This window comes from Eubacterium ramulus, from assembly GCF_045002895.1.
Taxonomy (GTDB): domain Bacteria; phylum Bacillota; class Clostridia; order Lachnospirales; family Lachnospiraceae; genus Eubacterium_I; species Eubacterium_I ramulus.
Genome location: NZ_CP173382.1, coordinates 2915172 through 2972842, shown reverse-complemented (window position 1 = coordinate 2972842; position 57671 = coordinate 2915172). Strand labels below are relative to the sequence as shown.

At 40.4% G+C, this 57671-nt stretch carries 46 protein-coding genes, 3 tRNA genes, 3 rRNA genes and 1 pseudogene (2 of these 53 cut by a window edge); 47 read left to right on the top strand and 6 right to left on the bottom strand.

Translation table 11 applies throughout. The annotated features are described in order from the left end of the window. Positions 1-238 carry the start of an AraC family transcriptional regulator gene (locus tag ACIRUQ_RS13800; protein ID WP_055290877.1) on the bottom strand. The gene continues 830 nt to the left of window position 1, outside the view, so 238 of the gene's 1068 nt are visible here — the first part of the coding sequence; the start codon lies at positions 236-238; the stop codon falls past the left edge of the window. A 181-nt stretch (positions 239-419) separates the two neighbouring features. Between ACIRUQ_RS13800 and ACIRUQ_RS13795 the strand changes: the two genes are divergently transcribed. Both ACIRUQ_RS13795 and ACIRUQ_RS13790 read left to right on the top strand, forming a co-directional pair. Further along, on the top strand, positions 420-1778 hold the full coding sequence (locus tag ACIRUQ_RS13795; protein ID WP_055290880.1) for an MFS transporter: 1359 nt from the start codon (positions 420-422) through the stop codon (positions 1776-1778). Between the two features lie 79 nt (positions 1779-1857). Continuing rightward, entirely contained in the window at positions 1858-2676 is an 819-nt protein-coding gene (locus ACIRUQ_RS13790) for a glycoside hydrolase family 43 protein (protein ID WP_242853628.1), read from the top strand. A gap of 36 nt (positions 2677-2712) precedes the next feature. Here the strand turns inward: ACIRUQ_RS13790 and ACIRUQ_RS13785 are convergent, their stop codons facing one another. Next, positions 2713-3528 carry a MerR family transcriptional regulator gene (locus tag ACIRUQ_RS13785; protein ID WP_021738459.1) on the bottom strand — a complete coding sequence of 272 codons (816 nt, stop codon included), beginning with the start codon at positions 3526-3528 and terminating at the stop codon, positions 2713-2715. 290 nt (positions 3529-3818) lie between these two features. Here ACIRUQ_RS13785 and ACIRUQ_RS13780 point away from each other — a divergent pair, with 290 nt between their 5' ends. From ACIRUQ_RS13780 to ACIRUQ_RS13765, 4 genes and pseudogenes are all read left to right on the top strand, one after another. Next, entirely contained in the window at positions 3819-5159 is a 1341-nt protein-coding gene (locus tag ACIRUQ_RS13780) for an MATE family efflux transporter (protein WP_055290882.1), read from the top strand. A 47-nt stretch (positions 5160-5206) separates the two neighbouring features. After that, positions 5207-6430, top strand: a complete 1224-nt coding sequence (gene arcA / locus ACIRUQ_RS13775) for an arginine deiminase (RefSeq protein ID WP_055290885.1) — start codon at positions 5207-5209, stop codon at positions 6428-6430. A 200-nt stretch (positions 6431-6630) separates the two neighbouring features. Next, positions 6631-7509, top strand: a pseudogene (locus tag ACIRUQ_RS13770) (AAA family ATPase); the annotation flags it as partial. 3 nt (positions 7510-7512) lie between these two features. Continuing rightward, a complete protein-coding gene (locus tag ACIRUQ_RS13765; RefSeq protein WP_404856556.1) occupies positions 7513-8370 on the top strand; it encodes a PD-(D/E)XK nuclease domain-containing protein in 858 nt (285 codons plus the stop codon). A gap of 136 nt (positions 8371-8506) precedes the next feature. On the opposite strand, the gene ACIRUQ_RS13760 is transcribed toward ACIRUQ_RS13765, so the two are convergent. Further along, complete coding sequence (locus ACIRUQ_RS13760) at positions 8507-9394, bottom strand: LysR family transcriptional regulator (protein WP_055290887.1); 888 nt, start codon at positions 9392-9394, stop codon at positions 8507-8509. Positions 9395-9692: 298 nt separating this feature from the next. Between ACIRUQ_RS13760 and ACIRUQ_RS13755 the strand changes: the two genes are divergently transcribed. The 33 genes from ACIRUQ_RS13755 to ACIRUQ_RS13595 all read left to right on the top strand — a co-directional run bounded on the left by ACIRUQ_RS13755 (position 9693) and on the right by ACIRUQ_RS13595 (position 46596). Continuing rightward, a complete protein-coding gene (locus ACIRUQ_RS13755; protein ID WP_242853629.1) occupies positions 9693-10313 on the top strand; it encodes an NIPSNAP family protein in 621 nt (206 codons plus the stop codon). Between the two features lie 15 nt (positions 10314-10328). Further along, the gene (gene dctP / locus ACIRUQ_RS13750; protein ID WP_055290891.1) at positions 10329-11489 is read left to right on the top strand and encodes a TRAP transporter substrate-binding protein; all 1161 of its coding nucleotides are present in this window, start codon (positions 10329-10331) and stop codon (positions 11487-11489) included. Positions 11490-11563: 74 nt separating this feature from the next. Beyond that, positions 11564-12082, top strand: coding sequence for a TRAP transporter small permease (locus ACIRUQ_RS13745; RefSeq protein WP_022035907.1), 519 nt, complete (start codon positions 11564-11566; stop codon positions 12080-12082). Continuing rightward, entirely contained in the window at positions 12076-13359 is a 1284-nt protein-coding gene (locus ACIRUQ_RS13740) for a TRAP transporter large permease (protein WP_055290896.1), read from the top strand. The genes ACIRUQ_RS13745 and ACIRUQ_RS13740 overlap by 7 nt, the downstream gene beginning before the upstream one ends. Before the next feature lie 6 nt (positions 13360-13365). Then, positions 13366-14274 (top strand): NAD(P)H-dependent oxidoreductase, encoded by a 909-nt coding sequence (locus tag ACIRUQ_RS13735; RefSeq protein ID WP_055290898.1) that lies wholly within the window; start codon positions 13366-13368, stop codon positions 14272-14274. Positions 14275-14278: 4 nt separating this feature from the next. Further along, a complete protein-coding gene (locus ACIRUQ_RS13730; RefSeq protein WP_055290900.1) occupies positions 14279-15181 on the top strand; it encodes a DUF6282 family protein in 903 nt (300 codons plus the stop codon). Between the two features lie 11 nt (positions 15182-15192). After that, the gene (locus ACIRUQ_RS13725; protein WP_055290902.1) at positions 15193-15597 is read left to right on the top strand and encodes a cupin domain-containing protein; all 405 of its coding nucleotides are present in this window, start codon (positions 15193-15195) and stop codon (positions 15595-15597) included. Between the two features lie 22 nt (positions 15598-15619). Then, the gene (locus tag ACIRUQ_RS13720; RefSeq protein WP_055290904.1) at positions 15620-16381 is read left to right on the top strand and encodes an HpcH/HpaI aldolase/citrate lyase family protein; all 762 of its coding nucleotides are present in this window, start codon (positions 15620-15622) and stop codon (positions 16379-16381) included. Positions 16382-16436: 55 nt separating this feature from the next. Continuing rightward, positions 16437-17141: a CoA transferase subunit A gene (locus ACIRUQ_RS13715; RefSeq protein ID WP_055290906.1), complete on the top strand. Its 705-nt coding sequence runs from the start codon at positions 16437-16439 to the stop codon at positions 17139-17141. After that, entirely contained in the window at positions 17138-17815 is a 678-nt protein-coding gene (locus tag ACIRUQ_RS13710) for a 3-oxoacid CoA-transferase subunit B (protein ID WP_055290908.1), read from the top strand. The genes ACIRUQ_RS13715 and ACIRUQ_RS13710 overlap by 4 nt, the downstream gene beginning before the upstream one ends. 5 nt (positions 17816-17820) lie before the next feature. Beyond that, positions 17821-18666 (top strand): 3-keto-5-aminohexanoate cleavage protein, encoded by an 846-nt coding sequence (locus ACIRUQ_RS13705; protein WP_055290910.1) that lies wholly within the window; start codon positions 17821-17823, stop codon positions 18664-18666. A 93-nt stretch (positions 18667-18759) separates the two neighbouring features. Further along, positions 18760-20124, top strand: coding sequence for a dihydroorotase family protein (locus ACIRUQ_RS13700; RefSeq protein WP_055290912.1), 1365 nt, complete (start codon positions 18760-18762; stop codon positions 20122-20124). 160 nt (positions 20125-20284) lie between these two features. Next, positions 20285-21607 carry an adenylosuccinate lyase family protein gene (locus ACIRUQ_RS13695; RefSeq protein ID WP_055290914.1) on the top strand — a complete coding sequence of 441 codons (1323 nt, stop codon included), beginning with the start codon at positions 20285-20287 and terminating at the stop codon, positions 21605-21607. An 18-nt stretch (positions 21608-21625) separates the two neighbouring features. Next, on the top strand, positions 21626-22798 hold the full coding sequence (locus ACIRUQ_RS13690) for an NADP-dependent malic enzyme (protein WP_055290915.1): 1173 nt from the start codon (positions 21626-21628) through the stop codon (positions 22796-22798). 242 nt (positions 22799-23040) lie between these two features. Beyond that, complete coding sequence (locus ACIRUQ_RS13685) at positions 23041-23886, top strand: fumarate hydratase (protein WP_055290917.1); 846 nt, start codon at positions 23041-23043, stop codon at positions 23884-23886. A gap of 17 nt (positions 23887-23903) precedes the next feature. Further along, positions 23904-24458 carry a Fe-S-containing hydro-lyase gene (locus ACIRUQ_RS13680; protein WP_055290920.1) on the top strand — a complete coding sequence of 185 codons (555 nt, stop codon included), beginning with the start codon at positions 23904-23906 and terminating at the stop codon, positions 24456-24458. Positions 24459-24776: 318 nt separating this feature from the next. Continuing rightward, positions 24777-26114: an ATP-binding protein gene (locus tag ACIRUQ_RS13675; RefSeq protein WP_404856500.1), complete on the top strand. Its 1338-nt coding sequence runs from the start codon at positions 24777-24779 to the stop codon at positions 26112-26114. A gap of 167 nt (positions 26115-26281) precedes the next feature. Continuing rightward, on the top strand, positions 26282-27769 hold the full coding sequence (locus ACIRUQ_RS13670; RefSeq protein ID WP_055290925.1) for an efflux RND transporter periplasmic adaptor subunit: 1488 nt from the start codon (positions 26282-26284) through the stop codon (positions 27767-27769). A gap of 18 nt (positions 27770-27787) precedes the next feature. Next, positions 27788-28570 (top strand): ABC transporter ATP-binding protein, encoded by a 783-nt coding sequence (locus tag ACIRUQ_RS13665; RefSeq protein ID WP_278286226.1) that lies wholly within the window; start codon positions 27788-27790, stop codon positions 28568-28570. Continuing rightward, positions 28564-29889: an ABC transporter permease gene (locus ACIRUQ_RS13660; protein ID WP_055290927.1), complete on the top strand. Its 1326-nt coding sequence runs from the start codon at positions 28564-28566 to the stop codon at positions 29887-29889. Before ACIRUQ_RS13665 ends, ACIRUQ_RS13660 begins: the two co-directional genes overlap by 7 nt. Positions 29890-29987: 98 nt before the next feature. Continuing rightward, entirely contained in the window at positions 29988-32810 is a 2823-nt protein-coding gene (locus ACIRUQ_RS13655; protein WP_022035923.1) for an ATP-dependent RecD-like DNA helicase, read from the top strand. 277 nt (positions 32811-33087) lie between these two features. Next, a tRNA-Ser gene (locus tag ACIRUQ_RS13650) sits at positions 33088-33175 on the top strand. A 383-nt stretch (positions 33176-33558) separates the two neighbouring features. Beyond that, positions 33559-35091: ribosomal RNA gene (locus ACIRUQ_RS13645) — 16S ribosomal RNA — on the top strand. 60 nt (positions 35092-35151) lie between these two features. Next, positions 35152-35269: ribosomal RNA gene (gene rrf, locus ACIRUQ_RS13640) — 5S ribosomal RNA — on the top strand. Between the two features lie 464 nt (positions 35270-35733). Further along, positions 35734-38627, top strand: a 23S ribosomal RNA gene (locus tag ACIRUQ_RS13635). Together the 16S, 23S and 5S rRNA genes with 3 tRNA genes alongside form the textbook arrangement of a ribosomal RNA operon. 74 nt (positions 38628-38701) lie before the next feature. Further along, positions 38702-38773: transfer RNA gene (locus tag ACIRUQ_RS13630), tRNA-Asn, on the top strand. 90 nt (positions 38774-38863) lie between these two features. After that, a tRNA-Cys gene (locus ACIRUQ_RS13625) sits at positions 38864-38934 on the top strand. Between the two features lie 292 nt (positions 38935-39226). Beyond that, positions 39227-40312, top strand: coding sequence for a transposase (locus tag ACIRUQ_RS13620; RefSeq protein WP_055290736.1), 1086 nt, complete (start codon positions 39227-39229; stop codon positions 40310-40312). 344 nt (positions 40313-40656) lie between these two features. Next, positions 40657-42135, top strand: coding sequence for a sensor domain-containing diguanylate cyclase (locus ACIRUQ_RS13615; protein WP_055291344.1), 1479 nt, complete (start codon positions 40657-40659; stop codon positions 42133-42135). Between the two features lie 155 nt (positions 42136-42290). Further along, positions 42291-43190 carry a LysR family transcriptional regulator gene (locus tag ACIRUQ_RS13610; protein WP_055291346.1) on the top strand — a complete coding sequence of 300 codons (900 nt, stop codon included), beginning with the start codon at positions 42291-42293 and terminating at the stop codon, positions 43188-43190. Positions 43191-43303: 113 nt separating this feature from the next. Further along, positions 43304-43993: a response regulator transcription factor gene (locus tag ACIRUQ_RS13605; protein WP_055291354.1), complete on the top strand. Its 690-nt coding sequence runs from the start codon at positions 43304-43306 to the stop codon at positions 43991-43993. Then, the gene (locus ACIRUQ_RS13600) at positions 43971-45383 is read left to right on the top strand and encodes a HAMP domain-containing sensor histidine kinase (protein WP_156331015.1); all 1413 of its coding nucleotides are present in this window, start codon (positions 43971-43973) and stop codon (positions 45381-45383) included. Before ACIRUQ_RS13605 ends, ACIRUQ_RS13600 begins: the two co-directional genes overlap by 23 nt. Further along, positions 45373-46596 (top strand): ABC transporter substrate-binding protein, encoded by a 1224-nt coding sequence (locus ACIRUQ_RS13595; RefSeq protein WP_055291352.1) that lies wholly within the window; start codon positions 45373-45375, stop codon positions 46594-46596. The genes ACIRUQ_RS13600 and ACIRUQ_RS13595 overlap by 11 nt, the downstream gene beginning before the upstream one ends. Positions 46597-46892: 296 nt before the next feature. On the opposite strand, the gene ACIRUQ_RS13590 is transcribed toward ACIRUQ_RS13595, so the two are convergent. Continuing rightward, positions 46893-47978 (bottom strand): transposase, encoded by a 1086-nt coding sequence (locus ACIRUQ_RS13590; protein WP_055290736.1) that lies wholly within the window; start codon positions 47976-47978, stop codon positions 46893-46895. A gap of 273 nt (positions 47979-48251) precedes the next feature. Here ACIRUQ_RS13590 and ACIRUQ_RS13585 point away from each other — a divergent pair, with 273 nt between their 5' ends. From ACIRUQ_RS13585 to ACIRUQ_RS13565, 5 genes are all read left to right on the top strand, one after another. Then, positions 48252-49598: a GntP family permease gene (locus tag ACIRUQ_RS13585; protein WP_022035284.1), complete on the top strand. Its 1347-nt coding sequence runs from the start codon at positions 48252-48254 to the stop codon at positions 49596-49598. 315 nt (positions 49599-49913) lie between these two features. Further along, positions 49914-50999 (top strand): transposase, encoded by a 1086-nt coding sequence (locus ACIRUQ_RS13580; protein WP_055290736.1) that lies wholly within the window; start codon positions 49914-49916, stop codon positions 50997-50999. Positions 51000-51088: 89 nt separating this feature from the next. Then, positions 51089-51214: a hypothetical protein gene (locus ACIRUQ_RS13575; protein WP_278286229.1), complete on the top strand. Its 126-nt coding sequence runs from the start codon at positions 51089-51091 to the stop codon at positions 51212-51214. 292 nt (positions 51215-51506) lie between these two features. Then, positions 51507-52007 (top strand): RNA polymerase sigma factor, encoded by a 501-nt coding sequence (locus tag ACIRUQ_RS13570; RefSeq protein ID WP_082432944.1) that lies wholly within the window; start codon positions 51507-51509, stop codon positions 52005-52007. Next, entirely contained in the window at positions 51997-53025 is a 1029-nt protein-coding gene (locus ACIRUQ_RS13565) for a DUF4825 domain-containing protein (RefSeq protein ID WP_021737786.1), read from the top strand. Before ACIRUQ_RS13570 ends, ACIRUQ_RS13565 begins: the two co-directional genes overlap by 11 nt. Before the next feature lie 98 nt (positions 53026-53123). Here the strand turns inward: ACIRUQ_RS13565 and ACIRUQ_RS13560 are convergent, their stop codons facing one another. Further along, complete coding sequence (locus tag ACIRUQ_RS13560) at positions 53124-53930, bottom strand: DAPG hydrolase family protein (RefSeq protein ID WP_055291364.1); 807 nt, start codon at positions 53928-53930, stop codon at positions 53124-53126. Between the two features lie 555 nt (positions 53931-54485). Here ACIRUQ_RS13560 and tnpA point away from each other — a divergent pair. Beyond that, positions 54486-54893: an IS200/IS605 family transposase gene (gene tnpA, locus ACIRUQ_RS13555; RefSeq protein WP_055196676.1), complete on the top strand. Its 408-nt coding sequence runs from the start codon at positions 54486-54488 to the stop codon at positions 54891-54893. Beyond that, a complete protein-coding gene (locus ACIRUQ_RS13550) occupies positions 54890-55996 on the top strand; it encodes an RNA-guided endonuclease TnpB family protein (RefSeq protein ID WP_404856499.1) in 1107 nt (368 codons plus the stop codon). Before tnpA ends, ACIRUQ_RS13550 begins: the two co-directional genes overlap by 4 nt. A gap of 273 nt (positions 55997-56269) precedes the next feature. On the opposite strand, the gene ACIRUQ_RS13545 is transcribed toward ACIRUQ_RS13550, so the two are convergent. Further along, on the bottom strand, positions 56270-56476 hold the full coding sequence (locus ACIRUQ_RS13545; protein ID WP_055291379.1) for a hypothetical protein: 207 nt from the start codon (positions 56474-56476) through the stop codon (positions 56270-56272). Positions 56477-56743: 267 nt separating this feature from the next. Here ACIRUQ_RS13545 and ACIRUQ_RS13540 point away from each other — a divergent pair, with 267 nt between their 5' ends. After that, positions 56744-57671, top strand: the 5' portion of a protein-coding gene (locus ACIRUQ_RS13540; RefSeq protein ID WP_055290736.1) for a transposase. It continues 158 nt past the right edge of the window; only the first 928 of its 1086 coding nucleotides appear in the window; its start codon is at positions 56744-56746; its stop codon lies beyond the right edge, outside the window.

Below are 57671 nucleotides of genomic sequence, written 5' to 3'. Positions count from 1 at the left end.
GATTTTCCGGGATAAAAAAATCTTCAGAAAGATGTCCGGATGAACCGGTGAGAAAAAAAGTCTGATCCGAGAGCTGCTTGTGCCATTCCGCTTCCAGCAAATGCAGCAGATATATATAATCCTGCTCATTTGCTAAGGGATTAATGATTTTGGTCTGATAAACCGGAAATTTTTTCAAAAAATTTTTTAAAAAATGCTCAGTGTCATTAAGTGGAAGCAAATTGTTCTCTGATATCATAATAACTGTCTCCTTTTGCAACAGCTACTTTCGGAATTTTTCTAAATGAGTCATTCCAATCGTATAAGAATGAATATGTGAATGAGTTTTTTTGTCATTTCTTTTGAAATAAATGTCATAAAATTTGTGACATTATAGATTATAATCTCATCATCAAAAGAAAACAAGCAGGAGGTTTGTTATGAAAAGAGAAAAATTAAAGTTGTCAACGATTTTGTCTTATGCATTGGCAACCGGAAGTGGATATCAGATTATGGGTTCTTTAGTTGGGGCGTATCTGATGATCTTCCTGACAGATACGTTTGGAGTACCGGCAGGAGCTGTTGGTGTGATTACTGTAGTTGCTTCTGTATGGGATGCAATTAATGATCCGATGATGGGAACGATTGCCGACAGAACAAAGAGCCGTTGGGGAAAATACAGACCGTATTTTCTGTTTATTCCGGCGATTTTGACGGTTGTTGTAGTATTATTGTTTGCAAGTCCAAATATTGGAACACATGGAAAAATCATATGGACAGCAGTCTTTTATATTTTGTACGGAATGCTCAGAACTGCCATTGAAATTCCAAGTGGTGCACTGATCAATGCTGTTACAGATGAACCATCAGAGAGAAGCAAAATGATCAACGCCTATACAATGGTAATGGGAATTTGCACAACCATTGCAACTTCTTTTGGTCTGGCGCTGGTTTCGCTGTTTGGTGGAGATAATACAGCAAAGGGATATATGATCGTTGTTGGTCTGGCAGGTGTTATCATGACAATTACATGCTGGATGTGCTTTGCAACAACAAAAGAGACTTGTGTACAACATAATGAACAGAAGCCACTGCTGGAAGAAATTAAAAATTTATTTCATGTAAAAGGTCTGTTAAGTGTGATTGCTGTCTGGCTGGCAGCTTATACCGCATATAATATAATGATGTCATCTTCTGTGTATTACATCATGTACTGTTTATGCAGACCGGATCTGATCTCCGTGTACATGTTGGATGTTTCACTGATTGGATTGCTTGGAATTGTTATCATTGTTCCACTGTTTATGAAATTATTCCACAAGACACAAAAAGCATTTGCAATTTCTCAGGTTGCGGTAATTATATGTGATATTTTAATCGTAATTTTCCATGGAAACATGGCAGTATTATTTATCTGCTCTGGCGTTGCATCTATGTTTGCAACGGCATCCATGCCGTTCAGTGCAATGATGATGACAGAAATGACAGATCTGGTATTAATTGATTCTGGAAGAGTTGTAAATGGAACGATGGCAGCTTTGAAAGGATTTTCCAATAAAGCAGGTATTGCTATTTCCAGCGCAATTGTAAGTTTTACACTTGCAGCAACAGGATATATTGCAAATGCCATCGGACAGGAGCCACAGGCGGTTATTACAGGAATCACGGTTGCAAGATTTGTGGTTCCGGTTATTTGTGGAATTGTAATTATTTTAGCATTAGTGAAATATCCGATCACGGATGAAATCAGACAGAAAGTAAGAGCTGTATATGAAAAACAGCATACAGAAAATAAGTAGTATTAAGAGGAATAAAATGAAGTTAACAGATATTAATATAAGAGATCCATATATATTACGTAGTGGAGATTGGTATTATATGTACGGAACCAGAGCAGAGACCTGTTGGGGAGTGGCAGAAGGATTTGACTGTTTTAAAAGTAAAGATTTGGAGAACTGGGAAGGACCGTTTGAAATTTTTCACAGACCGGAAGGTTTTTGGGCAGATCGTTGTTTCTGGGCTCCGGAATGTTATGAAATTAATGGAAAGTATTATCTGGTTGCCACATTTGGTAGTGAAAAACATAAAGGCATTCAGATTTTACAGTCAGATACACCGGATGGAACATTTCAGATTATGACAGAAACACCTCTGACACCGGACGATTGGAATTGTATTGATGGGATGCTTTATCAGGAAAAGGAAAAAATCTATTTGATATTTTCCCATTCTTTTGAGGATGTTCCGGCTGGTGATATGTGTATGGTTGAGCTGGAAGAAAATCTCAGTTGTATAAAAGGTAAAATTATCACATTATTTTCTGCAAAAGATGCGGATTGGGCTGTTCCAATACCTTTTGCAAAAGCAGAATTTGGAATGGATGGTGATGTATATTTTACAGATGGTCCGGCAGTGTATCGTCAACAGAATGGAAAATTGCTGATTCTCTGGTCCAGTTGGGGCGAAAAAGGTTATACCGTTGGTCAGGCAGTTTCTGATTCCGGAAAAATAGAAGGCCCATGGAGACATTTGGAGCAGATTGTTTTTGGTCCAGATGGTGGGCATGGGATGTTTTTCCACACAAAAGAAGGTGCGTTAAAATACCTGCTGCATTATCCAAATCAACCGGGAGATGAGCACCCTCTTTTACTGGAACTGGCAGAAACTGAGTTGGGATTAAAAGCAACTTTAAGTTAGTGCGGTCAATTTACCTTTTTAGAATTTGCATATATATTACTCAATAATTTCTACTTCAACTTTCGCCACAAATTCATTTTCATTTTTTGTGATAAAATTATTTACCACGTCGTATTCAATGTAAAGATCACTGGTCTTAAGCTGATGCTGTTTTTTATAATTCAGCATTCGTTCATAAGTCTCACCGATTGTATTCCAATGACCGACATGATAGGCTGTCAGATATTTTCCAGCGGGAAGTATCTGGCAGTTTTTTATTGCAGGCTTCTGTCCCATGAGCAGAGCAACATTATCATAGGCATCGTAAATACCATGTTCCACATTTTTTCCGTACTGAAAATAAGCAATATCATAATCCAGATAAGGATTGGTCTTTTGTAACAATGAAATCAGCTTATTGAGATTTTTGGAAAAAGACTGATTAGAATTTGGCTCTGCCTCTCTGTAAAGATAGTAACAGTCCGGATAAGTCGTGATTTCAATTTTTGAAAAATCGGTCTGTTCCGCAATCTGAATCTTGTTTCTCTGTTGCTGCATCCATTTTTTCATGGATTGTAGTTTCTTAATCTGCTTTGCAATCTGTGCTTCATGTTCCAGAAATATCTGCTGAAAAAGTTCTGGGGTTCGCTGTGAAACGTATGTTTGAATTTCCTTTAATGGCATGTCGAGATCACGCAAAACCAGAATTGTGTTTAAAATATCAATCTGATCGATGGAATAAAACCGATAACCCTTTTCGTTAATATATTTCGGTTGAAACAGACCTATGTCATCATAATGAAAAAGTGTATGCTTTGTAATACCCATGAGCTGGGTCAGTTCGCCGGTGGTCAGATAATCTTTGCGTTCCATATACTTTAACTTCTCCTGTCTTGTAATTGCAATCTATAGGCATCCTGTGATTCCTATGCATTATGTGATTTGAGTAGATTATAATTTGATAATGATGTAAAAAATCTCCTGCAGACATGTTGTAAAAATCTGCTTGACTATAGGGTTACCCTATAGTATATGCTGTCAGAAGTCAAGATATAAAAGGTGAAAAAGCACATTTGTCACGTTGTATCATATGGGGAAAATGTGCAGATAACGGATAGAAGTATTATAAAAAAGTATGTAAGTTTGAGAAAGCAGGTGTTTTTATGAGTATGTCTTTGAATCAGGAGTTTACTCCTTTAAAATTATTGCGATTTGCAGCACCTTCCATCATTATGATGATATTTATGTCAATGTATACGATCATTGATGGAATGTTTGTATCACGTTTTGTGGGAAGTAATGCATTATCTGCAACTAATATTGTGTATCCGGTTGTGAATATTATGATTGCAATTGCAACGATGATGGCGACTGGAGGAAATGCGATCATCAGTAAATATCTTGGTGAAGGAAAAAAGGAAAAAGCCAAAGAAAGACTTACCATGTTTGTCGTTATTACATTAATTGTCAGTGGGATAATTATGCTGGTTACGCTGAGCTTTTTGAATCGGATTTGTTATATGCTTGGTGCTACGGATGAATTGCTGATGTATTGCAGAAATTATCTGATGATTCTTGTGATTTTTACCCCTGCCTGCATGCTGCAGTCGTTGTTTCAAAGTTATCTGGTAACGGCGGAACGCCCGACACTTGGATTGATTTTGATTATTTTAGCAGGAGTTTTAAATGCTGTGCTGGATTATGTATTGATCGTGCATTGCCATCTGGGAATCCGTGGTGCCGCTCTTGCAACCGGAATCGGGCAGTCGGTACCGGCGATTGCGGGCCTGATTTTCTTTTTCGTAAATAAAAAAGGGCTTTGCTTTATAAGATTTCAGGTAAATGTCAGAGATTTTTTGCATGCATGTTATAATGGATCTTCCGAAATGGTATCTCAGCTGGCAGCAGCTATTATTACATTTTTATTTAATTCAGTTATGATGCGGCTGGCCGGTGCAAATGGTGTGGCTGCCATCACGATCATTTTGTATGGAGAATTTTTATTTAATTCCTTTCATCTCGGATTCGCTGTTGGAATTGCTCCGATTGTCGGTTTTCAGTATGGTGCACAAAATAAAGCTCAGCTGAAACGGATATATAAGACAACTTTTATTTTTGTAGTGGTATCATCTGTTGTGATCACTGTGGTTGCTGCACTTCTGGCAAAACCAATCGTTTCGATATTTACAAAGGATCCGGGAACATGGGAACTGGCTTCTGTAGGATTTCAGATTTTTGCAATAAATTTCCTGTTCAGTGGAGTTAACATTGCGTCTTCCGGATTTTTTACTGCGCTGTCCAACGGAAAAGTATCTGCACTGATTTCTTTTTGCAGAACATTGCTTTTTACCGTTATATTTTTACTCGTGTTGCCGCGAATATGGGGACTGAACGGGGCGTGGGTTGCGATTCCTTCCTCGGAACTGTGTACCTTGGTGCTGTCAGTATGTATGCATGTGAAATATTTTATAAAAAAGAGTGAAAAAAATTATATTTTAGGCTAAAATGAAATGGATGTTATAAATGAAGGGGATAAGGAGGACGCCGTAAAATGGCAATCCATGTAAAAAGCGAAATTGGAAAATTGAAAAAAGTAATGCTTCACAGACCGGGTCAGGAACTGGAGCATCTGGTGCCGGAAGATCTGGAACGGCTTTTATTTGATGATATTCCTTATTTGAAAACTGCAAAAATCGAGCATGATATGTTTGCGGAGATTATGCAGGGACAGGGGGTGGAAGTCGTATACCTGGAGGATCTGACGGCAGAGGTGCTGAAAAATCCTGAGAAAAAGGAGCAGTTTGTTCGGGAGTTTATTGCAGAGGGTGGTGCTTCTGCAACAAAAGTGAGGGAGCAGTTATACGAATATCTGATGAATATTGAAGACGAAAAGGAACTTGTGTTAAAGACGATGTCAGGAATCCGGGCTTCTGAGTTAAATGTAAAAATGAGTTGTCCGCTGGTAAGTCTGGTGAAAAAAGAGAGTCAGTTTTTGCTGGATCCGATTCCGAATCTGTATTTTACGAGAGATCCATTTGCATGTATCGGAAACGGTGTCAGTCTGAATCACATGTATTCCCGGACCAGAAGAAGAGAGACACTTTACGGAAAATATATTTTAAAATATCATCCGGATTTTGCCGGAAAAGTACCGTTTTACTATGACAGAACGATGGATTTTGCCATTGAAGGCGGAGATATTCTGAATCTGAGCAATAAAGTCATTGCTATCGGAATTTCCCAGCGTACAACGCCGGAAGCGATTGAACTTCTGGCACAGAATATATTTGCAGATGAGACATCAGAAATTGAAACGATTATAGCACTGGATATTCCGTCTGTCCGTGCTTTCATGCATCTGGATACGGTATGTACGCAGGTAGATCATGACAAATTCACGATTCATCCGGGCATCATGCAGACACTGCGTATTTTTGAAATTAAACCGGGAGATCAGAAGGGGCAGTTAAAAGTGACAGAGTCCGATGCGATGCTTTCTGATATCCTTGCAAAATATCTGGAACTGGATAAAGTGACATTGATCAAATGCGGTGGCAAAGACCGGATTGCTTCTGAACGTGAACAGTGGAACGATGGTTCCAATACCCTTTGTATCGAGCCGGGAAAAGTTGTCGTATATGATCGAAACTATGTGACAAATGAGATTTTGCGTCAGCACGGTATCGAGGTACTAGAAATGGCAAGTTCGGAGCTTTCCAGAGGACGTGGTGGCCCACGATGTATGAGTATGCCGCTTGAACGGGCAGATATATAGAAAATAGCAGTAAATATCTGGGATAAGGAAAACTAAAAGAAGTATTTCTGCTTGTGTGTATGCACGGAAAACATTTTCTGAAAAAAAGCGAAAAAAATTATTTCCTGTAAAAAGAGGTTTGTTTACCGGGGAAGATGATGCTTTGGTTCTTGCGAAGATCAGGCTGGCAAAGTATAATCGGAGTATAGAGTAAGTCATGTATGAATTGTACCGGTATAAAAGAGGTGGTACGACAGGCAGAGGTGATCCGTATGGGACGAAAAATAGCAATCGGCATCCAGCAGTTTGATACATTGCGGGAAAATAATTATTTTTATATTGATAAAACAGATTTTATCCGGGAATGGTGGGAATCCGGTGATGCAGTTACCTTGATCACACGTCCGCGCCGTTTTGGAAAGACCTTAAATATGAGCATGCTGGAGCAGTTTTTTTCGGTCAAATATGCGGATTATAAGCATTTATTTCAGGAGCTGGATATCTGGAAAGAAGAAAAATATCGGACACTTCAGGGAACCTATCCTGTCATCAGTCTGTCCTTTGCAAATGTAAAGGAAAAAGACTATAAAATGGCGAGAAAAAAAATCTGCTAGTTGCTGACAAAACTATATGCCGATCATTCTTATCTTCTGGAAAGCGGATTGTTGTATGAAACAGATGTTGCGTTTTTTAAACGGGTTTCTGAAGATATGGATGATAGTGATGCATCATTGGCGCTTTACCAGTTATCGGATTATCTGTGCCGCTATTATGGGAAAAAAGTAATCATCTTGCTGGACGAGTATGACACCCCAATGCAGGAAGCGTATGTGAATGGATACTGGGAAGAACTGGTAGGATTTTCCAGAAGTATGTTTAATGCTGCTTTTAATCCATGGTTAGAACGTGCTATGATGACTGGAATTACGCGGGTAAGTAAGGAATCTATTTTTTCAGATCTGAATAATTTAAAAGTTGTTACTACGACTTCTGATGAGTATGCGACCTCATTCGGTTTTACAGAGAAAGAAGTGTTCGAGGCATTGGAGGAGTGTCATTTATCAGAAGAGCGCGAGCAGGTAAAACACTGGTATGATGGATTTATGTTTGGAACACATTCAGACATTTATAACCCATGGTCTATTCTGAATTTTCTGGATACAAGGCGATATACGACATACTGGGCAAATACGAGTTCAAACAGTATGATTGGAAAACTTCTGAGAGAAGGAAACCGGCAGATCAAGGAAAAATTCGAAAGACTTCTGTGTGGAGAATCGATAAAATCACCCATTGACGAGCAGATCGTATATAATCAGCTGGATGGAAATGAACGGGCAGTCTGGAGTCTGTTGCTGGCCAGTGGTTATTTAAAAGTGCTTTCCTACGAGCAATATTCTGAGATTCCGGAAGGAAACCAGCCACAGTATGAATTATCTATCACAAATTTAGAAGTAAAACTGATGTTTCGAAATATGATTGGTCAATGGTTTTCCGCTGCAGAATCGGATTACAATGATTTTGTAAAGGCATTACTTCTTGGAGACGTAGATGCGATGAATGAATATATGAACCGTGTGGCGTTGCTTACATTCAGTTCTTTTGATACGGGAAAACATCCATCAGGCAAAAGTGAGCCGGAACGTTTCTATCATGGATTTGTACTCGGATTGATGGTAAACCTTCAGAATCGGTATTATATTACATCAAACCGGGAAAGTGGATTTGGCAGATATGATATTATGCTGGAACCAAAAAATGAAACAGATGATGCAATTATTATCGAGTTTAAGGTGTATAATTCAAGAAGAGAACAAAGCCTGCAGGATACCGTACAGCATGCGCTGGAGCAGATCAAAGAGAAAAAATATGAGACAGAACTTCTGGACAGAGGAATATCAAAGAAACGCATACGGAGGTATGGATTTGCGTTCTGTGGGAAAGAAGTATTGATTGGATAAAAAATGACGAAAACAGGGATATTACATGAATGACTTTTCATGTAGCATCCCTGTTTTTGTAGTTAAATCATAAAATATAGACAATGTAATAAACCTTTTAATTTTAGTGATTGTTGTAAGATATGTTTATCATCTATTAATTCTGAATATCAAGTGTATCTTTAACAAAAGCGGTAATGGCAGGATTAAAGTTATTTTTAGACCAGTTCATCATAATGGTTGTATAAAATTGGGTGGAATCCAATTCAAGAAGATGAAATGTATTCGGAATTTTTTGACTGGATATTGCATCTGTTACAGAAATTCCGTTTCCTAATCCTACATTTAAGAGACTGGTATCATAAGATACGGATTTTATTTTGTAATTATCGAGATGATAATAGGATGCAAATTTATGAACCATATGTGTGATATCAGTAGAAGCAATCGTCTCTGCCAAATAAAATGTTTGGTTCTGAAAATCGGAAATAGACAGGTCTTTTTTTTGTGACAGAGGATGATTGTCAGAATATACACAATATAGAGGAGAGGTTCCTAATTCATAAGAAATAATATTATTATTACTGTTTGAACTAAAATCGTGAGAAATAATTATATCAGCTTCTCCAGATTCCAGAATATGTGCAAGAGGTTTTAAAGGAAGAGAAATCAACTCTACTTCAATTTTTGGATGCTTTTGTCTGAAATGATTTAAATATTCTGTGATAAAGCTATCCAAGTCCATATAGTACAAAAATCCAAATGTAAGTTTTCCTTGTTCGGCATTAGAACCGTTTTTGGCTAATGCTACTCTGGAAGAAATATATTTATTCATTTGGTTGAAGGCTTCATACATAATTACACCCTGTTCTGTAAGAAGAACTTTATTTTTTTGCCTTTCAAACAGTTTCATTCCAAGTTCTTCTTCGAGAGATGATATATTTCTGCTCATATTTGATTGAGACAAAAATAAAATTTCACTTGCAGTTGTAAAATTTAATTTATCTGCTGCTACTAAAAAGCATTCAATCTGTCGGCTTGTCATAAAAATCTACCCTTTCTATCTACTGCAATATGCATGATGTATAAAAATTATACCATAAATTCAAAAAATATTTTGTTTTCATAATAACAATAATCATAGAAAAAATCAATGATGGTAAAAATGACGAAAAAACATAAAAAAACGCCATGCGATTAATGAATGATGACTTCTGCTTTGCGCATTTTATTTTTGCATATGTTACATGATAAAATCTAAATAACAAAAAACGAAGGGGGTATGAAAAGTGATTATTGAAATTCGTCATTACACTTATTATCCAAGCGAATTCAGACCGTTTTTGAAATATTATGAAGAAGAAGGATTTTCAATTACTTCCAGACATCTTGGTGAAACGGTTGGAATTATGACAGGAATTAGTGGTATTGCAAATCGAACATTTCAGTTTTTTGCTTACAAAAGTTATGAGCACAGGTTGGAATGCAGAAAAGGATTTTTACAGGATCCTGTAAAGCAAAATTTTACCTCAGTAGCAGATAAGGCTATTATCCAGCAGGAAAGTATTTTAATTGAACCAACAAAATTTTCACCATTATTTGGAGAAAAGAGCGAAAAGCCATTAATGAAAAAAGAGGATGGTTCTCTCAGATACTTTGATTTGACTACATTTCATGTAAAACCAGGAAGGAGACAAGAGGTTTTAGAATTACTGGAAAAGAAAATGCTTCCACTTTATAAAAAATATTTGTCATACGAGGTAGGTTATTTTACGAAACATTATGGAGAAACAGACGCTGTTCTTGCTATGTGGGGATTTGACAGTGAACAGCAGAGAATGGATCAGATGAAAGAACTGGAAAATGATCCGGAGTATCAGAAAGAGATCACTAAATTGTATGCATTGATTAACGGAAGAGAATCACAAATGCTACAACCAACAACATATTCACCATTAAGATAACGGAGGAGAAGGAAAATGAAAAAGAAACTTGTGAGCGCATTATTAATATCTGCAATGGCAGTAGGCATGTTGGCAGGATGTGGTGGAAAAGATGAAAATACTGCGTCAAACGGAGGGACAACAGCAGCAGATAGCGGATCATCAGATGTTGAGGCATCAGGAGACAATTCAAGAAGTGTCGATTATGATAGTGTATCTGCAGAATCGTTGAAAGAAGAAGCTCAAAAAATAGCAGACAGTACAGATTTTTCAGAAGCAGTAGAAATTGAATTTGCATCCGCAGGAAAAAAAGGTGCAACAGATGCATCTATTTTTGAAAATTGGATGGAAGAAGTAACAGAGTTATCTGGCGGAAAAATTACATTCAATTATTATTCGGATGGATCAGTTGGAACAGATAGTGATATATTGCCTCAGGTAATGGATGGAACTCTGGATGCGGGAGCATGTGGTATCGGACCTCTTTCACAATATTCTGCTGATCTTGCTAATTTCCAGATGCCGTTTTTGATTACTGATTATGAGCTGGAATATAAAGCATGTCAGACACCAGAATGGCAGGCAATTTTAAATGCGGCAGAAGAAGCAACTGGATGTCTGAAAATTGTGGGACAGTATGATGTAGGACTTCGTCATTTTGCAAGTACAAAAGGTCCTATCGAGACGATTGACGATATGAAGGGATTAAAAATTCGTACTGCGTCTACAGATATCTTACAGGAAGGTATGGCCGCTGTAGGAGCAAACCCGATTACAACAGCTTATAACGAAATCTATACTTCTTTACAGAATAAAGTGGTTGATGCAGAAGAAGTAAATTATGCAACATTTGCAGGTCAGAGCCATTATGAAATCGTAAAGAACTTCTCAGAAATTGGTATGTATCCGTATACTTGCTTTATCTATTTTAACAGTTCTGTTTATGATAATTTACCAGATGGCTATGCAGATCTGATGCAGGCAGTTATGAATGAGCAGGAGTACATTTATCTGACAGAAACTATTGTAAAAGCTGATGAAGAAAGCAAACAGAAATGTATCGACAATGGTGTTGCAATAAATGAAGTTCAGGATCCTGAAGATTTTGAAGCAGCATGTGCAGGTTTGTACGATGAATATGCTGCAAAAAGCGGCCTTGCAAAAGCATTTATTGAGAAAGTTCAGTCTATGAAGTAATAAGAAATATTGGTTTGAAAAGAAATGTGTCTGGAGAAATCTTTCCTGATTTCTCCGGACAGGGAGGAAAGAAAGTGAAAGGCTTTGAGAAAGTATTAGATATCTTATCAAAAATATTGATGTGGATTTGCGCATTTCTTATGCTTGCCATGGTCTTGATTGTATTTATCGAAGTAATCCGACGATATGCATTGCATTTGACCTGGCCATGGTCTGAGGAATTGGTTCGCTACATGATAGTATATGCGACATTTCTTGGTGGTCCTGCAGCATATCGTATGGGTGCGCTGACCTGTTTTGATCTTGTTGTTTTAAAAATGCCGACAAAAACACAGAACATTTTAAAGTATGTGGTAAATACCATTATTATTGCACTTTGTGTTCTGATTTTGAAATATAGCCTTGTAGTAGTTCAATCACCGGCTATCCATCTTATGAAATCCGCAGGATTAAAATTTTCAATGTCAATTCCTTATGCGTCAATTCCAATTGGAATGATTTTAATGATTATTTTTGGAATAGAACAGTATTTTATAATTCATAAAAAAATCAAAGAGAGTAATGTAGAACTGGAAGGAGGTCAGCCATGTTAATTGCAATTGTTGTATTTGTAATCGCATTGATTATTGGTGCGCCTCTGGCCATTGCACTGGGATTATTCGGTGTGGCACATATTGCTACAATGGGCGATGCGACATTTTTTAATTTATGTGTACAACGTATGTTTGGCGGTGTAAATATTATCAGCCTGAGCTGTATTCCATTTTTTATGTTGGCTGGAGAGTTAATGAACGGTGGAGGTGTTACTACCAGATTATTAGATTTACTTCGCAGCATTTTGGGACATGTAAAGGGTGGTCTGGCATATTGTACGGTTGTAATATCAGCCATTCTGGCAGCAATTCTCGGATCTGCACAGGGTGAGGCATCTTTATTATGTAGAGTGTTGGTACCTGAATTGAAAAAGGACGGATATCCAGAAGATTTCTCCGGTGCGTTAATCTCGGCAGCGGCAGTACTTGGACCGGTTATTCCACCATCTACGATGTTTGTTTTTTACTGTATGCTTACCGATGTATCTATTAAATATATGTTTATTGCTGGTATTGTTCCTGGTATTTTACTTGCTGTTGCATATTGTATTGTTGTGGCATACAAGGCAAAGAAAATGGGATTGAATGGAACTGGTGTGAAACCGGAGTTAAAAAAGATTGGAAAAGCTTTTGTAAAAGCAATTCCTGCATTATGCGTTCCATTAATTATTATTGTTGGTATTACAGCAGGTATTTTTACTGCAACAGAATCAGGAGCAGTTGCTTGTGTTGCTGCTATGGTAGCTGGATTGGTATATAGAGAACTTGATATTAAGAAACTGCCTCAGATGTTGTTTAGAGCCGCTATTAGTACAGGAGCTATTTTCTTGATTGTTGCATTTGGAAATATTATTGCATGGTCTATGGCTAAAGATGGTATTCCAGGATTGATTATGACAGCACTGACTTCATTAACATCAAACAAATATCTTATTATTTTGATTATTCTTGTTTTGCTTGTGTTAATTGGATGTGTTTTAGATATGGCTTCTGCAACATTGGTATTTTTACCAGTATTATTCCCACTGGCAATATCCATCGGAATGGATGGTGTTCATTTTGGTATTATCTTCTCTATCATGATTTCTATCGGACTGATTACACCGCCAGTTGGACAGGTTCTTTTTGTAACATCAAATGTAGGAAAAATTGATTTTAATAAGATTGTAAAACAGATATGGGTATTTGTAATCGCTGCATTGGCAGTAACTGCCGCGATGGCTTACTTACCAAATGTAGTATTGTGGATTCCTCGTTTGTTAGGATATGGAGGATGAAAATAAATGAAAACTCTGCTGCTTAGTGCAGGAAGAAAAAATGGAAATAATGAAATTCTTGGGAAACAGGCGCTGATGCAGATTCAGAAAAAATGTGGAAGTGAAATTCAAATTATCCGTTTGCAGGATTTGCATATTGAACAGTGTATTGGATGTGAAAGCTGTATGAGAAGTCTTGTGTCTGGTGGTGATGGAAAATGTATCATGAAAGACAAAGATGATATGGCCTGGTTGCTGGAACAGGTAAAAGATGTAGATGCTATTATTTTATCTGCACCAATATATGATCTGATTCCAAGTGGAAATATGATCACACTTTTAAATCGGGTGTTAGGTGTTGGTCTTGAGTACAGAAACATGTGCAAACAACAGAAAAAGGTAGGAGCAGTCATTGCAGTTGGAGGTTCTGATTGGATTGATCTTACTGAGCCATTAATAACCCTCTCCTTAATAAACCTCTGTAAAGGCAGTATTGTCGTAGACAGATTAATTGTCGGTGGCAATACTGCACCATCCATGGTGCTTTTAGATGATGAACTTATGGAACGTGCAGCACTGCTTGGAGATAGAGTGGCAGATGCATTGACAGATAAAAAAGAACGCTTTTATAAAGGTGAAAAAGGTGTATGTCCATCCTGTCATTGTAATTTGTTGATTCCGACAGGAAAAAATAATGTGTCATGTGCTTTTTGTGCGGCAAAGGGAAAAATTTTATCTGTTTCAGAAGAATTGAAAATTGAGTGGGATCAGGAATCAATTGATCACAATCGTTTTACAGAAGCAGGTGAAATGCAGCATCAGGAGGATATCAGAACAGCAAATAAAAAAGCATTTTGCGTAGATGGAAAGCAATTGATCGCAGATAAAAAGAAAATATATATGGAATATAAGCCATATATACAACCGGAGAGGTAAAAAAATGTTGGATAGAAGTTTTTTAAATGGAGTATATGATTTGCATATACATACAGGACCATCAGTGGCGAATCGAAAACTGGATGCATATGAGATGATGCTGGAGGCAGTGGAAGCAGGATATGCAGGTTATGTAGTAAAAGATCATTATATGCCATCTGCACATGGATGTCTGATGGTAGAAAAACATTTTGCAAGAAATGGTTGCCGTGCATTTAGTTCTATTGTGTTAAATAATAGCGTTGGCGGATTTAACTTACTGGCATTGGATACTGCTTACAACATGGGAACCAGAATGGTTTACATGCCGACAGTGTCGACAAAACTTCATATTGATGATCACAAAGGAAGAAAATTTCTTGGATCAGGAAATATGACAACGACAGATCTTGAAAAGCCAATTTACATTATAGGCAAAGATGGAGAATTGTTACCGGAAGTCATTGAAGTATTGAAGTATATTGCAGAAAAAGGAGATCTGGTTTTATCTACTGGACACATTTCGTGGCAAGAGACAGATGTTTTATTACCAAAAGCGTTTGAACTTGGAGTAAAAAATATCATTGTAAACCATCCGGGTTTTACCGTGAATGCACCGATTGAAAAGGTAGCGGAATGGGCAAAGATGGGAGCATATATTGAAATGACAGCCTGTGAATTTGGTATGGTACTGAAAGATGATGATACATTTTTTAATTCACTGGATTTATTCCAGAGATACGCAGATGCGGGAGTACCATTTGAACAGATGTTTGTAAGTTCTGATTTTGGACAGAAAATTTCGCCGGATCCAGTTGCAGGATTATACAAATTTTTAAATTTATTACAGGAAAAACTGGGATTTACAGAAGAAATGCTGACATCACTTGCTAAAACAGTGCCAGCTAAGATTATGGGAATTGAGTAGGAGGTATTACAATGGCAAAACCGATTCTTTATGATTTAAAAGAACATGATTACATGGAAGGAAAACAAAATGGAAGAATGCAGGTTATTCAGGCTTCACCGAATTGTACAATTCAATATTGTCAGATTCGACAGCCGCATGATGTAGGACCACATAGTCACGATTATGAGCAGATTGTATTTATTCCGGAAGGAGAATGTGTTTTCTGGGTTGACGGTGTTCCTTATGAACTGGATCAGGGATGTTTTTGTGTGGTACCACCAGGAGCTGTGCATTATCTGGAAGCAAAGAGCAATATGTATTGTGTAGATTTTGATATTTTCCATCCTAAGAGAGAAGACAGAAAAGAGACACCACGAGTACGTGACAGACATCATGCAAATTGGGAACCACTAGAAGAGATAGCAAAGGAGTAAAAACGTGAGCAGACGATTAACAATGAAACAGCGTATGCAGGCAGGAAAGCCTGTATTTGGCACATTCTTGAAAAGTTATTGTCCTCAAATTGCAGAAATCATAGGATATTCTGGCATGGATTTTGTAGTAATTGATTGTGAACATTCTAATTATAGTTACAGCGAGATGGAAGATATGGTTCGAGCCTGTGAAATATCAGATATGGCATCAATTGTAAGACCACCAAGTTGTACACCGTGGCATATTCATCATGCTTTAGAAACAGGAGCAACAGGAGTGCAGATTCCGAGTATTTCAAGTGTGCAGGATGCGGCAGATGCGGCAGTAGAAACATCATTTTATCCAGAGGGAACAAGAAGTCCAAATCCATCATTGAGAGCTGCTCATTTTGGTTTCTGGAATGGAGAAAAGAACTTTTTGGATACAGCGAAAGAAAGTAGTTTATGTGTAATGCATGTAGAAGATATAGCTATGGTTCCGCATGTGGAAGAACTTTGTGAAATACCACAAATAGATGTTTTGTTTGTTGGCCCTGGAGATTTATCCATGTCTATGGGAAAACCAGGGAAATTAAATGATCCGGAAGTAGCAGCCGTGATCGAAGACATTATTAGTAGGGGAATTAAAGGCGGAAAAATGATGGGGATGCTTTGTAATACCCCAGAAGCTGTAAAAAAATATGTAGAAATGGGCGTTACTTATATTTTATATTCAAGTGATGTTGGAATAATTGGAAAAGCACTAAGATCATTAAACACAAATGTATTCGATTTATATCGATAAAAGGATAAATAGACATATTTGACAGTATGTATACTGGAGAAGGAAAGGGGTAATTATGAGTAAGCTTTCTCACGATAAGGTTGTTTCAAAAGAAACAGTCGTAAGTTTGTTCAAAAGTAACCTGTCTTATATGACAGGAGGATTTGGACCTGCAGGATATCCATCAATGTTGTATGACTGGTTATATGAAACGGATGTAAAAGATATTACATTGATAACGAATGGTGTGAATCCTCCAGATTATCCATATCAGGTAGGATTTGCAAAATTAGTACATGAATATAGAGTTAAAAAGTTAATTTTAACGCATTGTGCACCGAATCCCAATATTGGAAGAATTATGAATGAAGGACGAATGGAAGTTGAAGTGGTGCCTCAGGGAACATTTGGAGAAAGAATTCGTGCAGGGGGATATGGTTTAGGTGGAGTGCTTACACCAACCGGAATTGGAACGCCTATGCAGGATGGAAAACAAGTAGTGAATGTTCTTGGAAAAGATTATATTCTGGAACTTCCAATGACTGCTGATATTTGTATGATTCGAGCAGAAAAATGTGACAAAATGGGAAATTGTATGTTTCGACATGTAAGCCGTAGTGTAAATCAGGTTATGCCATTTGCATGTAAAACAGTTATTGTGGAAGTTCCAGAAGGACAGGTCGTTGAGGTTGGCGAAATGAAAGACAATGAGGTTATGCTACCGGGAGTGGTTGTAGATTACATTGTTACAGTTCCGGAAGGGAGGGCAATGTTACCATGATGAAAAAACAGGAAATCAGAGAATTTATTGCAAAAAATGTAGCAGAAGAGTTTGAAGATGGATGGTTGGTAAACCTTGGTGCTGGAATTCCAACACATGTAGCAAATCATATACCGGACGATAAATTGGTTATGACACATGTAGAAGCTGGACTGATTGGTTGTGGACCACTGGCTGAACGAGGACATTATGATTATACACTTGTAGATGCATCTACAAGACCGACAACAAAAACATATGATGCGGTATGTTTTGAAAGTCCAATGTCTTTTGGAATAATCAGAGGTGGGCATTTGGATGTAACAGTACTCGGTGCATTACAGGTGGATCAGTATGGCAGTATGGCAAACTGGATTATACCTGGAAAATCATTGCAGGGAGTCGGTGGAGCAATGGATTTGTGTGTAGGAGCAAAAAAAGTAATTGTTGCGATGGAACATACAACTAAGGATGGAAAAAGTAAAATTGTAAAAAAATGTGATATGCCACTGACTTGCTTTAAGGAAGTAAATACTATTATTACGGAATTGGCAATTTTAGATGTTACAGATCATGGATTGCAATTACGCGCACTTGCCCCTGGGGTATCTGCAGAAGAAGTTCAAAAGAAGACAGAAGCAGAAATTATAATACCGGAAACAATTCAACGTATGGTGGAATTGCAGGAGGAGTAGTTTTAATGAATAAATTGAGCAATAAAGTTATTTTACAGGTGGCTACAACTGGATCATCGACAACACGGGCTCATTGTCAGGGACTTCCTTTAACCCCGGAAGAAATTGCGAACGAGACATATGAGTGCTGGAAACTGGGCGCATCTGTAGTTCATCTTCATGTAAGAGATGATGAAGGAAATGCTACGATGGACTATGAAAAGTTTCGTCAGACAATGAAATTGATTCGTCAGAGATGTGATATTGTTATTAATATGACAACAGCAGGAGGATTTGGTGTATCAAATGAGGATAGAATTCGTCCTGTGGAATTGATGCCGGAGATGGCTACGATGGATGCTGGATCTATGAATGTGGAAGATGATTTTGTATTTCATAATAGTTTAAAATTTTTAAGAGATCTTGGAACAAGAACAAAAGAGCTTCACATCAAGCCAGAGATTGAAGTGATGGATACTGGTATGGTATATACGGCAAAACAGTTGATTGATGAAGGATACATAGATGTTCCCCCGCATTTTCAGATAGTTCTTGGCATGAAAAATGGTATGGCGGCAACGGTAGACAATCTGGTTTATATAAAAAATCTTCTCCCGGAAGGAAGCAGCTGGAGCGCCTTTGGTGTAGGAAAGGCGCATTTGCCAATATTGTTAAGTTGTCTGGCACTAAATGCGAATGTAAGAGTAGGATTGGAAGATAATGTATATTTGTCTGGTGGGGTAAAGGCAAAGAATAATATGGATTTTGTTATAAGAACAAAAAATATTATTGAGGAACTTGGAAAGCAGATTGCAACACCGGAAGAAACGAGAAAAATATTGGAATTACAGGATTATTCCAAAATATATTAGTATATACTCCTCATGCTGAGAAGGAGGCAGAGGAAGAATCTGTCTCCTTTTTCTGAATGAAAAATAAGTTAACGGAAATAGAGAGGTATAAAAATGTATGATTTAGTAATTAAAAACGGTCTAGTATATCAGGATAAAAATTTTTATCCATTAAATGTTTGTATTAAAGGAGAGAAGATTGCGGCATTGCTTGCTCCGGATGTTGAGGTAGAGGCCGAAAAAGTATTAGATGCAAGTGGAAAACATATTTTACCGGGATTCATTGATCCGCATTGCCATATGAGGGATCCGGGACTGACTCAGAAAGAGGATTTTTATACTGGAACTTGTGCGGCAGCTCATTCCGGAATTACCATGATCATGCCACAGCCGAACACCAAACCGGTTCCATCTACACTGGATGCTTATATGGAGCAGGTAAATGCAGGAAAAGAAAAAGCAGTCGTAGATTTTAATCCGATCGGAAGTCCTCTTGGAACGGCAGAAGATGTGGAGCAGATTGCAAATGCCGGAACGATGTGGTTTAAGATTTTTGAAAAAGTAGCTACATATCCATATAACACGACAGCAGGTACATTGGACACTCATAAAATTTTTGAAGCATTTCAGAATTGTGCCGCAAATGGTAAATATTGTAGTGTACATCCATTTGATAAATATTTCTTTGATGCAGCAGTTGAAAAAGTGAAAGCAGAAGGAAAAGAGGTAACGCTGAGAAATGTACGGCATCTCTGGTATAGTGATGAGGAAATGACAGGTGCAGCTTATCAGTTATCTTATTATGCAAAAAAGGCTGGTTTAAATTGGTATGCAATGCATTGCTGGATGCCTGGATATATTGATCTTGTGCGTATGCTTAAAGCAAGAGGGGAAATGAAGATTGTTTCATCCTGTGAATACATGCCGGCCATCAATGCTTCTGATGAAATATGGGATATTGAAAATCAGAGATTTATTTACATTAATCATGATGCAGCACCGGATTTGGATAAAATTTGGGAAGGCATTCAGGATGGAACGATTGATATGATGGGATCAGATCATGCGCCATGTAAACCAGAAGAATACAATCCGGATGATGCATTACATACAAGTGCAGGGTTTGCAATGTTAGACTATTATGGTCATTTGCTGGTAAGTCATGTTAATGAAGGACATTATTCTTTACAGCGTCTGGTTGAAATTACCTCTGAAAATTGTGCAAAAACATTTGGATTATATCCGAGAAAAGGTTCTAACATCGTTGGAACAGATGCAGATTTTACAGTTGTGGATATGAATGAAGAATGGGAAATTACAAAAGATGATAACGTATATACCAAGACTCAGACAATTCCATATGTAGGACGTAAAATGCATGGAAAAGTAACTCAGACAATTGTACGAGGTCGCATTGTTATGAGTGATGGTGTCGTAGATTGTGAGCCGGGATATGGAAAATATATTACGGTAGAATAAGTAAAATGCCGCAGACTGCATCAGAACAGAGTCCCCACTCGCTGATAACATCTGTGGCATTTAATGATTAATACAAATAGTAAGATAACAATAAACACACATTTTTAAGTATATAATTTGATATACATAGTGAACATGTATATTATGAGGAATTTGAAACATGAGAAAAATATTACCTGAAATAGAAGAAATATTATCTGAAAAAGGATTATTTAGTCGTTGGTTAATGGTAGAAAAAGCACTGGCAAATGCACAAGCAGCATTAGATATTATTCCACAAAAAGCAGCTGAGGATATCAGTGCGAATGCAAAAGTGGAATGTCTGGAACTTGAAAAATACAATGAAATATATGAAAAAACCGGTCATCCTATGGTATCGTTACTCAGATTATTGGAAAAAGCAGCTGGAGAAGAAAGCGGACAGTATATTCATCTTGGCGCAACGACGCAGGATATTATTGATACAGGAATGGTATTGGCTTTAAAAGAAATGCTGGAAAGAACAGAAGAAAAACTTTGCAGCATCCTTACATCTGTATGTAATCTGGCAGAAAAATATGCGGACACTCCTATGATGGGACGTACACATAATATTCAGGCATTGCCAATTACATTTGGTTATAAAGCAGCTGTATGGGGTGGTGAACTCGGCCGTTGTCTGGATAGAATCAAGGAAAGTAAAGAAAGAGTGCTTGTGCTGCAATTATCCGGCGCTGTTGGATCAATGGTTTCTTTTGGAGAAAACGGAGCACAGATACAGCGGTTGATGGCACAGAAATTAAAATTGAATGTACCAGATATTTGTTGGCATGCATGTCGTGACAGATATGTGGAATTTGCGAATGATATGGCATATATAGGTGGTGCACTGGCAAGAATCGCAAATGAAGTATATTTATTGATGGGAACGGAATTCGGTGAGTTGTCTGAATACTGGGGAGAAGGACGTGTGGGATCATCCACTATGCCACACAAAGTGAATCCGACCAGCACACAGCATATGCAGGCAAAAGCAACACATTTGCGTTATCATTCCGCGCAGATCGCAGAACTTTCGTTAGTGGATCATGAACGAAATATGCAACATTTTATCGGAGAACGAAAATTGATGGAAGAGATTTGTATTTATGCAGCAGAACTTCTGGATCGTGGAGATGAACTTTTAGAGACACTGGTGGTAAATACAGATAAAATGAAAGAGAATATAGCGTTGTTGGGGGGATTAACACAGTCAGAGCATGTCATGCTTGCACTTGGAAAAAAAATTGGAAAACAACATGCTCATCATATCATAAATGAAATTGCAGTTCGCTCTTTTAAAGAAAAAAAGAATTTTGAAGAGGAACTTTGTAAGGATAAACGTGTAAACTGTGTTCTTATTCCAGAAGAAATTCATGACTTACTGGATCCAATGGAGTATATAGGAAAGTGCCCGGAAATGGCCCGTCAGGAAGTAGAAATACTTAGAAAAAAAATACAGTAGAGATAATGGGAGAAAACTATGGATATTAATGAACTTGCTTTAAAAAAACATTATGAATTAAATGGAAAAATAGAAGTAGTATCACGTGCAGCATTGAAAACGAAAGAAAATCTTTCTGTATTGTATACACCTGGAGTGGCAGCACCTTGTCTGGAAATTCAGAAAGATATTACAAAGAGTTATGAGCTTACCAGAAGAAATAATCTGGTAGCAGTTGTAACGGATGGTACAGCAGTCCTGGGATTAGGAGATATCGGACCGGAAGCAGGAATGCCGGTTATGGAAGGAAAATGTCTGCTTTTTAAAGAATTAGGTGATGTAGATGCATTTCCACTTTGTATACAGTCCAGAGATGTAGATACGATTGTTGAGACAGTGGCACAGATAGCAGGAAGTTTTGGTGGAATCAATCTGGAAGATATTTCAGCACCGCGTTGTTTTGAAATTGAAGAAAAATTAAAAGACAGACTGGATATTCCTGTATTTCATGATGATCAGCATGGAACTGCAGTTATTGTGCTTGCTGGTATCATTAATGCATTAAAATTAACGGGTAAGAAAAAAGAAAACTGTAAAGTAGTTGTAAATGGAGCAGGTGCAGCAGGAATTGCTATTACAAAATTATTATTAAATTATGGTTTTGAAAATATCATTATGTGTGATATTCGTGGAATGCTGGCGAGAGATGATGAGAGATTAAACTGGGCGCAAGCAGAGATGGCTTTACGTACCAATCATGAGGTACAGCATGGAACACTGGCAGATGCATTGGTGGGAGCAGATATTTTCGTTGGTGTTTCTGCACCGAATATCATCACTGAAGATATGGTGCGTACGATGAATAAAGATTCTATTTTCTTTGCAATGGCAAATCCAACGCCTGAGATTATGCCAGATCTTGCACGGAAAGCGGGAGCAGCTGTTGTAGGAACTGGAAGGAGTGATTTTCCGAATCAGATTAATAATGTGATGGCATTTCCTGGTATTTTTCGAGGAGCATTAGATGTCAGAGCCAGTGAGATTAATGAAGAAATGAAGATGGCAGCAGCGTTGGCAATTGCAGAAACACTTCCAGACGCGGAACTTAGTGCAGAAAAAATTGTTCCGGATGCATTGGATCCGGATATTTTTCATAATGTATCAGAAGCAGTCAGAAAAGCTGCTATTGAGACAGGTGTAGCCCGTATCTGAGAGAAGATAGCCTGTCGTCGAAAGAAAATTCTGTGAAATATAGCATGTTTATTAGCACATTTTCTTAATAACATAATCAGAAAAACATTCACATTTCTTTTTGTTTGAGCTATGATAAATATATCTGTGAAAACATCAGAAATGCGGATGGTTTTTCACTTTTGTACAGAAATAAATTCGTGGAATTCTTTTTTCAGGGATTCCAAGGACATTGTTGAAAGAAAACTGCAGGAGTAAAAAAGATGATCAGAGAAATCAATGTAAAGGAATTAACCGAAAATATCAGTGAAATGTGTATACAGGCGAATCATTATCTGTCCCCGGATATGGATGCATGTATGAAAGAGGCTGTTCAGACAGAAAAATCTGAACTTGGCAGAAAAATCTTGAACCAGCTTCAGGAGAATCTGGAAATTGCAGACAAAGAAATGATTCCAATCTGCCAGGATACGGGAATGGCAGTTATTTTTATGGAAATCGGACAGGATGTACATTTTGTGGGCGGTGATTTTGAGGAAGCGGTCAATGAAGGAGTACGTCGTGGTTATGTGGATGGATATCTGAGAAAATCCGTAGTAAAAGATCCGTTGATCCGTGAAAATACAAAAGATAATACACCGGCAATTCTGCATACAAAAATTGTCCAGGGTGATAAAGTAAGAATAACTCTCGCACCGAAAGGATTCGGAAGTGAGAACATGAGCCGTATCTTTATGCTGAAACCGGCAGACGGTATCGAAGGTGTGAAAAATGCCATTTTGACAGCCGTCAAAGATGCAGGTCCGAATGCCTGTCCGCCAATGGTTGTCGGTGTCGGCATCGGAGGAACCTTTGAAAAATGTGCACTGCTTGCAAAACAGGCACTGACCAGACCGGTGAACGAGCATTCCGACATTCCATATGTTAAAGATCTGGAAGAAGAAATGCTGACTAGGATTAATAAGCTTGGCATCGGACCGGGTGGGCTCGGTGGTACAACTACAGCGCTGGCAGTAAATATTAATACTTATCCGACACATATCGCAGGACTTCCTGTGGCAATCAATATCTGCTGCCATGTCAACAGACATGCGGTAAGAGAACTGTAGGACAGGAGGAAATTATCATGGATAAACATATACATACACCGATTACAGAAGAAATTACTGTTGACTTAAAGGCCGGCGATTACGTTTATATCACAGGTACACTTTACGTGGCAAGAGATGCAGCACACAAACGTCTGATGGAAGTGCTGAACGCAGGAAAAGAACTTCCGATTGATATCAAAGACGCTACCATTTATTATATGGGACCGTCTCCGGCCAGAGAAGGACGGCCGATCGGTTCTGCCGGTCCGACTACCGCAAGCCGTATGGACAAATACGCTCCGCGTCTGCTGGATCTTGGGGAAAAAGCCATGATCGGAAAAGGAAAACGTACCAAAGAAGTCATTGATGCAGTCATCCGAAACAAAGCAGTTTACTTTGCAGCTATCGGCGGAGCAGGCGCATTGCTTTCAAAATGCATCAAAAAATCTGAGATTGTATGCTACGAGGACCTTGGTGCAGAGGCAATCCGCAAGATTGAAGTCGAGGATTTCCCGGTTATCGTAGTCGTAGACTCTGAGGGAAATAATCTGTATGAAACTGCCATCAAAGAATTTGCGGTAAAAGATTGATCATAATTTTTTAATTTAGAAGATTGTGAAAGAAAAAAATCACACATAGCTTTGATAAGTACCTAATAGTGATAGGAAACATCAGAGTATGTGTGATTTTTTGATAGATAAATTTGGGTGTCAAAACACCTAAATCTTGATTACACGGATTGTTCCGTGCTTTGTACTCCCACAATCCTTCCCGCTATTCGCATATCGTGGGATAAAAATCCCACTTTTATGCTCATAATGTAAAAAGTGAAAAAACAAAACATTTTATATTAAAAAACGTGATATAATATATAAAAAAGTATAAAAAAACGTGAAAAAGTAGGAGGTATGGAAATGTATTTAAAGCGAAAAATAGATAATTATTTGGTGGAATGGAAAAAGAACATGGACAGACTGCCTTTAATTATAAAAGGGGCAAGACAGATTGGAAAAACAGAGTCTATTAATCAATTTGCAATGGATAATTATAAGAATGTTGTAAATATTAATTTTGCATTGGAGCCTAAATATAAGACAATACTGAGCGACGGATATAGTGTTAAGGATATTATAAAAAATATTTCTCTGATAGATCCATCAAAGAAATTTATTGAAGGGGATACTTTGATTATTTTTGATGAATTACAGGAATATCCAGATGTTGCAACTGCATTGAAATCTTTTAAAATAGATGGGAGATTTGATGTTATATGTAGTGGTTCTTTGTTAGGGATAAATTACAGAAGAATCCATAGTAACAGTGTGGGATACAAGACAGATTATGAAATGTATTCTATGGATTTTGAAGAATTTTTATGGGCAAAAGGATATTCGGAGGCACATATTAAAGATATGTTGAAGCACATGAAGACAGGTATTCCATTTTCAGAAACAGAAATGTCTGTATATAAAAAATTGTTTTTGGAGTACTGTGTGCTGGGAGGAATGCCGGCAGTTGTAAAATTGTATATAGAGACAAATACGTTTTCAGGTACTTTGGAACTACAGAAGCAGATACAATTAGATTATGAAGAAGATATTCGAAAATATGCGGAAGGGCTGGATCAGACAAAAATTGTAAGTGTTTATCGAAATGTTCCGGTACAGCTTGCAAAGGAAAATAAAAAGTTCCAGTTGAGTAAAATAGATAAAAAAGCAAGAAGCCGGGAATATATGGGATGTATTACATGGCTTGTGGATGCTGGGGTAATAACAACATGCTATTGTCTTTCATATCCGGAACTTCCATTGAAAGGAAATTACGATGATTCAAAATTCAAGCTGTATTATCCGGATACAGGTCTTTTGATTGCATCATTAGACGAAGAAGCGCAGGAAGATTTACGTGCAAATAAAAATCTTGGTGTTTATAAAGGGGCTTTATATGAGAATTTTGTGGCAGAGGCGTTTGTAAAGCAGGGATTAGGATTATATTACTATAGAAAAGATAACGGAACGTTAGAAGAAGATTTTTTTGTCAGAACAAAAGATGCATTGGTGCCAGTAGAAGTAAAAGCGAATAATAATCGTTCCAAATCTTTACGTCAGTTAATATCTAGTGATTCATATGGAGATATTTATTGGGGAATAAAATTGGCGGATAGTAATATAGGAATTGAGGATAAAATTTGTACATTTCCATATTTTTGTTCTTTTTTGATAAAACGTTATTTAAACGCAGAATAAGCAAAGCGACTGCGTTCATGAGCAAGTAGCGAAAGCGGATTGTAAATGTCCGCTTTACAGAAAATGATGTTACTCTCATAAAAAATTAAGAAATTCATACATTTTTTACAAGGTTTTATCTTATATAATAACATCACTTACATTAGGTAAACACAGGAGGACTGACGGTGAAAAAAAAATTCAAACACAAAAAACTGGTGATCGTGCTGGCTATCATTGTAGCAGCAATTATTGTGCTGGTTGGCGTAGCCAAACGAAAGTTAAACAGTGTAGCAGAAGCGACCAACATTGTACAGTTGGAAAAAGTAGATAAAAGAGACCTGTCCGATTTTATATCTCTGACAGGAACGGTAAGTGGAGAGACGAAGATCAATTATTCTTCTACAGCTGCGACTGAGATCAAAACTGTAAATGTTCAGGTTGGAGATGTTGTAAAAGAAGGCGATGTAATCGCAACTCTGGATAAAGATTCTATTCAGAAACAGATTGATGTGCTGGAAAAATCTCTGTCAAATGCAGCTGCATTAAAGCAGAATGAAAGCAATCAGAATCAGCGAACCCTTGAACGTGCCAGGGAAGATCAGAAAAATCAACTGGCACAGGCAAATGACAGTATCAACAGTGCGGAAGCTGCGTATACAGCAGCACAAAATACTGTAAATTCATTAAATAACCAGATTAAATCTGTATCAGATCAGGTAAATGCGGCATCCGATGAAGATACAAAAGCAGCACTTCAGGAAAAACTTGCCAATCTTCAGGATCAGCTTTCCGGTGCAAAAAGTGATCTTACATCTGCAGACAGTGCCCGCAAAGAAGCAAAAAACAATTATAGCAGTGTAAAATCATCTACAGATGATGCGATTTACTCTGCCCAGAGCAGCATTGAATCTGCAAAATATAATCAGACGGATGACAGTGATACACAGACACAGTTGGATCAGCTGAAAAAACAACTGGACGATTGTACGATCACAAGTAAAAGTGAAGGTATTGTTACTGCAGTCAATGTTTCTGTCGGTGATGTAAATACAGCAAATGCTACGTTAGTAACCGTAGAAAATAATACTGATATGATCGTGAATGCAAGTGTAACAGAAAAAGATATTCTGAAATTGCAGGAAGGTATGAAAGCAATCATTACTTCTGATGCGTTGGATGATCAGGAAATCAATGGCGAGATCATCAAAGTAGTAAAAGTATATAATGCTTCCCAGCCGACGACGGAACAAACCGGAAAGGAGACTTCCGGTGCAGCTAATACCGGCGGATTTTCGGTACAGATTAAATTAGATCCGTGTGATCTGATCAGTGGCATGAGTGCAAAGGCAAAAATCGTTCTGACAGATCGTGAAAATGTGCTGTCTGTACCGTATGATCTGGTGCAGCAGGATGAGGATGGCAAAAGTTACGTTCTCTGTGCAGAAGAAAATAAAGATGGTACTTATACAGCTGTAAAGAAAAACATTACAGTTGGTGATGAGATTAATTATTATACAGAAGTGACCGGTGGCGATCTGAAAGCAGGAGATTACATTATCATGGATTACTCTATATCCGAAGGAGATACTTTCCAGGGAGAAAGAGGAAGTGATGTAAGTGAAACGGAAGATGGCGGTTCTACAAGTGTAAGTTCTGAAGTAACTGCGGATTAATCATGGAGGTTTTTATACATGTCAAATGAAATTATGATCCGCATGGAACAGATCGTGAAGACATATTACATTGGTCAGCCGAATGAATTGGAGATTTTACACGGAATCAATCTTGATATCAAACGGGGCGAATTTGTTTCTATTGTAGGAGAATCCGGTTCCGGAAAAAGTACGCTGATGAATATTATGGGTATTCTGGATCGCCAGACTTCCGGTAATTATTTTCTGGAAGGCGAGGATGTCAACAGCATGGATGACACCGTGCGAAGTGTCATGCGGAATGAAAAAATTGGCTTTGTGTTTCAGAACTTTAATCTGATTCCGAGAGCAAATGCCTTAAAAAATGTAACTTTGCCTTTGATGTACAGTGAGCACCGTCCGAAAAATGCAAAAGAAATCGGTATGCAGATGTTGGAACTGGTGGGAATGGCAGACCGTGCCACACACCGTCCAAATGAGTTGTCCGGCGGACAGAAGCAGAGAATTGCGATTGCCCGGGCGATGATCAATGATCCTTCCATTATCCTTGCAGATGAACCGACCGGTGCGCTGGATTCCCAGACCGGTCATATGATCATGGATATTTTTCACAAGCTTCATGAAGAACAGGGAAAAACAGTCGTACTGATCACTCATTCAAAGGAATTGGCTGCAGAGACCGAGCGAATTGTCACATTAAATGATGGTATGATCGTATCTGATAGCAGAAAAACAGAAAAAGGCTGTGATTTGTCAGGTTATCATAAGATGAATGATGGATGCAATAAGCCAGAAATCGGAGAGGGGGGAACGCTATGCTGATAGAGAATATCAAAGAAGCCTTTCAGAACCTTCTTTCCAATAAAATGCGTTCCCTGCTGACTATGCTTGGAATCATCATCGGTATTTCTGCGGTTATCACGATCACGACCATTGGAACATCTATCAAATCAACATTGAATGCTACATTAAACTCCCTTGGTGGAAACAGTATCAGCGCCAGTGTGGATGCTATTTATCCGGAGGATGATGCGGACTGGTCAAACTGGGAATATCCGAAGATGACAGCAGATGATTATATTACGCAGGATATGCTGGATGAATTACAGGAAACATACCCGGACGAAATCGCAGGTTTTGGTATTTCAGCTTATCTTGGCAGCGGTCAGATTTACAAAAACAGTGATAAATATGCGAATGTGGACGCAACAGGAACGACAAAAGAAGAACTGGAGTACATGAAAATTAATATTCTTCGTGGACGCAATCTGACAAATCAGGATATGAAAAAGGAGAAACGTGTATGCGTTGTATCAGATACGATGGCATCCTATTATTTCGGCAGTGAAGATCCTATCGGACAGCAGATCATTTACAGTGGAAGTGATGGTTATTCTTATGAATTTACAGTAGTAGGTGTGTATGAATATAATGCTGCTATTTTTGGTAAACAAGATACGACGATTCCGGAAAAAGACCGCAGCACTACTATGTATATTCCCGCCACAACTGCAAATAAATTAAACCATAGTGAAGCGACCAATGGTTATACGTATGTAAGTGTCCTTTTAAAAACAGGTGCAGATCAAAATCAGGCAGAAACAGATATTCAGAGCTTTTTTGCAGACAAATATGCGAAAAATGAAAAATGGCAGGTCACAACGTACAACATGTCTTCGGATATGGGGATTATTAATACGGTCATTAATGTAGTAACTGTGGCAATTTCCTTTATCGCAGCCATTTCCCTGATCGTTGGTGGCGTTGGTGTCATGAATATCATGCTGGTGTCTATCACGGAAAGAACAAAGGAAATCGGTATTCGAAAAGCGCTGGGTGCTAAAAATAAGGCCATCAAGCAGCAATTTCTGATCGAATCTGTGGTACTTTGCCTCGTTGGTGGAATCATTGGAATTTTGATTGGAATCCTGTTTGGATTTATCCTCGGAAAAGTGGCGATGCTTGTCATCAACAGCTACTACAGCGATTATGCAGGTTATATTATCATGAATGTACATCCGTCTGTATTAGCAATTATCCTTTCCGTATGCTTCTCAATGCTGATCGGTGTGTTCTTCGGATCTTATCCGGCGAAAAAAGCAGCAAAGATGGAAGTAATTGATGCGCTGAGATATGAGTAAATTTTGTTACTCCAGACTGAGATAAACTGTTGATGATTGTACTTTAAAATGGGATATGATAAGATACGAAAAAGAATGAATAGAAAGTAGTGATACTCATGTCCACACAGAAAGGAACTTTGATCAACAAATACACACCAAACTATGTCATCTTTGACCTTGAGACGACTGGAATCTCTCCGAACTATGATGAAGTGATTGAGATTTCGGCGCTGAAGGTGAAAGGTGGCGAAGTAGTGGATGAATTTAATACGCTGGTGAACCCGGGCCGCAAGATTCCATTTGGAGCGACGAAAGTGAATGGAATCACAAATGCGATGGTTGCGGAGGCACCGGCGTTTTCGCATGTTCTGGCAGAGTTTCTGGATTTTGCGGAAGGTCTTGTTCTGGTGGGACATAATATTGCACGGTTTGACATGAAGTTCATCTGGCGTGATGCCGAGCAGTATTTTGGCGAAATTCCGCAGAACAATTATGTGGATACGCTGCAGGTGGCGCGAAAACATTTGCCGAAGATGGAGCATCATCGTCTGGTGGATCTGGCGGAGCATTATGGTATTTCATCGGAAGGTGCGCATCGAGCACTGAATGACTGTTACATGAACCAAAAAGTGTATGAGTGCATGGTGGCTGAGATGCGTGAGGCACATCAGAAGCGTGTGGAGGAAGCCAGAAAAAAGGCATCGGAAGACGTAGAGGTTCAGCAGCGACCTCAGCATTTTACAGTAAAAATCCGGGGTGTGGTGGAACGCATTACTTATCAAAATCCGGAAAATGGCTACACGGTCCTCAAATGTGCCGTAAAAAGTTACAAAGAACTTGTGACAGTCATCGGAAGTCTGCTGGATGTGAATGTTGGTTCTGTATTGCTGATTTATGGAAATTGGAAAGTGGACAGTCGTTACGGCAGACAGTTTGCTGCAGAGAGCTGGGAAGAAACGCTTCCGGCGACGGTATTTGGTATTGAAAAATATCTTGGTTCCGGTCTGATCAAGGGCGTTGGTCCGAAATATGCGAAAAAGATCGTAGCACAGTTTGGCATAGAAACGCTGGAAGTGATTGAGACGGATATTTCCCGGCTGCAGGAAGTGGACGGCATCGGTAAAAAACGAATCCAGATGATCCGGGACAGCTGGGAACGGCAGAAAGAGATCAAGAATGTTATGCTTTTTTTGCAGGATCATGGCGTCAGTACCTCTTTTGCAGCCAAAATTTACCGTCAGTACGGAAATGAAAGTCTGGATAAAATGAAAGAAAATCCGTTCCAGATGGCAGATGATATCTGGGGTATTGGATTTAAGACAGCAGATGGAATTGCACAGAAGCTTGGTTTTGCGAAGGAGGCTTATGTCCGGTTGCGCAGTGGTATTATGTATACACTCAGTAATCTGGCAGATGAGGGACATGTGTTTGCATATCAGGAGCAGTTGATCGCGAAGGCAGCAGAATTACTGGAAGCGGAAGAATCCAGTATCGTAATGACTTTGGATCAGATGATCGCGGACAAAGACCTGATCTGTGAAACGGTAGACTATAAAACAGATCAGGCAGAAATGAAAGCTATATATCTGCCGGCATTTTATTATGCGGAAGCAGGTGTGGCAGGCAAATTAAAACGTCTGGCACAGGCGCCGGCAGCAGACCGGCTCTGGCATGCACTGATGGATGCACGGCAGAAGACAGGAAACGAAAGCCTGTCCATTGATGTCGGTAAAATTCAGGAAAAAGTACACATGGAATATGATGAGATTCAGGCAGATGCCATTCGAAAAGCAGCCGTTTCCAAAGTCATGGTATTGACGGGAGGACCTGGAACCGGAAAAACCACGACAACGCAGGGAATTATCGCTGCTTACCGTTCGTTTGGATTAAAAATCCTGTTGGCAGCACCTACAGGTCGTGCCGCCAAGCGTATGACAGAAGCAACCGGATTAGAGGCAAAGACAATCCACCGTTTGTTGGAGTGCAAACCGCCGGAAGGATATCAGAAAAATGAGGATAATCCCCTGGATGGAGATGTACTGATCATTGATGAATGTTCTATGATCGATATGATACTGATGAATGCGCTGCTCAAAGCAATTCCGGAGGGGATGCGTTTGATACTGGTGGGAGATATCGACCAGCTCCCATCTGTGGGGGCGGGAAATGTATTGCGTGACATTATTGATTCCGGTGTATTTCCTGTGGTTCGTCTGACCCGGATTTTTAGACAGGCACAGAGCAGCAGGATCATCATGAATGCGCACGCCATCAATGAAGGCAAATTTCCGGATATTTCCAATGGCAAAAATACGGATTTCTTCTATATAGAAAAAGAAGATCCGGAGGAAGCGGTGCAGGAAATTGTCCGGCTGGTAAAAAACAACCTTCCGCGTTATTACAAAACGCCCTGGAATCATATTCAGGTGCTGACACCGATGCAGAAAGGAATTGTGGGAGCAGCGAATTTGAATCTTGCACTTCAGGAAGCTTTGAATCCACAGGGCGACGGTTTGCGTCGGGGAGGATATCTGTTTCGCACTGGGGATAAAGTCATGCAGATCCGAAATAATTATGAGAAAGAAATTTTTAACGGAGATATTGGAACAGTAGAGTCTGTAGATCTGCAGGAACGGACGCTGAAAGTAAACTTTGACCAGCATATCATAGAATATGAAGCATCGGAGCTGGATGAACTGGTGCATGCCTATGCGACAACGATACATAAAGCGCAGGGTTCCGAATATCCGATCGTGGTCATGCCTGTTCTGATGAATCACTATGTAATGTTGCAGCGCAATCTGATCTATACAGGAATTACCCGTGCAAAAAAGGTTCTGGTTATCGTAGGAACCAGAAAGGCATTGTCTTATGCGGTCAGAAATGTGACGGTTACAAAGAGAAATACTTTTTTAAAAGAGCGCTTGTCTCAGGCATAGGGAAAGCAGACATTCGCAATCCGCTTTTGCTACTTGCTCATGAACGCAGCCGATTTGCGACCTTTCAGTGGGATCACGCACCAAGTCTCACGTGCGTTCGACTTGAAATATTGACATTTGGAAATAGTTTCTTTCTATGAATTTCTATAAATGCAGAGCCTTCAAAAATAACTGGTTTTACAAGTGATGAAAAAGTTGTAAAAAGCTATTGACAAACGGAACAAAGTTTTGTATAGTAGATAAAGCGTTACGGCGCATCAATTTTATAAAAAAATATGGAGAAATACTCAAGAGGCTGAAGAGGCGCCCCTGCTAAGGGTGTAGGTCGTTCGCGCGGCGCGAGGGTTCAAATCCCTCTTTCTCCGTTATTTTTTTGCCTTAAAATGAGGGTGAAAAATAAAATTGAAAAAAGTTGTTGACAAGCGCATGGGCTTGTGATAATATATACAAGCTGTCGCGTGAGTGACACGATAAAAACAAATAACTTTTAAATAAAGTTAAAAAAGTTGTTGACAAGCACTTAAACATCTGGTAAGATATAAAAGTTGCTGAACGGCAACAGACAAAGAACTTTGATAACTGAACAGTGAAATAACCTTGAAAGATTCATTGAGAACAGCGAAGCAATTCGCGATTTAAATGAGTTCGAGAGAACAGCAGAGACGAAAGTCAAAGCAACCTAAAACAGTAACGTTTGGAATTAATGAATGGTTAAAATCAGCCAGTTGATTCTGAAACGGGAAAAACTTTTTATGAGAGTTTGATCCTGGCTCAGGATGAACGCTGGCGGCGTGCTTAACACATGCAAGTCGAACGAAGCACTTTACCTGATTTCCTTCGGGGATGATTGTTCTGTGACTGAGTGGCGGACGGGTGAGTAACGCGTGGATAACCTGCCTCACACAGGGGGATAACAGTTGGAAACGACTGCTAATACCGCATAAGCGCACAGCACCGCATGGTGCAGTGTGAAAAACTCCGGTGGTGTGAGATGGATCCGCGTCTGATTAGCTTGTTGGCGGGGTAACGGCCCACCAAGGCGACGATCAGTAGCCGGCCTGAGAGGGCGACCGGCCACATTGGGACTGAGACACGGCCCAGACTCCTACGGGAGGCAGCAGTGGGGAATATTGCACAATGGGGGAAACCCTGATGCAGCGACGCCGCGTGAGCGATGAAGTATTTCGGTATGTAAAGCTCTATCAGCAGGGAAGATAATGACGGTACCTGACTAAGAAGCTCCGGCTAAATACGTGCCAGCAGCCGCGGTAATACGTATGGAGCAAGCGTTATCCGGATTTACTGGGTGTAAAGGGAGCGTAGGCGGTCCTGCAAGTCTGATGTGAAAGGCCGGGGCTCAACCCCGGGACTGCATTGGAAACTGTAGGACTAGAGTGTCGGAGGGGTAAGTGGAATTCCTAGTGTAGCGGTGAAATGCGTAGATATTAGGAGGAACACCAGTGGCGAAGGCGGCTTACTGGACGACTACTGACGCTGAGGCTCGAAAGCGTGGGGAGCAAACAGGATTAGATACCCTGGTAGTCCACGCCGTAAACGATGAATACTAGGTGTTGGCAGGTAAGACCTGTCGGTGCCGCAGCAAACGCAATAAGTATTCCACCTGGGGAGTACGTTCGCAAGAATGAAACTCAAAGGAATTGACGGGGACCCGCACAAGCGGTGGAGCATGTGGTTTAATTCGAAGCAACGCGAAGAACCTTACCAAGTCTTGACATCCCGGTGACAGAACATGTAATGTGTTTTCCCTTCGGGGCACCGGTGACAGGTGGTGCATGGTTGTCGTCAGCTCGTGTCGTGAGATGTTGGGTTAAGTCCCGCAACGAGCGCAACCCTTATCCCCAGTAGCCAGCATTTCGGATGGGCACTCTGTGGAGACTGCCAGGGACAACCTGGAGGAAGGTGGGGATGACGTCAAATCATCATGCCCCTTATGACTTGGGCTACACACGTGCTACAATGGCGTAAACAAAGGGAAGCGAGACCGCGAGGTGGAGCAAATCCCAAAAATAACGTCCCAGTTCGGATTGTAGTCTGCAACTCGACTACATGAAGCTGGAATCGCTAGTAATCGCAGATCAGAATGCTGCGGTGAATACGTTCCCGGGTCTTGTACACACCGCCCGTCACACCATGGGAGTCGGAAATGCCCGAAGCCGGTGGCCTAACCGCAAGGAAGGAGCCGTCGAAGGCAGGTCTGATAACTGGGGTGAAGTCGTAACAAGGTAGCCGTATCGGAAGGTGCGGCTGGATCACCTCCTTTCTAAGGAAATCTAGTAAAGGTTAGTTCACTGTTGAGTTATCAAAAGGATAACTTCATATTTCCGGTGGCGATGCGCTCAGGGGAGACACCCGTTCCCATCCCGAACACGATGGTTAAGACCTGAGCGGCCGATGGTACTATGCTGGAGACGGCATGGGAGAGCAGGTGGCTGCCGGATCAAAAAAAGAAAATGATGTATGCGAAAGTCGCTTGCAAAGCCCCAGCCGCACAGATCGTTTGAACATAGAGGTACGGAATGTGTACCACCCATTACAGAGGGAAGAACTGTTAAGATAGACGCTGGATTTACCAGTGGTCAGAGAGTTCAAAAAGTTTTGAGTTTTCTGATGACTGATAAAACAGTCAATATGTACCTTGAAAACTTCATACAGATAAGTGATTGATCTAAAAGAAGTGGAACATCGAAAGATGTGACACCTCAGATATATCAAGACATCCGAGATTAAATGCAAAATAACTCAATTTAATTGATTAAAATGAATTCAATTTCAAAAAAACAGATGATGGAGTATAACGCTATATACGATCCATTATCAACCCGTAGAAATGAGAAGGACGAATGAGATACAGCCAAAACTGACCGTATCTGTATAGTCCGCAAAAATCCCATTTTTGCGACGCGGTCAAGCGAAGAAGAGCGCAGGGTGGATGCCTTGGCACTAAGAGCCGATGAAAGACGTGATAAGCTGCGATAAGCTGCGGTAAGGAGCAAATATCCATTGACCCGCAGATCTCTGAATGGGGAAACCCACATGAGAACACCTCATGTATCCATACGCCAATCCATAACGTATGGAGGGGAACCCGGTGAACTGAAACATCTAAGTAGCCGGAGGAAGAGAAAGAAACATCGATTCCGTAAGTAGCGGCGAGCGAACGCGGAAGAGCCCAAACCATGGTGCGTGCACCATGGGGTTCGGACTGCATAATTGATTCAATGATCCTAGCAGAATGGTTTTGGGAAAGCCAGCCAAAGAGGGTGAAAGCCCCGTAAGCGAAAGGAAAGTTGACATGGCAGGATCCAGAGTACATCGAGACACGTGGAACCTTGATGGAAGGAGCGGGGACCACCCCGTAAGGCTAAATACTACTTAGTGACCGATAGCGCATAGTACTGTGAAGGAAAGGTGAAAAGGACCCCGGGAGGGGAGTGAAAGAGAACCTGAAACCCTGTGTTTACAAACTGTCGGAGGGCTTTATATGCCCGACGGCGTACTTTTTGTAGAACGGTCCGGCGAGTTGTGCATACTGGCAAGGTTAAGGGATAAAGTCCCGGAGCCGCAGGGAAACCAAGCCTTAAGAGGGCGCGATAGTCAGTGTGTGCAGACCCGAAACCGGGTGACCTATCCATGTCCAGGTTGAAGTTGCCGTAAAAGGCAATGGAGGACCGAACGCACATCCGTTGAAAAGGGTGGCGATGAGGTGTGGATAGCGGAGAAATTCCAATCGAACCCGGAGATAGCTGGTTCTCCTCGAAATAGCTTTAGGGCTAGCCTCGTTTTAGTCTGGTGGAGGTAGAGCACTGAATTCCCAAGGGGGCGTCAAAGCTTACTAAGGGATATCAAACTCCGAATGCCATACAGATGATGAACGGGAGTCAGACTATACGAGATAAGTTGGATAGTCAAAAGGGAAAGAGCCCAGACCCGCAGCTAAGGTCCCAAAGTGCATGTTAAGTGGAAAAGGATGTGGGATCTCTAAGACAACTAGGATGTTGGCTCAGAAGCAGCCATTCATTCAAAGAGTGCGTAACAGCTCACTAGTCGAGAGGTCCTGCGCCGAAAATGTCCGGGGCTAAAACATGCCACCGAAGCTTGGGAATGACATAGTCATTGGTAGAGGAGCATTCTTAACGCGAAGAAGCAGTACCGGAAGGAGCTGTGGAGTGCTAAGAAGAGAGAATGCCGGAATGAGTAGCGAGAACAAGGTGAGAATCCTTGTGGCCGAATATCCAAGGTCTCCAGGGTAAAGCTGATCTGCCCTGGGAAAGTCGGGACCTAAGGTGAGGCTGAAAAGCGTAGCCGATGGACAACAGGTTGATATTCCTGTACCGCATGGTAACAGAACTGTGGGGACACGGGAGGGAAACATGGGCCGGAAATGGAAAGTCCGGTACAAACGGGGTAGTCGCACAGCAGGCAAATCCGCTGTGCATGAGACGAAGCCGTGATGTGGAGCGAACTAAAGTAGTGAAGCATGTGCCCCCTCCTGTCGAGAAAAGCCGCTATTGTTTGCCATGCGCCCGTACCGTAAACCGACACAGGTGGATGAGGAGAGAATCCTAAGGCCGGCGGGAGAAGCATTGTCAAGGAACTCGGCAAAATGACCCCGTAACTTCGGGAGAAGGGGTGCCCACGCAAGTGGGCCGCAGAGAATAGGCTCAAGCAACTGTTTAGCAAAAACACAGGTCTATGCGAAACCGTAAGGTGATGTATATGGGCTGACGCCTGCCCGGTGCTGGAAGGTTAAGAGGAGAGGTTAGCTTCGGCGAAGCTTTGAATCCAAGCCCCAGTAAACGGCGGCCGTAACTATAACGGTCCTAAGGTAGCGAAATTCCTTGTCGGGTAAGTTCCGACCCGCACGAAAGGCGTAATGATTTGAGCGCTGTCTCGACAATGCACCCGGTGAAATTGAAGTACCAGTGAAGATGCTGGTTACCCGCGCCAGGACGGAAAGACCCCATGGAGCTTTACTCCAGTTTGGTACTGGAGCTTGGTATTGCATGTACAGGATAGGTGGGAGCTTATGAACCTGGGACGCCAGTCTCAGGGGAGGCGCTGTTGGGATACCACCCTTGCAATATCGGGTTTCTAACCAGCCGCCGTGATCCGGCGGTGGGACAATGCCAGGCGGGGAGTTTGACTGGGGCGGTCGCCTCCGAAAGGGTATCGGAGGCGCTCAAAGTTTCCCTCATAATGGTCGGAAACCATTAGAAGAGTGCAAAGGCAGAAGGGAGGCTGACTGCGACACCGACGGGTGGAGCAGGTACGAAAGTAGGACTTAGTGATCCGGTGGCATAAAGTGGGATTGCCATCGCTCAACGGATAAAAGCTACCCTGGGGATAACAGGCTTATCACTCCCAAGAGTTCACATCGACGGAGTGGTTTGGCACCTCGATGTCGGCTCATCGCATCCTGGGGCTGTAGCAGGTCCCAAGGGTTGGGCTGTTCGCCCATTAAAGCGGTACGCGAGCTGGGTTCAGAACGTCGTGAGACAGTTCGGTCCCTATCCGGCGCGGGCGTAGGATATCTGAGGGGAGCTGGCCTTAGTACGAGAGGACCGGGCTGGACGGACCACTGGTGTACCGGCTGTCATGCCAATGGCATCGCCGGGTAGCCAAGTCCGGAAGGAATAAACGCTGAAGGCATCTAAGCGTGAAGTCCCCCCCAAGATGAGATATCCCATCCTTTTAAAGGAGTAAAAACCCTTGAAGAGTACGAGGTAGATAGGGCAGAGGTGGAAGTGTGGCAACACATGGAGCTGACTGTTACTAATCGTTTGAGGGCTTGACCAAGAACACGAGATTGAATAAAAGAAGCTAAGATCTCACCTGTATGAAGTTTTGAAGGTATATATCATGTACCTTATTCCTCGATAGCTCAATGGTAGAGCACTCGGCTGTTAACCGAGTTGTTGTAGGTTCGAGCCCTACTCGGGGAGTTTTTTCATAATTATTTCTGGAATGATATTTCTTATATTGACTTATTGTTTTGGAGATGTTATAATGCAAAAGGCTTGTTAATTAAATATGGCGACATAGCCAAGTGGTAAGGCAAAGGTCTGCAACACCTCTATCACCAGTTCGAATCTGGTTGTCGCCTCTTAAGACTTAGGAACTCAAAATTGTTTTTGGGTTCTTTTTTTTGTATATTCAAGAAAAAATGCTATGAATTAATTAATAATACTATAAATGAGCAAGTTCGTGATTTTGCATAAAAGAAAGACACCTCGATTCCATGTGTTGTATAATGAAAGTGCCAAAACAAACATTTGCAACATTTACGAAAGAAGGTGTCTCTCGCAAATACTATACATCATTCCTCATTCATATACAACCAGTTTAAAAAATTAAACTTATGCAAATTTTATTCGAACCGAGTAATAAACCATCTTATGAGTATCCTAATCAGTATTTTCATTTCAGGATATCATGGAAAAACCACGGACTTTGCTAAAAACAGTTCCTGCCACAGAACTACGATTGCCCATTTCCTCAATTCCGGAAAATGGGATGATTCCTTACTTTCAGATACGTTAAAATGCTCTGTCATTGAGATTATTTATTCAGAAGCAGCACGCACCGGAAAACCTGTTCTCTGTATTGTGGACGATACGATTGCTTCAAAGACAAAGCCTTCGTCACAGGCTTTACATCCGATTGAAGATGCGTATTTTCACCAATCCCATTTAAAGGGAAAACCGGATTACGGGCATCAGGCAGTTGCTGTTATGCTTTCCTGCAATGGCATTGTTCTGAACTATGCTTTTGTAATGTACAATAAGTCAATTTCCAAGATTGACATTGTACAAAGCATTGCAAAGGAGCTGCCTGTTCCACCGGTAATGTCCTATTTTCTTTGCGACTGCTGGTATGTTTCTGAAAAGATAATCAATACCTTTGCACAGAGAGGGTTCCATACCATCGGTGCTTTGAAAACAAACCGTTTGCTGTATCCATCGGGAATGAAAAAGAAACTTCGTGAACTGGCCGCCGAATTGTCTGTTACACATCGTGAATTTGACCTTGTGACAGTCAAAAAACGAAACTATTATGTGTACCGGTACGAGGGAAACCTCAACGGCATAGAAAATGCGGTAGTTCTTTTGAGTTATCCGGAAAAAGCATTTGGTAATCCCAAAGCATTGCGTGCTTTCATCAGTACAAACGCAGCCCTGTCTACACAGGAGATTCTTTCCTGGTATGTGTGTCGATGGCCGATTGAAGTATTTTTCCGCCAGTGTAAGGATAAACTGGCACTGGACAGCTATCAGATACGCTCTGCACAGGGAATCAAAAGGTACTGGCTACTTATGTCACTGGCACATTTCATGTGTGCAGTGGGTACTGGTAGGTTCTGTTCGTTTGAAACTGGATATCACGAAATCTGTGATACCATTCAGCTGGAAAAGTATCGTTATCTTTTTCAATGCGCAAAGGAAAGCAATGATTTTGATTCATTTATGAAATTCGCAGTGTAGTTTTGTGCAATTTTTCAAATTTGCTCATTTATAGTAATAATATTCAAAAATAATAATTTGTAAATGGAATGTATAATACAAGAAATGATATAATGAGCGCAAGAGAGTCAGAGGGAGCTTGCTCACACTTGACGAACGGCGAAATTATTGAGTGATGAAATCACGATATAATGAACGCAAACGAGTCAACATACTTGTATGATTGACGAGTGGTGAATGCCAATCATGAACTGTTTTTGTTCATGATATAATATAAATGAAAAGTTGGCGATGTGATATAAAACTTAAAATAATTTGTATTACAACCGCAGAAGCAATTAGATCAGGCAAAGAGGATATTAAATATGAAAAAAAAGACAGTTACGTTAAAAGATTATATTATGGCGATCAGCATATTTCTAATTGCATTAGTTGTTGGTATTTTTATTTTTTATTCCGGTGTACAGCATTCAATCGCAAAAAATTCTCAGGAGCGAATTTCTACAAATGTGTCACGTCAGAGTGAACATTTGCGGACAATATTTGATATTAATTATCAGTACCTGAATGAAATTGCATGGCAGATTGGAAAATCAGAACCATTGATTTCGCAGAATAATATAGATCGTTTAGAAGCTATTGTAGAAAAGACGGACTTAGAACGTGCTGCATTGATTGAACCTGATGGAACCGCACACTATGATAATGGTGTAGTAAAGAATTTGTCTTACCGAAGATATTTTAAGGAAGCCATGAGTGGGAAAGAGACGTTAAGTGATCCATTGGAAAGCAGTGTGGATCAGCAGACACGTGTGGTTTTGGGAGTACCTATTTATAATTCTGATAATGAAATAATCGGAATTCTTGGTGGGTCCTGTAATGTAACATTACTAAGCCATATGCTGTTTGATGATTTGTTTTATGGAGAAGGTGATACACTTGTGGTAAAACAAGATGGTACGATTATTGCTCAGGAAGAGGGAGATTCGCAGCAGAAAAGGGAAATTTCGTATGGAGGAAATTTACTTAATTACTATGAAGAGAAAAATATAAATCAAACGCAGACATTGAATATGCTGAAATCAGACTTTAAAGAGGGAAAGGAAGGATTGGTACAGCTTGGCCTGGATGATACTAGCAAATCAGATTATTATCTGGCATATACACCGCTTGGAATGAATGACTGGATGATCTGTTATATTGTACCGGTGAAAGCAGCGCAGAAATCCTATTCTTTTATCAGAAAATATGAGGCGGTATTTATGCTGGCATTCTGTGTTCTGGTAACAGTGCTTATAATATATATTGTCCGCAAGAACAGTGCAGACAAAGCGGAATTATTACGTTATACACAGAGAGATGCACTGACCGGATTGTATAATAAAGATACTACACAGAGGTTGATTCAAAATATTGTACAGGAAGAAGCCGGGCAGCATGCTTTTATCATTTTAGATATCGATTATTTTAAGTCTGTGAATGATAATTTTGGACATATCGTAGGAGATAAAGTACTGCAGACATTTGGCAGATTTTTACAGTCTCAATTTCGGGAGTATGATGTAGTAGGACGTATTGGTGGAGACGAGTTTGTTATTTTAATGTGCAATTTAGCGAATACAGATGTGGTTGAAATAAAGATTCAAAATCTTTTGAAACAGGTTGGCAGTATACGCGTGGAAGAGATGGGAGAGCAGAAGATGACAATCAGTGTGGGGATTGCTTTTGCACCCCAGCATGGAAGTTCTTTTATGGATCTTTATCGAAAGGCGGATCATGCATTGTATCAGACGAAACGTGCGGGTAAAAACGGATATTCCCTGTATCAATGGGAGAAAGTTTGACAGTGAGAACGTTTTACGTGTTTTTTGCCGGAAGAGATGAAAAGACAGGATTTGTGAAAGCAGATTTCATGTAGCTATCATATTTCTCTGTTATGTTATCAATATAGAAAAAAAGGTACACGGATATCAGCACTGGATAACATAGGAGAAATAGGATGAATGATACGTTAATACAGAGTTTTTTGTCGGTAGCAGAAGAAGGAAGTTTTTGTAAAGCGGCAGAGAAAATCTATGTTTCTCAGCCTAATCTGAGCCGGAATATCGCACGCTTGGAAAAGGAACTGGATACGCAGCTTTTTGACAGAAGCGGAAAACATATTGCATTGACGGAAGCTGGCCGGATTTATGAAAAAGCATTTCAGAAGATGAAACAGTGTTTTGCAGAAGCGAAAGAGCAGGTACAGCAGCTGAATGATATGGATAGGGGAATGATCCGTATCGGATATGTGAATGGATGGAATATCGGTACTTATATGCAGCCGGTGCTGAGAGAAATGCGTCTGGAATATCCGGGTATTAGGATTTCTCTGGAAGCATATACGCTGCAGGAGCTGTCTGCACGTTTTCAGATGGGGCAGATGGATTTGATCATTACACTGCAGGATCGTACTGCAAAAATGTATGATGCGGAGTCGATGCTCATCGACACAGCGCAGGAAATGATTCTTTTTTCCAATACTTTATTTCGGACAAGAAAGAAAAACTGGAAACCAGAGGAATTTCGTCAGGAAACGTTTTTCGTTCTGGCAGATGACAGAGAAGAAATGCAGTTGGATTGTGTGCGTGCCATCGGCAGCAAGTATGGATTTGTGCCGAATATATGCAGTGTGAACAGTATGGAATCCATTTTAATGAATGTGGAAAATGGACTGGGTGTAACTGTGTGCAATTCATGGGTACGAAATGTGTATGAACCTGGATTTCAGTGCTGTCCGTTAGAACATTCCACAGAAATTGCAGTGGCATGGAAGCAGGGACAGGAGAATTCTGCACTTCAGATTTTACTCGGGTATATGACAGAAAAGAACTTGAACAGTTGCAAAATCAGCGCATAAACGATATAGTACAGATAGCAGATATGGCAGTGAACAAGCCGTGTGCTACTGTGAAAATCAGAGGCAGTTGGCTGGAAAACAGTCGGCTGCTTTTATTTAGGTGGACAGGAGATATGAAAAAGAGAATACTGGTTGTGGATGATGAAATATCAATCCGGATGGGGATCCGGGAATTTGCGGAATATCAGGGGTATGATGTGACAGGTGCAGCTAATGGGCGGGAGGCACTGGAATTGTGCCGGCAGCAGGATTTTGACCTGATTATTATGGACATTATGATGCCGGAGATGGATGGTTATGAAGCATATCGGAGAATACGGGAGATAAAGGATATTCCGGCGCTGATGCTGTCTGCAAAAGGAGAAGAATATGACAAACTCCAGGGATTTGAAGCTGGCATTGATGATTATGTGGTAAAACCTTTTTCTATTAAGGAACTGATGGCCCGGGTAAATGTAATCCTGATGAGACATGAACCAAGAGAAGAGAAACCACAGGGTGAAATTTATGAATTTCAGGGACTGACGGTAAATATTTCCGCCAGGGAAGTTTTTGTAGACGGAGTGCATGTGGAATTGCGCCCTAAGGAGTATGATCTGCTGTTTTTTCTGGTGCGGAATAGAGGCATTGTATTTTCAAGGGATGCCCTGCTGGAAAAAGTATGGGGCTTTGATTTTATGGGAGATGACCGCACGGTGGATGCACAGATTAAGATGCTGCGGCATGTGCTGGGAGACTATCGGACATATATTGTGACATACAGAGGAGCGGGGTACAAATTTGAAGCAGAAGAAAAGGCATAAAATGATGTTTGGCCTCTGGCTTGGATTTATGGGACTTGCAGGGGCGATGGCACTGTTATTCTGGATGGTGCTTCATTTTTCTGTAAAAAATAAATATCAGGAACAGACGGAAAATGATCTGAAAATGGCAGCACAGTCTATCTGGGATATGTATGGAGATGCGGATTTTGAGGCGAATATCGCACTTCTGGCAAAGTCGAATGATTATTTTGTGCAGATCGTGTCGGAAAATTCGATGCAGGTGGTCTTTTCTGTTAATAATCAGGGAGAGAGGACAGCACCGCAACAGGCGGATATTGCAGATGAAACGATGTTTGAACGGTTAAACGATTCCGATGGTATTTGTCAGTATTATGTGGAGGATCAGGTGCATGCGTCCCGCTGGGCGGTGCAGGCGGTGGTACTGGCAAATCTCAACGGTTCCCGGCAGGTACTGGTGGTGAGCAGATCCCAGGCGAACATGGATGCACTGATGAAGCTGCTCACCAGCCGTTATCTGCTGGTAACGGTGACTGTGCTGATCCTGGCATTGATTCTATCGGTTTGCCTGGCAGAATATTTTGCACGGCCGTTTCGTCATCTGAATAAAAGCGCATTACAGATGGCAGCAGGAGATTATGAGACAGAGTTCATGCGGGAAGGCCCGCTGGAAGCCCGACAGCTGGCAGATACGTTGGAGCTGGCGGAACAGGAGTTTAACAAGACAGAGGCTTTGCGCCGGGATTTTGTAGCAAATGTCAGTCACGATATGAAGACTCCGTTGACCGTAATCCGAATGTATGCGGAGATGCTGGAGGCATTTTCCGGGGAAATTCCGGAAAAGCGGGAAGAACACGTACGGATGATCCTGGATGAGACAGACCGGTTGACGAATTTTATCAGTGACACACTGGATCTGGCAAAACTGCAGTCGGGAACTATGGAAATGCATCCATCTGTATTTGCGATTCAAGATGTGGCAGAGGAAGTATTGTCCAGTGTGTGTGCAAACAAGCCGGAGTTTCAATTTAAGATGGATTGTCCTGAGTCTATGTTGGTATATGCGGACCGCAAACTGATTTATCGGGTCATTTATAATTTTGCATCCAATGCGGTAAAATTTTCCGGGGAAAGACAGGAGGCACGTATTCTGATACGGCGGTATCAGGGCAGTGTCCGTGTGGAAGTCATTGATTATGGCATCGGAATTGAAAAGGATAAGCTGCCGTATATATGGAACAGGTTTTATCAGGCAAAACCGAATGACCGGCAGAAATCAGGCATGGGTGTGGGACTGAATATCGCAAGTGAGATCCTGCGGCTGCATCATGCACCGTTTGGGGCAGAAAGTACACCAAATGAAGGAACCTGTTTCTGGTTTATGTTGGAGGCTTGTGAAGATGAAACGTAGAATATGGCAGGCACTTGTTGTGGCGGGGCTGCTTCTGGTTCTTTCGAGAACTGCAGTGCAGCGGGATCTGCAGGCGAGTGCATTTCAGGAAAAAATTGAGCAGTGTCTGAAAGCAGGAGAACTTCCGATCGTGGTGCTTTCACAGGAGAGTGGCGAGTATGAATCTATTGGAAAATCAGCACTTTGGGCGGCAGAATATGCTGCAGCTCAGGTTAATAAAAATGGCGGGGTAAACGGCTGTAATGTGCGGATCGTGTCAGAAAATACCGGTTCGGACAACAGCAAAGCATTGAGTCTGTACCAAGGTGCCAGCAGGACTGCTTTTGCAGTGCTTGGCCCGGTGGATGCACCGGAGACAGTGTATATTGCACAAAATGCAGAAAAAAATGGGACGGTCCATCTGGCCGCTTATTCATACGAGGAATCCCGACAACTTATGGCACCGTATGGAATCTCTTATATGAGTGATTCAGAGGATGGTGAGCTGGAGGAAGTGCGGATGTGGGGACAGCAGAACCCTGATATCAAAAATATTGTACTGTATACCATGTCACAGGATGAATCCAAGAAAAATACCACAAAGATGTTTGAGGATACGCTGTCGGATCTTGGTCTGAATATTTTGAAAATCGTGGATGTGAAGCCCGGAGCGGATGAAATGGATGATTCCTATTATGCAATCCAGGGGCTGAATGAGAATGCAGACGGCTATGTATTTCTGATCCGTGGCCGGGAGTGTGCCAATATTCTGGTAAAGCTGCGACAGCATGGCATAGAGGAAGGCCGAAGAATATCTGTTTCTTTTTCTGCTTATGGAAGTGAATTTTTTGAAATTGCAGGGAATATGCTGGATGGAGTGTCTATCTGGAATAAATTCGATCCCTTTTATTCAGGAACAGAGTGGCAGCAGCTGTTGAAAGATTATGAAACAGACAAATTAAATGCCGGAAGTGCGGAACAGATGCCAAGTCCGGTGGCGGATTATTATGATGCGGTCCAGGCAATCTGTAAGTGTTATGAGAAGTTCGGGATTACAAGCGAAAACTATGAAAAATTTATCGGAAATGCGGATGTGGCGCAGTGGTTTTATAATTCTGAATTTCTGGAAGGTATCCAGAGTGATTTTCGATGGCAGAAAGGTCAGAAAATCACGGATTATCAATTTTTTGTATTTGAAGGTGAGACGCCGGTGAACCGGAAGGTCAGACCGTAAAGTGAATTTTTATCTCAGTCGAGAAGACTCCCACTTCTGCAAGTGGTGAGTAAAAACAAGTCTTTCTCAGTGGGAGTAAAATCTCCGACTGAGATAAACGCTCCGCGTGGATGTGCAGTGATTCTGAAAAGAATATGTCAGCTTTCGCTGACCAGAATCACGCACCAAGTCTCACGTGCGTTCGACTTGAAGGTGGAAGTCATATATCAGTTTTGATATGATTTTATAAAAAATTAAGTATTGGATTATAAAAAGTTTATAACTATAAATGAGCAAATTTGAAAAATTGCACAAAACTACACTGCGAATTTCATAAATGAATCAAAATCATTGCTTTCCTTTGCGCATTGAAAAAGATAACGATACTTTTCCAGCTGAATGGTATCACAGATTTCGTGATATCCAGTTTCAAACGAACAGAACCTACCAGTACCCACTGCACACATGAAATGTGCCAGTGACATAAGTAGCCAGTACCTTTTGATTCCCTGTGCAGAGCGTATCTGATAGCTGTCCAGTGCCAGTTTATCCTTACACTGGCGGAAAAATACTTCAATCGGCCATCGACACACATACCAGGAAAGAATCTCCTGTGTAGACAGGGCTGCGTTTGTACTGATGAAAGCACGCAATGCTTTGGGATTACCAAATGCTTTTTCCGGATAACTCAAAAGAACTACCGCATTTTCTATGCCGTTGAGGTTTCCCTCGTACCGGTACACATAATAGTTTCGTTTTTTGACTGTCACAAGGTCAAATTCACGATGTGTAACAGACAATTCGGCGGCCAGTTCACGAAGTTTCTTTTTCATTCCCGATGGATACAGCAAACGGTTTGTTTTCAAAGCACCGATGGTATGGAACCCTCTCTGTGCAAAGGTATTGATTATCTTTTCAGAAACATACCAGCAGTCGCAAAGAAAATAGGACATTACCGGTGGAACAGGCAGCTCCTTTGCAATGCTTTGTACAATGTCAATCTTGGAAATTGACTTATTGTACATTACAAAAGCATAGTTCAGAACAATGCCATTGCAGGAAAGCATAACAGCAACTGCCTGATGCCCGTAATCCGGTTTTCCCTTTAAATGGGATTGGTGAAAATACGCATCTTCAATCGGATGTAAAGCCTGTGACGAAGGCTTTGTCTTTGAAGCAATCGTATCGTCCACAATACAGAGAACAGGTTTTCCGGTGCGTGCTGCTTCTGAATAAATAATCTCAATGACAGAGCATTTTAACGTATCTGAAAGTAAGGAATCATCCCATTTTCCGGAATTGAGGAAATGGGCAATCGTAGTTCTGTGGCAGGAACTGTTTTTAGCAAAGTCCGTGGTTTTTCCATGATATCCTGAAATGAAAATACTGATTAGGATACTCATAAGATGGTTTATTACTCGGTTCGAATAAAATTTGCATAAGTTTAATTTTTTAAACTGGTTGTATATGAATGAGGAATGATGTATAGTATTTGCGAGAGACACCTTCTTTCGTAAATGTTGCAAATGTTTGTTTTGGCACTTTCATTATACAACACATGGAATCGAGGTGTCTTTCTTTTATGCAAAATCACGAACTTGCTCATTTATAGTTTATAAAATATAATATAAGCAGTCATAAAGAGAATTTCAAATATTGAAGGAGGAGAAAGAAAAATGGCTGCATTAGGTATTATAGGCATTATCGTTGGTGTCGCTGTACTGATCTACGGCGCATACAAAGGAATCAGCACAATTATTCTTGCACCGTTGTGTGCATTGCTGATCGCGTTGTTCAACGGAATGAATCTGCTGACAACATTTACAGACACAATGTTACCAAGCGTATGCAATTATGTAACTGCAATGCTTGGACCAGTATTGATGGGATGTGTTATCGCTGCATTGTACAATGCAAGTGGTGCGGCATTATCCATCGCAAACGCATTATATGATTTATTCACAATCAAAGCAAGAAAACAGGCTGCCGCAGGTCAGCAGGTTGTTATGAAACCGGTTCTTGCAATTCTTACAATTTATGTAATTGGTACTGTACTTGCTTACAGTGGAATGAACCCGGTTGTACTTATGTTTATTTTATTCCCGATTGCTATGGACTTATTTGAAAAAGCAAAAATGCCAAGAGCAATGGGACCCGGTGTTGTATTAGGAGCACTTGCAACCGCTGCATGTTCCATGCCGGGTACAACTTCCGATCAGAACGTTATCGCTGTTCAGATGCTTGGTACATCTCCGATGGCAGCAGCTGTTCCTGGATTTATCGGCGGTGCCGTTGTTCTGATCATGAACATCGTGATGATGAATGTTATCTCTAAAAAAGAGATTGCAAAAGGACATGTATATGACGCTGCACCAAACGCACCAAAACGCCCGGAAGGACAGAAGACACCACATTGGGTAATGTCTATTATCCCAATCGCTGTTACACTGATCTGTTTCAATGGTCTTGGATGGAACATTTTGGTAAGTATGATGCTCAATATCATCCTTTCCCTGATTTTCTTCTTCCCATACTATGGAAAATTCTCAGGTCTGAAAGAATTGATCAAACCGGTTGGAGAGCAGACAACTATGCTGGTTCTTCAGGTTGGTTTGCTTGGAGCTATCGGTGGTGTCGTAGCAGCATCTCCGGCTTTCCCGGTACTGACAAACGGATTGTTACATATGGGCGGTCCTGCATTATTCAAGGTAGTACTTGCAATCGCATTACTGACAGGTGCTTCCGGATCTGGTCCTGCCGGTCTGTCCGCAACCTTACCGTACATGTCTGAGACATTTGCAAGCATGGGTATCAATATGAGTGCTTTGCACCGTGTATCTGTATTTGCTTCCCAGACACTGGATACTTTACCGACAAACCCTGGATTTATCATTGCAACAGGTATTGCAGAAGTTGAAATCAAAGATTCTTACAAATATGTATTTATCACAACCGTATTAAATACAACCATTACAGCTTTGATCGTTGCTTTGATCCTGACAATCTTCCCAGGTCTTGCATAAAGAGAACAAAGGCAAAAGATTATGTGATAACATATTTTCTTATACAAATAAATCTGCCGCATGGAATTCATATATTTGAATCCATGCGGCAGATTTAGGTTTTATGCTATAAATGAGCAAGTTCGTGATTTTGCATAAAAGAAAGACACCTCGATTCCATGTGTTGTATAATGAAAGTGCCAAAACAAACATTTGCAACATTTACGAAAGAAGGTGTCTCTCGCAAATACTATACATCATTCCTCATTCATATACAACCAGTTTAAAAAATTAAACTTATGCAAATTTTATTCGAACCGAGTAATAAACCATCTTATGAGTATCCTAATCAGTATTTTCATTTCAGGATATCATGGAAAAACCACGGACTTTGCTAAAAACAGTTCCTGCCACAGAACTACGATTGCCCATTTCCTCAATTCCGGAAAATGGGATGATTCCTTACTTTCAGATACGTTAAAATGCTCTGTCATTGAGATTATTTATTCAGAAGCAGCACGCACCGGAAAACCTGTTCTCTGTATTGTGGACGATACGATTGCTTCAAAGACAAAGCCTTCGTCACAGGCTTTACATCCGATTGAAGATGCGTATTTTCACCAATCCCATTTAAAGGGAAAACCGGATTACGGGCATCAGGCAGTTGCTGTTATGCTTTCCTGCAATGGCATTGTTCTGAACTATGCTTTTGTAATGTACAATAAGTCAATTTCCAAGATTGACATTGTACAAAGCATTGCAAAGGAGCTGCCTGTTCCACCGGTAATGTCCTATTTTCTTTGCGACTGCTGGTATGTTTCTGAAAAGATAATCAATACCTTTGCACAGAGAGGGTTCCATACCATCGGTGCTTTGAAAACAAACCGTTTGCTGTATCCATCGGGAATGAAAAAGAAACTTCGTGAACTGGCCGCCGAATTGTCTGTTACACATCGTGAATTTGACCTTGTGACAGTCAAAAAACGAAACTATTATGTGTACCGGTACGAGGGAAACCTCAACGGCATAGAAAATGCGGTAGTTCTTTTGAGTTATCCGGAAAAAGCATTTGGTAATCCCAAAGCATTGCGTGCTTTCATCAGTACAAACGCAGCCCTGTCTACACAGGAGATTCTTTCCTGGTATGTGTGTCGATGGCCGATTGAAGTATTTTTCCGCCAGTGTAAGGATAAACTGGCACTGGACAGCTATCAGATACGCTCTGCACAGGGAATCAAAAGGTACTGGCTACTTATGTCACTGGCACATTTCATGTGTGCAGTGGGTACTGGTAGGTTCTGTTCGTTTGAAACTGGATATCACGAAATCTGTGATACCATTCAGCTGGAAAAGTATCGTTATCTTTTTCAATGCGCAAAGGAAAGCAATGATTTTGATTCATTTATGAAATTCGCAGTGTAGTTTTGTGCAATTTTTCAAATTTGCTCATTTATAGTTTTATGGTCAATAGCTAGAAAATTATAATAAAATGTAAATATATCAGATGTGAGATGATTGAGAGTTTTCTGGCAGTGGCGGAAACAGGAAATTTTACAAAAGCGGCAGAATCGGGGAAGTTAGATCTGATTTTTACAATCAGAGATTCTGTAAAAAATGTAGAGTTTGAACGCAAGTAGCGAAAGCGGATTGCGAATGTCCGTTTTACTGGGTAAAACTGGCAGAAATGAAAAATACTTCCCTGCAATATATTGTGTTGGATTCCTGTAATGAGGCGGTTCTGGCATGGCGGAAGGAGAATAAAAATCCGGCGTTTTCATGTTTTTTGCAGGAAATTCAGAAGTTGCTGTAACGAAAGTGGAAAAATGGCTATTAATAGATAGAACAACAAAAATACAGATTGTTTGAGTGAGCTTTTTAACAAATAAAATAACTTTGAACGGAAAGGAGGGAAAAACGCAGGTGCAGGATATGGATGCTGTATACCGCCAGCATGCGCAGACGGTGTTTAAATATCTGATGTTGTTGACACATGATGCGGATCTGGCGGAAGAACTGACGCAGGAGACGTTTTATCAGGCGGTACGAAGCATTGACCGGTTTGATGAAAGCTGCAAGATCACGACGTGGCTGTGTGCCATTGCAAAAAATCAGTATTTTTCCTATATGAAAAAACATGTGCGGATGCAAGCTGGTTCAGACGTGGACCGAATGGTTGCCGATGCAGGAATAACAGAAGCCGCGATGTCGGCAGAGCAGGAAGTGATGCAGCAGGTCGGGCAGATGGAACTGTTGAAGAAACTGCATGTGTTTCCCGAACCGGGCAGAAAAGTGCTTTATTTGAGAATGTTTGGAAATCTGTCTTTCCGGGAAATCGGTGAGGTTATGGGAAAGACGGAGAACTGGGCGCGGGTGACTTTTTTCCGGGCGCGCACGAATCTTAGGAAGGAGTTGGAAAAGGATGAAAAATGATCTGACGTGTGAAGTTGTGCGAGATTTGCTTCCATCTTATGTGGATGGACTGACAAATGATGTGAGCAATCAGGCGGTGGAACAGCATATGAAGACTTGCGAGAATTGTCGAAAATTATATCGTGAGATGAGAGAACCGATGAATGGGGATGAGGTGTCTGAGATAAATAATGAACAAAAGGCCAATTTCAAAGTGCCATCTGAAATAGATTATCTGAAAAAGATTCGAAAGAAAAACAGGATGCGGATTCTGGCAGCGGTACTGACCGTTGTGATTGCAGCCGGCGTAGGAATCTGGTGCAAGGCATATCTCATTGGGCAGAAGGTGGAGCAGGCAGAGTTTGTGCAGGCAGATGTGGTAATGAAAGATCATAAAGTGTCGGTGCAGGGGGTGTTGCTGGATCAGACAAAAGGTGTGGCAGATGTGGCGTTTCAGGAGCAGGATGGAATTGTGACGGTATCTCTGCGGGAAACGCGAAAGTCATCGTTTCACACAAATGAGTTTCAGGCGGAGTATGAAAGTTCCGGAGAGGTAAAGAGGGTTGTTCTGGAAAATCGGATTTTGTGGGATGATGGGATTTTGATTGATGGAACGGTTTCGGATCTGTATCAGAGCAGAAATCCATATGTGGGGGATATTTCTGCGGATGGGCGGTCTGTGCAGGCTGCCCGGGCGGTACTTGGAATCAACGACGAGGCGCTACTTTGTTATGGTACACAGCTGCAGACGTCAGAGGAACCTTACGGATGGACATTTTTGAATGTACAAATTTCTTCGTCTGATAATGTGGAACGGTTGCAGCAGGAGATGAAACAGCTTGGGTGTCTGCTCATCGCAGTAACGGACAATCTGGGCTATGTCAGCTTTGAGTATTGTGTGGATGGAACAGAAAATTCGGATGGAAGTACAACATTGACGGTAACGGAAGCAGATGCGGATGCGCTGGCAGGACAGTCGGTGAAGGCAATGTCACAAACACCGGCAGGATTGCAGAAATTAGTGGAATTGATAAAGTAACTTAATAAAAGAAAAGTACACGTGAATTGATTAATTACAATCAGTCCACGTGTATTTTTATATTAGTCTGAAGTTGAAAGTATTTATACTATATGTATTTAGAAAGTATCTTTCTCTTCTGCATATAAGGTTGGCAGAATTGCTGCCAGGTTTGTAAACTCTTTGATGTTGTGTGCGAATAATCCCTGTGGTACGAATGGTGGGATAGATACGCCTTCCGGAATTGCTTTTACGATGTTTCCTTCTTCATCGATGCGGTATCCAATCCAGAAACGGGACTCAAACAATACGCCGTCTTTGTATGGATGCCATTTGTGAGTCATTGCTGCCGCACAGCTGCTTTCGCCGATTGCACATACGAGAGATTCACATTTTTCAGTACCGATAATGCTTTCATCATAACCAAAATCGGCTGGTCTTTTAAAGCAGAGTTTTAAGAATTCCGGTCCCGGTCCGACGTCTTCCATGATGTAGTGATCAACGCCCCATGTTTTCTGGTTCATTGGTACGTTCGGGTTTACGACATAAGATGCCGGATATGCTCTTGCAAAATAGTGATCTTCCGGATCCCAGATTTTGTAACGCAGATCAGATCCTACAGAATGCCATGGAAACCACCAGTCAAGCATTTCGCCTGTAACACCCGGCATGTAAGTTGTATTACATACAAGAGCGGTTCCGTCTGCAGCTACGCCGAAACCGATATTTGCATATTCATCATCTTCACCTTTCAGGAATTTATTTCTTTCATCAAACGGGATACATTTTTCCGGAGCGATCGGTCCGCCCTGTAAAACAGCGATTTTTTCAGCCGGTACCGGAGCTAAATCCTGCTCAAAATATTTGTAGTAAGAAAGTTTTTTCTCTTCTTCGGAAACTCCAACTTTAACACCTGGTGTGCTCATATTAAAATCCTCCTCCATAATAGGTAAGGTTCGACCTGAATGGGAACCTTCGTGTATTTGATGATTTTATTTTAACCGATAGGAAAAAGAAAAGACACTATTTTATTGGATATAAGTATAACTTTTATGTTATGCAAAAGTGTGCTATAGTTTAGTGTAATCTTAAAGAAGATAGAGTGATAATTAATATTTCATGTTACAATGACAACATTTGTTAAAAAGTAATGGCTGATAATAATTGCGTTGTCCGCAGTTACGACAGGTACTGTTTTGTGAAAAAAAGGGCATTATAATCAAACAATGTATAAGTGACAATAGAAGAAACAATTTATTTGCAATATTTTCTGAGTAGAAAAAGGATGCTAAGGTATCAAAAATGATATAGAAAATCCCTATTCGCCATGCCCAAAGCCCTATTTTTAACAAAAGTTAGCAAGAATTCTCCTTCCTCTACAGGTGGGAGATGAATTGCAGAAAAAGAAAACAGAACACTTGTTCTGCAATGCAAAGTGTGGTATACTATAATCAGTCGAAAGAATAGAAAGGACTGATTATATGGACAAAATGGATCATAATGCACATTCAGTATATTTGATGTATTATCATCTGATCATGGTTGTAAAATACCGAAGAAACGTAATAGATGATCCGATTTCGGAACGTGCAAAAGAGATCTGGGAACGTATTGCACCTGATTATGGAATCACCCTGGAAGAATGGAATCATGATGTTGATCATGTGCATGTTATGTTTCGGGCACAGCCAAAATCAGAACTCAGCAAATTTATCAATGCGTATAAAAGTGCAAGCAGCCGGTTGTTAAAAAAGGAATATCCACAGATCAGGGAAAGACTTTGGAAGGAAGCATTCTGGAGCCAGAGTTTCTGCCTGTTGACAGCGGGTGGGGCACCGATTGATGTTATCCGTAATTATATCGAGACGCAGGGAGAGAAAAAAAGATGAATATAGCTTACCGTTTTCGGATATATCCAAACAGAGAACAGGAAGTTCTGCTTGCAAAAACATTTGGCTGCTGTCGTTTTTTATATAATCAGATGTTGAATGATAAGATACGGGAATATGCAGCATCGAAAAAAATGCTGCGAAATACACCGGCGATGTATAAAAAAGCATATCCATTTTTGAAAGAAGTGGATTCCCTGGCACTTGCAAATGTGCAGATGCATCTGGAAAAGGCATATAAGAATTTTTTCAGGGATCCGAAGATTGGCTTTCCAAAATTCAAATCAAAGCACAGAAGCAGAAAGAACTATACGACAAATGTAGTCAATGGAAATATTCAGGTAGAAGATCATCGGATAAAACTTCCAAAATTGAAATGGATCCGTATGAAAAAGCATCGGGACATTCCGGCAGAATATTGCCTGAAATCCGTAACAATAAGTATGGAACCGTCCGGAAAGTATTATGCAAGCCTTTTATATGAAAAAACTGACTGTGAAAACCAAGCAGAAGAATTTGATTATGAAAATGCAAAGATACTTGGGATTGACTATGCAATGCATGGAATGGCTGTGTTTTCTGAAGATATACAGAAGGAAAATGAAGGATATTTCAGAAAAAGTGAGGAACGGCTGGCAAGAGAACAGAGAAAGTTATCCCATTGCGTGAAAGGAAGTAATAATTATTACCGACAGAAAAAACGTGTTGCATTATGTCATGAAAAAATCCGAAACCAGAGGAAAGATTTTCTGCATAAACTGAGTCATGAAATAGCAGAGGCATATGATGTTGTTGCAGTAGAAGATATTGATATGAAAGCAATGAGCCAGTGTATGCATTTTGGAAAAAGTGTCATGGATAACGGTTACGGAAAGTTTCGGGAATTGCTGGAATATAAACTGACATGGAGAGGAAAGAAATTGGTACGTGTAGACCGTTTTTTTCCTTCCAGTAAAAAATGCTGTAAATGTGGCAATATAAAGAAAGAACTGAAACTTTCGGACAGAGTATATCTTTGCACATGTGGAAATCGGATAGACCGGGATCTGAATGCGGCAATCAATATACGTGAAGAAGCACGTCGTATGTTGTTAGCAGGATAAATGGGAAGTGTCTGTATCCAGACAATGAAAATATCCCATAACTGGGTAAAAATGAATCGCGGGGCACGCGAGGATAGCTTGTAGATACTTGGCTCAGTAGAGCCATTGAGCAAGAAGCCCCCACTTCAAAATCTGTGATTTAAGTGGTGGGAGCATGTCACTTTCGTTTTAAAACCATTTGTACAAAATAACAGAATATAGTAAATACATAGCCTAATGTAAAAAGATTGTTCTAACATACTCAAAATAAAATATTTGTCTCAAAAGGAACAATTATATTGTTATATGATTGTTCCTTTTGAAATCTATGCTATCGAAATTAAGGTGCTTACGAACTATCTCATTTACAGTATCATCGTATTCGTAAGATGAGAGTAATTGGTTAGGAATTTCTGAAGCTTGTGCGAAAGATGGAAATAGTATTGTTAAACTTAATGCTAAACCTAAAATCATTGATAAAAAATGTTTCTTTTTTTTCATTAAAATATATCTCCTTATATAGTTTTCAAGATCTTGTGCTGAAAATATAACATATATTCTATAAATGAGCAAGTTCGTGATTTTGCATAAAAGAAAGACACCTCGATTCCATGTGTTGTATAATGAAAGTGCCAAAACAAACATTTGCAACATTTACGAAAGAAGGTGTCTCTCGCAAATACTATACATCATTCCTCATTCATATACAACCAGTTTAAAAAATTAAACTTATGCAAATTTTATTCGAACCGAGTAATAAACCATCTTATGAGTATCCTAATCAGTATTTTCATTTCAGGATATCATGGAAAAACCACGGACTTTGCTAAAAACAGTTCCTGCCACAGAACTACGATTGCCCATTTCCTCAATTCCGGAAAATGGGATGATTCCTTACTTTCAGATACGTTAAAATGCTCTGTCATTGAGATTATTTATTCAGAAGCAGCACGCACCGGAAAACCTGTTCTCTGTATTGTGGACGATACGATTGCTTCAAAGACAAAGCCTTCGTCACAGGCTTTACATCCGATTGAAGATGCGTATTTTCACCAATCCCATTTAAAGGGAAAACCGGATTACGGGCATCAGGCAGTTGCTGTTATGCTTTCCTGCAATGGCATTGTTCTGAACTATGCTTTTGTAATGTACAATAAGTCAATTTCCAAGATTGACATTGTACAAAGCATTGCAAAGGAGCTGCCTGTTCCACCGGTAATGTCCTATTTTCTTTGCGACTGCTGGTATGTTTCTGAAAAGATAATCAATACCTTTGCACAGAGAGGGTTCCATACCATCGGTGCTTTGAAAACAAACCGTTTGCTGTATCCATCGGGAATGAAAAAGAAACTTCGTGAACTGGCCGCCGAATTGTCTGTTACACATCGTGAATTTGACCTTGTGACAGTCAAAAAACGAAACTATTATGTGTACCGGTACGAGGGAAACCTCAACGGCATAGAAAATGCGGTAGTTCTTTTGAGTTATCCGGAAAAAGCATTTGGTAATCCCAAAGCATTGCGTGCTTTCATCAGTACAAACGCAGCCCTGTCTACACAGGAGATTCTTTCCTGGTATGTGTGTCGATGGCCGATTGAAGTATTTTTCCGCCAGTGTAAGGATAAACTGGCACTGGACAGCTATCAGATACGCTCTGCACAGGGAATCAAAAGGTACTGGCTACTTATGTCACTGG

Bases quoted from the DNA above. Each gene is read 5' to 3' on its own strand.
- ACIRUQ_RS13795 (WP_055290880.1), top strand. From the start codon at position 420: ATGAAAAGAGAAAAATTAAAGTTGTCAACGATTTTGTCTTATGCATTG.
- ACIRUQ_RS13790 (WP_242853628.1), top strand. From the start codon at position 1,858: ATGTACGGAACCAGAGCAGAGACCTGTTGGGGAGTGGCAGAAGGATTT.
- ACIRUQ_RS13785 (WP_021738459.1), bottom strand. From the start codon at position 3,528: ATGGAACGCAAAGATTATCTGACCACCGGCGAACTGACCCAGCTCATG.
- ACIRUQ_RS13780 (WP_055290882.1), top strand. From the start codon at position 3,819: ATGAGTATGTCTTTGAATCAGGAGTTTACTCCTTTAAAATTATTGCGA.
- arcA (WP_055290885.1), top strand. From the start codon at position 5,207: ATGGCAATCCATGTAAAAAGCGAAATTGGAAAATTGAAAAAAGTAATG.
- ACIRUQ_RS13765 (WP_404856556.1), top strand. From the start codon at position 7,513: ATGTTTGGAACACATTCAGACATTTATAACCCATGGTCTATTCTGAAT.
- ACIRUQ_RS13760 (WP_055290887.1), bottom strand. From the start codon at position 9,394: ATGACAAGCCGACAGATTGAATGCTTTTTAGTAGCAGCAGATAAATTA.
- dctP (WP_055290891.1), top strand. From the start codon at position 10,329: ATGAAAAAGAAACTTGTGAGCGCATTATTAATATCTGCAATGGCAGTA.
- ACIRUQ_RS13740 (WP_055290896.1), top strand. From the start codon at position 12,076: ATGTTAATTGCAATTGTTGTATTTGTAATCGCATTGATTATTGGTGCG.
- ACIRUQ_RS13735 (WP_055290898.1), top strand. From the start codon at position 13,366: ATGAAAACTCTGCTGCTTAGTGCAGGAAGAAAAAATGGAAATAATGAA.
- ACIRUQ_RS13730 (WP_055290900.1), top strand. From the start codon at position 14,279: ATGTTGGATAGAAGTTTTTTAAATGGAGTATATGATTTGCATATACAT.
- ACIRUQ_RS13725 (WP_055290902.1), top strand. From the start codon at position 15,193: ATGGCAAAACCGATTCTTTATGATTTAAAAGAACATGATTACATGGAA.
- ACIRUQ_RS13720 (WP_055290904.1), top strand. From the start codon at position 15,620: ATGAAACAGCGTATGCAGGCAGGAAAGCCTGTATTTGGCACATTCTTG.
- ACIRUQ_RS13715 (WP_055290906.1), top strand. From the start codon at position 16,437: ATGAGTAAGCTTTCTCACGATAAGGTTGTTTCAAAAGAAACAGTCGTA.
- ACIRUQ_RS13710 (WP_055290908.1), top strand. From the start codon at position 17,138: ATGATGAAAAAACAGGAAATCAGAGAATTTATTGCAAAAAATGTAGCA.
- ACIRUQ_RS13705 (WP_055290910.1), top strand. From the start codon at position 17,821: ATGAATAAATTGAGCAATAAAGTTATTTTACAGGTGGCTACAACTGGA.
- ACIRUQ_RS13700 (WP_055290912.1), top strand. From the start codon at position 18,760: ATGTATGATTTAGTAATTAAAAACGGTCTAGTATATCAGGATAAAAAT.
- ACIRUQ_RS13695 (WP_055290914.1), top strand. From the start codon at position 20,285: ATGAGAAAAATATTACCTGAAATAGAAGAAATATTATCTGAAAAAGGA.
- ACIRUQ_RS13690 (WP_055290915.1), top strand. From the start codon at position 21,626: ATGGATATTAATGAACTTGCTTTAAAAAAACATTATGAATTAAATGGA.
- ACIRUQ_RS13685 (WP_055290917.1), top strand. From the start codon at position 23,041: ATGATCAGAGAAATCAATGTAAAGGAATTAACCGAAAATATCAGTGAA.
- ACIRUQ_RS13680 (WP_055290920.1), top strand. From the start codon at position 23,904: ATGGATAAACATATACATACACCGATTACAGAAGAAATTACTGTTGAC.
- ACIRUQ_RS13675 (WP_404856500.1), top strand. From the start codon at position 24,777: ATGGAAATGTATTTAAAGCGAAAAATAGATAATTATTTGGTGGAATGG.
- ACIRUQ_RS13665 (WP_278286226.1), top strand. From the start codon at position 27,788: ATGTCAAATGAAATTATGATCCGCATGGAACAGATCGTGAAGACATAT.
- ACIRUQ_RS13660 (WP_055290927.1), top strand. From the start codon at position 28,564: ATGCTGATAGAGAATATCAAAGAAGCCTTTCAGAACCTTCTTTCCAAT.
- ACIRUQ_RS13655 (WP_022035923.1), top strand. From the start codon at position 29,988: ATGTCCACACAGAAAGGAACTTTGATCAACAAATACACACCAAACTAT.
- ACIRUQ_RS13620 (WP_055290736.1), top strand. From the start codon at position 39,227: ATGAGTATCCTAATCAGTATTTTCATTTCAGGATATCATGGAAAAACC.
- ACIRUQ_RS13615 (WP_055291344.1), top strand. From the start codon at position 40,657: ATGAAAAAAAAGACAGTTACGTTAAAAGATTATATTATGGCGATCAGC.
- ACIRUQ_RS13610 (WP_055291346.1), top strand. From the start codon at position 42,291: ATGAATGATACGTTAATACAGAGTTTTTTGTCGGTAGCAGAAGAAGGA.
- ACIRUQ_RS13605 (WP_055291354.1), top strand. From the start codon at position 43,304: ATGAAAAAGAGAATACTGGTTGTGGATGATGAAATATCAATCCGGATG.
- ACIRUQ_RS13595 (WP_055291352.1), top strand. From the start codon at position 45,373: ATGAAACGTAGAATATGGCAGGCACTTGTTGTGGCGGGGCTGCTTCTG.
- ACIRUQ_RS13590 (WP_055290736.1), bottom strand. From the start codon at position 47,978: ATGAGTATCCTAATCAGTATTTTCATTTCAGGATATCATGGAAAAACC.
- ACIRUQ_RS13585 (WP_022035284.1), top strand. From the start codon at position 48,252: ATGGCTGCATTAGGTATTATAGGCATTATCGTTGGTGTCGCTGTACTG.
- ACIRUQ_RS13580 (WP_055290736.1), top strand. From the start codon at position 49,914: ATGAGTATCCTAATCAGTATTTTCATTTCAGGATATCATGGAAAAACC.
- ACIRUQ_RS13575 (WP_278286229.1), top strand. From the start codon at position 51,089: ATGATTGAGAGTTTTCTGGCAGTGGCGGAAACAGGAAATTTTACAAAA.
- ACIRUQ_RS13570 (WP_082432944.1), top strand. From the start codon at position 51,507: ATGGATGCTGTATACCGCCAGCATGCGCAGACGGTGTTTAAATATCTG.
- ACIRUQ_RS13565 (WP_021737786.1), top strand. From the start codon at position 51,997: ATGAAAAATGATCTGACGTGTGAAGTTGTGCGAGATTTGCTTCCATCT.
- ACIRUQ_RS13560 (WP_055291364.1), bottom strand. From the start codon at position 53,930: ATGAGCACACCAGGTGTTAAAGTTGGAGTTTCCGAAGAAGAGAAAAAA.
- tnpA (WP_055196676.1), top strand. From the start codon at position 54,486: ATGGACAAAATGGATCATAATGCACATTCAGTATATTTGATGTATTAT.
- ACIRUQ_RS13550 (WP_404856499.1), top strand. From the start codon at position 54,890: ATGAATATAGCTTACCGTTTTCGGATATATCCAAACAGAGAACAGGAA.
- ACIRUQ_RS13545 (WP_055291379.1), bottom strand. From the start codon at position 56,476: ATGAAAAAAAAGAAACATTTTTTATCAATGATTTTAGGTTTAGCATTA.